At 59.2% G+C, this 44,495-nt stretch carries 42 protein-coding genes; 25 read left to right on the forward strand and 17 right to left on the reverse strand.

What is annotated here, in order from left to right; translation table 11 throughout:
• The first annotated feature begins 336 nt into the window (after positions 1 to 336).
• The 4 genes from D8U18_RS10645 to D8U18_RS10660 all read left to right on the forward strand — a co-directional run bounded on the left by D8U18_RS10645 (position 337) and on the right by D8U18_RS10660 (position 5,517).
• Entirely contained in the window at positions 337 to 1,941 is a 1,605-nt protein-coding gene (locus tag D8U18_RS10645) for a tetratricopeptide repeat-containing response regulator (protein ID WP_056853161.1), read from the forward strand.
• Positions 1,938 to 2,630: a HAMP domain-containing sensor histidine kinase gene (locus D8U18_RS10650; protein ID WP_130906658.1), complete on the forward strand. Its 693-nt coding sequence runs from the start codon at positions 1,938 to 1,940 to the stop codon at positions 2,628 to 2,630. The genes D8U18_RS10645 and D8U18_RS10650 overlap by 4 nt, the downstream gene beginning before the upstream one ends.
• A 212-nt stretch (positions 2,631 to 2,842) precedes the next feature.
• Entirely contained in the window at positions 2,843 to 4,084 is a 1,242-nt protein-coding gene (locus D8U18_RS10655) for a glutamine synthetase family protein (protein ID WP_162250572.1), read from the forward strand.
• 68 nt (positions 4,085 to 4,152) lie between these two features.
• Positions 4,153 to 5,517, forward strand: coding sequence for an MFS transporter (locus D8U18_RS10660; RefSeq protein WP_131107598.1), 1,365 nt, complete (start codon positions 4,153 to 4,155; stop codon positions 5,515 to 5,517).
• A 65-nt stretch (positions 5,518 to 5,582) separates the two neighbouring features.
• On the opposite strand, the gene D8U18_RS10665 is transcribed toward D8U18_RS10660, so the two are convergent.
• The 4 genes from D8U18_RS10665 to flgA form a co-directional block, all read right to left on the reverse strand.
• Positions 5,583 to 6,329, reverse strand: a complete 747-nt coding sequence (locus D8U18_RS10665) for a flagellar brake protein (protein WP_130906353.1) — start codon at positions 6,327 to 6,329, stop codon at positions 5,583 to 5,585.
• Positions 6,330 to 6,420: 91 nt separating this feature from the next.
• Complete coding sequence (locus D8U18_RS10670) at positions 6,421 to 6,888, reverse strand: flagellar protein FlgN (RefSeq protein ID WP_056853156.1); 468 nt, start codon at positions 6,886 to 6,888, stop codon at positions 6,421 to 6,423.
• Between the two features lie 48 nt (positions 6,889 to 6,936).
• Positions 6,937 to 7,263: a flagellar biosynthesis anti-sigma factor FlgM gene (flgM, locus tag D8U18_RS10675; protein ID WP_130906352.1), complete on the reverse strand. Its 327-nt coding sequence runs from the start codon at positions 7,261 to 7,263 to the stop codon at positions 6,937 to 6,939.
• Between the two features lie 158 nt (positions 7,264 to 7,421).
• Complete coding sequence (gene flgA, locus D8U18_RS10680; RefSeq protein ID WP_056853154.1) at positions 7,422 to 8,183, reverse strand: flagellar basal body P-ring formation chaperone FlgA; 762 nt, start codon at positions 8,181 to 8,183, stop codon at positions 7,422 to 7,424.
• Positions 8,184 to 8,266: 83 nt separating this feature from the next.
• Between flgA and D8U18_RS10685 the strand changes: the two genes are divergently transcribed.
• The 6 genes from D8U18_RS10685 to flgE all read left to right on the forward strand — a co-directional run bounded on the left by D8U18_RS10685 (position 8,267) and on the right by flgE (position 13,269).
• A complete protein-coding gene (locus D8U18_RS10685; protein ID WP_056853153.1) occupies positions 8,267 to 9,199 on the forward strand; it encodes a chemotaxis protein CheV in 933 nt (310 codons plus the stop codon).
• Between the two features lie 46 nt (positions 9,200 to 9,245).
• Positions 9,246 to 10,073, forward strand: a complete 828-nt coding sequence (gene cheR / locus D8U18_RS10690) for a protein-glutamate O-methyltransferase CheR (protein WP_056853152.1) — start codon at positions 9,246 to 9,248, stop codon at positions 10,071 to 10,073.
• Positions 10,074 to 10,328: 255 nt separating this feature from the next.
• Entirely contained in the window at positions 10,329 to 10,736 is a 408-nt protein-coding gene (gene flgB, locus D8U18_RS10695) for a flagellar basal body rod protein FlgB (protein WP_131107599.1), read from the forward strand.
• A 3-nt stretch (positions 10,737 to 10,739) separates the two neighbouring features.
• Positions 10,740 to 11,183, forward strand: a complete 444-nt coding sequence (flgC, locus tag D8U18_RS10700; RefSeq protein ID WP_007937507.1) for a flagellar basal body rod protein FlgC — start codon at positions 10,740 to 10,742, stop codon at positions 11,181 to 11,183.
• Positions 11,184 to 11,198: 15 nt separating this feature from the next.
• Positions 11,199 to 11,921: a flagellar hook assembly protein FlgD gene (gene flgD, locus D8U18_RS10705; protein WP_131107600.1), complete on the forward strand. Its 723-nt coding sequence runs from the start codon at positions 11,199 to 11,201 to the stop codon at positions 11,919 to 11,921.
• A 31-nt stretch (positions 11,922 to 11,952) separates the two neighbouring features.
• On the forward strand, positions 11,953 to 13,269 hold the full coding sequence (gene flgE, locus D8U18_RS10710; protein WP_130931271.1) for a flagellar hook protein FlgE: 1,317 nt from the start codon (positions 11,953 to 11,955) through the stop codon (positions 13,267 to 13,269).
• A gap of 302 nt (positions 13,270 to 13,571) precedes the next feature.
• Here the strand turns inward: flgE and D8U18_RS10715 are convergent, their stop codons facing one another.
• Positions 13,572 to 16,466, reverse strand: a complete 2,895-nt coding sequence (locus D8U18_RS10715) for a ribonucleoside-diphosphate reductase subunit alpha (protein ID WP_131107601.1) — start codon at positions 16,464 to 16,466, stop codon at positions 13,572 to 13,574.
• Between the two features lie 738 nt (positions 16,467 to 17,204).
• Here D8U18_RS10715 and D8U18_RS10720 point away from each other — a divergent pair.
• The gene (locus tag D8U18_RS10720) at positions 17,205 to 17,927 is read left to right on the forward strand and encodes a response regulator (protein ID WP_130906349.1); all 723 of its coding nucleotides are present in this window, start codon (positions 17,205 to 17,207) and stop codon (positions 17,925 to 17,927) included.
• Positions 17,924 to 19,534, forward strand: coding sequence for an ATP-binding protein (locus D8U18_RS10725; RefSeq protein WP_056853146.1), 1,611 nt, complete (start codon positions 17,924 to 17,926; stop codon positions 19,532 to 19,534). The genes D8U18_RS10720 and D8U18_RS10725 overlap by 4 nt, the downstream gene beginning before the upstream one ends.
• Before the next feature lie 144 nt (positions 19,535 to 19,678).
• On the opposite strand, the gene D8U18_RS10730 is transcribed toward D8U18_RS10725, so the two are convergent.
• Together D8U18_RS10730 and D8U18_RS10740 are read right to left on the reverse strand one after the other, a co-directional pair.
• Positions 19,679 to 20,404, reverse strand: coding sequence for a 4'-phosphopantetheinyl transferase superfamily protein (locus tag D8U18_RS10730; RefSeq protein ID WP_206663166.1), 726 nt, complete (start codon positions 20,402 to 20,404; stop codon positions 19,679 to 19,681).
• Positions 20,405 to 20,581: 177 nt separating this feature from the next.
• Positions 20,582 to 21,373, reverse strand: coding sequence for a dienelactone hydrolase family protein (locus D8U18_RS10740; RefSeq protein WP_131107603.1), 792 nt, complete (start codon positions 21,371 to 21,373; stop codon positions 20,582 to 20,584).
• Between the two features lie 143 nt (positions 21,374 to 21,516).
• Between D8U18_RS10740 and D8U18_RS10745 the strand changes: the two genes are divergently transcribed.
• From D8U18_RS10745 to D8U18_RS10755, 3 genes are all read left to right on the forward strand, one after another.
• Positions 21,517 to 21,849, forward strand: coding sequence for a hypothetical protein (locus D8U18_RS10745; protein WP_131107604.1), 333 nt, complete (start codon positions 21,517 to 21,519; stop codon positions 21,847 to 21,849).
• A gap of 61 nt (positions 21,850 to 21,910) precedes the next feature.
• Positions 21,911 to 22,588 carry a response regulator transcription factor gene (locus tag D8U18_RS10750; RefSeq protein WP_056853142.1) on the forward strand — a complete coding sequence of 226 codons (678 nt, stop codon included), beginning with the start codon at positions 21,911 to 21,913 and terminating at the stop codon, positions 22,586 to 22,588.
• Complete coding sequence (locus tag D8U18_RS10755; RefSeq protein ID WP_130906344.1) at positions 22,585 to 23,931, forward strand: ATP-binding protein; 1,347 nt, start codon at positions 22,585 to 22,587, stop codon at positions 23,929 to 23,931. Before D8U18_RS10750 ends, D8U18_RS10755 begins: the two co-directional genes overlap by 4 nt.
• 120 nt (positions 23,932 to 24,051) lie before the next feature.
• On the opposite strand, the gene D8U18_RS10760 is transcribed toward D8U18_RS10755, so the two are convergent.
• Positions 24,052 to 25,050 (reverse strand): AraC family transcriptional regulator, encoded by a 999-nt coding sequence (locus D8U18_RS10760; protein ID WP_056853140.1) that lies wholly within the window; start codon positions 25,048 to 25,050, stop codon positions 24,052 to 24,054.
• Between the two features lie 338 nt (positions 25,051 to 25,388).
• Here D8U18_RS10760 and D8U18_RS10765 point away from each other — a divergent pair, with 338 nt between their 5' ends.
• Entirely contained in the window at positions 25,389 to 26,723 is a 1,335-nt protein-coding gene (locus D8U18_RS10765) for a dicarboxylate/amino acid:cation symporter (protein WP_056853139.1), read from the forward strand.
• A 143-nt stretch (positions 26,724 to 26,866) separates the two neighbouring features.
• Positions 26,867 to 28,048: a CaiB/BaiF CoA-transferase family protein gene (locus tag D8U18_RS10770; protein ID WP_130906343.1), complete on the forward strand. Its 1,182-nt coding sequence runs from the start codon at positions 26,867 to 26,869 to the stop codon at positions 28,046 to 28,048.
• 124 nt (positions 28,049 to 28,172) lie between these two features.
• Here D8U18_RS10770 and D8U18_RS10775 read toward each other — a convergent pair whose 3' ends face one another.
• Both D8U18_RS10775 and D8U18_RS10780 read right to left on the reverse strand, forming a co-directional pair.
• On the reverse strand, positions 28,173 to 28,667 hold the full coding sequence (locus D8U18_RS10775; RefSeq protein ID WP_056853137.1) for a SprT family zinc-dependent metalloprotease: 495 nt from the start codon (positions 28,665 to 28,667) through the stop codon (positions 28,173 to 28,175).
• Between the two features lie 159 nt (positions 28,668 to 28,826).
• Positions 28,827 to 29,429 carry a Yip1 family protein gene (locus D8U18_RS10780; protein ID WP_056853136.1) on the reverse strand — a complete coding sequence of 201 codons (603 nt, stop codon included), beginning with the start codon at positions 29,427 to 29,429 and terminating at the stop codon, positions 28,827 to 28,829.
• Between the two features lie 282 nt (positions 29,430 to 29,711).
• On the opposite strand from D8U18_RS10780, the gene ttcA reads away from it, so the two are divergent.
• Positions 29,712 to 30,536 (forward strand): tRNA 2-thiocytidine(32) synthetase TtcA, encoded by an 825-nt coding sequence (gene ttcA, locus D8U18_RS10785; protein WP_056853135.1) that lies wholly within the window; start codon positions 29,712 to 29,714, stop codon positions 30,534 to 30,536.
• Positions 30,537 to 30,666: 130 nt separating this feature from the next.
• Positions 30,667 to 31,341 carry a DNA-3-methyladenine glycosylase I gene (locus D8U18_RS10790; protein WP_130906342.1) on the forward strand — a complete coding sequence of 225 codons (675 nt, stop codon included), beginning with the start codon at positions 30,667 to 30,669 and terminating at the stop codon, positions 31,339 to 31,341.
• Positions 31,342 to 31,553: 212 nt separating this feature from the next.
• Here D8U18_RS10790 and D8U18_RS10795 read toward each other — a convergent pair whose 3' ends face one another.
• From D8U18_RS10795 to arsC, 3 genes are read right to left on the reverse strand one after another with little or no spacing between them, the layout of a single operon-like run.
• Complete coding sequence (locus tag D8U18_RS10795; protein ID WP_130906341.1) at positions 31,554 to 31,979, reverse strand: DUF2069 domain-containing protein; 426 nt, start codon at positions 31,977 to 31,979, stop codon at positions 31,554 to 31,556.
• Positions 31,980 to 31,981: 2 nt separating this feature from the next.
• Positions 31,982 to 32,578, reverse strand: a complete 597-nt coding sequence (gene wrbA, locus D8U18_RS10800) for an NAD(P)H:quinone oxidoreductase (protein ID WP_008054817.1) — start codon at positions 32,576 to 32,578, stop codon at positions 31,982 to 31,984.
• Positions 32,575 to 32,928: an arsenate reductase (glutaredoxin) gene (gene arsC / locus D8U18_RS10805; RefSeq protein WP_131107605.1), complete on the reverse strand. Its 354-nt coding sequence runs from the start codon at positions 32,926 to 32,928 to the stop codon at positions 32,575 to 32,577. The genes wrbA and arsC overlap by 4 nt, the downstream gene beginning before the upstream one ends.
• A 114-nt stretch (positions 32,929 to 33,042) precedes the next feature.
• Here arsC and D8U18_RS10810 point away from each other — a divergent pair, with 114 nt between their 5' ends.
• Entirely contained in the window at positions 33,043 to 33,510 is a 468-nt protein-coding gene (locus tag D8U18_RS10810) for a TlpA disulfide reductase family protein (protein ID WP_130907419.1), read from the forward strand.
• 130 nt (positions 33,511 to 33,640) lie between these two features.
• On the opposite strand, the gene D8U18_RS10815 is transcribed toward D8U18_RS10810, so the two are convergent.
• The 4 genes from D8U18_RS10815 to D8U18_RS10830 form a co-directional block, all read right to left on the reverse strand.
• A complete protein-coding gene (locus tag D8U18_RS10815) occupies positions 33,641 to 34,045 on the reverse strand; it encodes an META domain-containing protein (protein WP_056853130.1) in 405 nt (134 codons plus the stop codon).
• The gene (locus D8U18_RS10820) at positions 34,045 to 34,479 is read right to left on the reverse strand and encodes a hypothetical protein (RefSeq protein WP_007988765.1); all 435 of its coding nucleotides are present in this window, start codon (positions 34,477 to 34,479) and stop codon (positions 34,045 to 34,047) included. The genes D8U18_RS10815 and D8U18_RS10820 overlap by 1 nt, the downstream gene beginning before the upstream one ends.
• Before the next feature lie 77 nt (positions 34,480 to 34,556).
• Positions 34,557 to 35,549, reverse strand: a complete 993-nt coding sequence (locus D8U18_RS10825; RefSeq protein WP_056853129.1) for a 2-hydroxyacid dehydrogenase — start codon at positions 35,547 to 35,549, stop codon at positions 34,557 to 34,559.
• A gap of 99 nt (positions 35,550 to 35,648) precedes the next feature.
• Positions 35,649 to 38,402: a response regulator gene (locus D8U18_RS10830; protein WP_056853128.1), complete on the reverse strand. Its 2,754-nt coding sequence runs from the start codon at positions 38,400 to 38,402 to the stop codon at positions 35,649 to 35,651.
• 216 nt (positions 38,403 to 38,618) lie between these two features.
• Between D8U18_RS10830 and D8U18_RS10835 the strand changes: the two genes are divergently transcribed.
• The 5 genes from D8U18_RS10835 (at position 38,619) to rlmD (ending at position 44,282) form a co-directional block, all read left to right on the forward strand.
• Entirely contained in the window at positions 38,619 to 39,338 is a 720-nt protein-coding gene (locus D8U18_RS10835; RefSeq protein WP_131107606.1) for a response regulator transcription factor, read from the forward strand.
• A complete protein-coding gene (locus D8U18_RS10840; protein WP_131107607.1) occupies positions 39,328 to 40,743 on the forward strand; it encodes a sensor histidine kinase in 1,416 nt (471 codons plus the stop codon). Before D8U18_RS10835 ends, D8U18_RS10840 begins: the two co-directional genes overlap by 11 nt.
• Positions 40,744 to 40,897: 154 nt before the next feature.
• Positions 40,898 to 41,920 (forward strand): PDDEXK nuclease domain-containing protein, encoded by a 1,023-nt coding sequence (locus D8U18_RS10845; protein WP_131107608.1) that lies wholly within the window; start codon positions 40,898 to 40,900, stop codon positions 41,918 to 41,920.
• A 107-nt stretch (positions 41,921 to 42,027) separates the two neighbouring features.
• Positions 42,028 to 42,930, forward strand: coding sequence for a cysteine synthase CysM (cysM, locus tag D8U18_RS10850; RefSeq protein WP_056853124.1), 903 nt, complete (start codon positions 42,028 to 42,030; stop codon positions 42,928 to 42,930).
• A complete protein-coding gene (rlmD, locus tag D8U18_RS10855) occupies positions 42,930 to 44,282 on the forward strand; it encodes a 23S rRNA (uracil(1939)-C(5))-methyltransferase RlmD (protein ID WP_130931545.1) in 1,353 nt (450 codons plus the stop codon). The genes cysM and rlmD overlap by 1 nt, the downstream gene beginning before the upstream one ends.
• Positions 44,283 to 44,495 lie beyond the last annotated feature (213 nt).

Raw genomic sequence — 44,495 nt, forward strand, 5'->3', positions numbered from 1 at the left:
AGATTAAATTCCGAAACCCCAATTGCGAAAGCAGTTGGGGTTTTGTTTTGCCTGGAGAAAAACACCGTAGGACCAAAAAAGGGATGTCTCCGATGGAGCATCCCTTTTTTGTGCCGCATCGTTAATGAGCCTTCAAGGGAACGCTATCACTGGCCGATAACCTTAAGGTCAAGCGATCTTCACTTCTCACTCTTTCATTGTATTTGCAGTTCAAGAGAAAACGCTTGATAGGTTGTGGCTACTGGCTATCATCTGCGCGCCATGAGGGTCGTGCAGTTGATCTTCTTTGTGTGTTTGTCTTTCGGCTTTTCTTCTTAATCTGCCTGGAAATCTTCGATGCTGTCGTATCACCAAAAGAGTTTTCTGATCGTCGATGATTTCTCGGATTTCCGCAGTTCCGTCAGGTCCATGTTGCGGGAGTTGGGTGTCAAGGATGTGGACACAGCGGACACTGGCGAACAGGCGCTGAAAATGTGTTCGCAGAAATCCTACGATTTCATCTTGCAGGATTTTCATCTGGGCGATGGCAAGAAGAATGGTCAGCAAGTGCTCGAAGACCTGATGATCGAGAAGCTGATCAGCCATGAAAGCGTGTTCGTCATGGTCACCGCCGAGACCAGTCAGGCCATGGTACTCAGCGCGTTGGAACACGAACCCGATGCTTACCTGACCAAGCCTTTCAACCGTTCCGGCCTGGCCCAACGCCTGGAGCGCCTTGAGCAGCGCAAGACGTTACTCAAGCCCATTCTTCAGGCGCTCGACCGTGGTAAACCGGTTGAAGTGCTTAACGCTTGCATCGCCCTGTGCAAGCAGGACATTCGCTATTCGCCGTTATGTCTGCGTTACCGCGCCGATGCGCTGCGTGACCTCAATCAGAATGAGGCGCTGGAGCGGCTCTACGACAGCATCATCGCGGACCGACCTTTGCCTTGGGCGTTCGCCGGGCTTGGCAAGTTGCTGTTCAAGCGTGGTCAGGTAGCACAGGCCAAAGGTGTCTACGAGAAAGCATTGAAAGTGTTTCCGATGATGCCGGCACTTTATGATGGCATGGCCGATGTATTGGTCGCCGAAGGCGACACCAGGGCTGCCCAGAAAGTACTGGAAGAAGCCATCCGCCTCTCGCCTTTGGCCGTCCGCCGCCAAGCGCAGTTAGGCAAGCTGGCCATGACCAACGAAGATTTTGATACGGCCTCCAAAGCCTATCGCCAGGCTGTTGCTCAGGGTGCGCAGTCCCGCTTCAAGGATGCGGAAAGTAACCTCGGGCTGGCCCATGCCTTGATCAGCAAAGGTAGCGAAAAAGGTCTGGATACTCGTACCCGACTGGAAATCAACACAACGCTAAGTGCCGTGGCCAAGGAGAACCCGTCCGACCCAGGCCTGCAAATCCGTGCACGGCTGATGAAGGCGACCAGTCTGTTACTCAATGATGCCGAAACCGCGGAAAAGCTCACGGAGCAGGCGATGATGCGCCTTGATGGCATGGAGCAATTCATGAGTGCCGAGGCGGCGTTGCTGGTTGCCAAGCAATTGCAAATGCTCGGTCAAGCCAGCGCAGGGGCGTCGATGTTGAAAAACTGCGCAGAGATCTACGGTGACGACCCGACGGTCATGAAGGGCATCGCCAAGCTGACCGATGACCCGACAATTCTCAATTCCGGTAACGCGGCTGCCGACCTTAATCGTCAGGGCGTACGCGTGTACAAGACTGGCAATCTGGTGGAAGCCCGTGAGGTGTTTCGTAAGGCCCTGGCGCTGCAGCCGAAGAACATCAGTATCGCGCTGAACCTGGCACAGGCGCTGCTGCATGGCACTGATACCGCTGTGGCGTCGGCCGAACTCGAAGAATGTCGCACTTGCCTGAAGATGGTTGGATTGATGCCCGACTCCGACGCTCGTTATCCACGATATCAGAAGCTCAAAAGCAAGGCGTTTGGCGAATGAACGACAACTCGCAATCCCTCGATTTCTCTACCGTGATCGCGTCCACCGTGCACGACATGAAAAACTCGTTGGCCATGTTGATGCAGGCCCACAGTCAATGGCTGGCGGGATTGCCAGAGCCGACGCGGCATACACCGGAACAAGGGGTGATCGAGTTCGAGTTCGCTCACCTCAACGGTATGCTCGTGCAGCTGCTGGGCTTGTACAAGCTGGGCGTCAACCAGATGCCCTTGCAACCGGCCTACCACGAACTGGATGACTTCATCGAAGCGCAGCTGGCGTGTCATCAGGATGTGTTCGTCAGTCGTGGTATCGCCGCGACGTTTGAAGTCGATCCCCTGAGCCCATTGGGTTTCTTCGACCGTGAATTGATCGCTTCAGTACTGGCCAATGCGATCAACAATGCCATTCGTTATGCGCGTCATGCGGTTCTGGTCAGTGTCAGCGACGAGGCGGGGCAATTGGTACTGACGGTCAACGACGATGGTGACGGTTATCCTGAAGAGATGATTGAACGTCAGGCGGATTACGTACAGGGCATCAATCAGAGCAGTGGCAGTACGGGCCTTGGATTGTATTTCGCCGGCCGGATTGCGGCTTTGCATCAGCGCAATGGTGTCGGCGGGCGTACCGAAATCGGCAACGGCGGCCCATTGGGTGGCGGTGTGTTCAGTATTTATTTGCCCTGATTTTTTCTGCCGCAAAGCTTTTTGTTGGGCGTTGCTTGATATTCCGAACACGTGAAGCCTATTTTGTACGGGTCGCCGTTCGCGGCTCGCACAATAACAAGGATTGCGTCATGACAACCGATGGCCTGGCCTCACTCGCGCAGCGATTGACGGGCATTGACGAGATTGAATGTGTTACGCCGGATCTGAATGGCGTACCGCGGGGCAAAGTGATGACCGCGGACGGTTTCCTCGAGGGGCGGCGTCTGCAGTTGGCACGGGGCGTACTGTTGCAATGCATCATGGGCGGATATCCGCCAGCACGATTTTATGGCAGCGATGACGGTGACCTTGCGCTCGTTCCAGATGCGAGGCAGATCCACCGTTTACCCTGGAGCAAGCAGCCGCGTGCGTTGGCCATCTGTGATGCGGATGAGCTGACCGGGGAAAGCTCCAACCTGTCGACTCGCGGTCAACTCAAGGCTGTTATCGCGCGTTACTCCGAGCTTGGCCTGGCGCCGGTGGTGGCGACCGAACTCGAATTCTTTGTCTTCGCCCCCAACCCCGACCCTGGGCAGCCGTTCCAACCGCCGGTGGGCCTGGATGGTCGTCGCGAAGACGGTCATTCGGCATTCAGTGTGAGTTCCAACAGCGGCTTGCGGCCGTTTTTCAACGAGGTGTATGAGTGCATGGCGGCGCTGGGGTTGCCGCGCGATACGTTCATGCATGAGATGGGTGTCAGCCAGTTCGAGATCAACCTGCTGCACGGTGATCCGCTGTTGTTGGCGGACCAGACTTTCCTGTTCAAGCATCTGCTCAAGGAAGTTGCGCTCAAGCACCATCTGACGGTGGTCTGCATGGCCAAACCTCTGGCGCATACCCCTGGCAGTTCGATGCATATTCACCAGAGCATTGTCGAAATCGACACTGGGCGGAACGTGTTCAGTGATGATGCGGGGCAACCGACGGCGATCTTCCGGCAATTCATTGCCGGGCAACAAGCGGGCATGGCGGATTTCACAGCGTTGTTTGCACCGAACGTCAACTCGTACCAGCGCTTGTGCCATCCGTTTGCATCACCGAACAATGCTTGCTGGTCCCATGACAACCGGGCAGCGGGTTTGCGCATTCCGGCCAGTTCTCCTGCTGCTCGTCGGGTTGAAAACCGCTTGCCCGGAGCTGACGCCAACCCTTATCTGGCGATTGCCGCCAGCCTTGCAGCGGGCTTGCATGGCATTGAACACAAACTCGAGCCGAGCGAGCCGATCCAGGGTGAATTCGAAGTACCGGATAATCTTTCATTGCCGTGTACCTTGCATGCAGCTCTCGAACGTCTGAAGCGTAGTCACTTGGCGAAGGAACTGTTCGGCAAGGAGTTCATCGAAGGCTACATCGCTTCGAAGACCATGGAGCTGACCAGCTTCTATGATGAAATCACTCCCTGGGAACGACGTGTCCTAGCCGCCCAGGCCTGACGAAATGTCGACACCGGGCTATCGTTTGATAGTCCGTTACTCACTGCAAGGAGCCGCTCGGAACGCCGATGCGCCAAATCTGGAAATCCTTTCGAGCGCTGTATTTCGCCTCGCTGATGATGTTGATCGGCTCAGGCCTGTTGAGTACTTACCTGGCATTGCGCCTGGCTGCCGATCATGTCGACAGTCTTTGGGTCGGTGCGCTGATGGCTGCCAACTATTTCGGCCTGGTGCTGGGCGGCAAGATCGGCCATCGGCTGATTGCCCGGGTCGGACATATTCGAGCCTATTCAGCCTGTGCCGGGATCGTCGGTGCGGCGGTGCTGGGCCATGGTCTGGTCAACTGGCTGCCTGCGTGGCTGTTCCTGCGGGTGATCGTCGGCCTGGGCATGATGTGTCAGTACATGGTCATTGAAAGCTGGCTCAATGAGCAGGCCGAGGCCAAGCAGCGCGGGCTCGTGTTCAGCGGCTACATGATCGCCTCTTACCTTGGGTTGGTGCTCGGTCAGCTGATTCTGGTCATGCACCCGGGGCTCGGGCTTGAGCTGCTGATGCTGGTAGCGTTGTGCTTCACATTGTGTCTTGTGCCGGTGGCTCTGACGCGACGCATTCACCCTGCGCCTTTGCATCCTGCACCGATGGAACCCCGGTTCTTTATCAAACGCGTGCCGCAATCCTTGAGTACGGTACTGGGGGCGGGCTTGATCGTAGGTTCGTTCTACGGTCTGGCCCCGTTGTATGCCTCGCAGCAAGGGTTGTCCACCGAGCAGGTGGGTCTGTTCATGGGTAGCTGCATTTTTGCCGGGTTGTTGGTGCAGTGGCCATTGGGCTGGTTATCCGATCGCTATGACCGGGCGCTGTTGATCCGCAGTTTCGCGTTTTGTCTGGCACTGGCTGCACTGCCTCTGGCGATTTTGCCGCAGGTGCCGCTGGAGATTCTGTTTGTCGCCGGTTTTGTCTGTTCGCTGGTGCAGTTCTGCTTGTACCCATTGGCAGTCGCGTTCTCCAATGACCACGTCGAAGGTGATCGCCGGGTGTCCCTGACGGCGATGTTGCTGGTGACCTACGGTGTTGGCGCGAGTATCGGACCCCTGGTTGCAGGCGTGCTGATGAAGCTGTTCGGCAGCCAAATGCTTTATGCATTTTTCAGTTTCTTTGCGCTGGTGCTGGTGTGGCGTATTCGTCCGAAAGCGGTCACCAATTTGCATCAAGTGGAAGACGCGCCGCTGCATCACGTGGCAATGCCGGACAACATGACAAGTTCACCGCTGGTGGCCTGCCTCGATCCGCGTGTTGATGAGCAAGTCGTGCAGGATCAAATGCAGAATCCGATTCCGCCCGAGCCGACGACCGAACCGGTGACACCGGCCGATGCCCCGCCAGAAGATCCGGATGAGGGCAGGGAGCAGAGTTTCACTGAAGCCAGGCCTTAACATTCAGCCAAAAAAAACGGGCAGTCACCGCAAGGGGCTGCCCGTTTTTTTATGGGTGTGTCCTGTCAGAAATCGTCTTTGTCGAAGCGCCGTGCTTCGCGTTGCAGCTGATAGACAAAGCGCTCGACTTGCCGTTGCACCAGCCCGCTCATGTTATGGAAGCGTACGCCGGCGAAGGTCGTGGAGATTCTTTCTTCGAAGTGCAGGTAGCGCAGTTCGACCGGCGCAGTCATCTTGCCGAAGGGCAGGGCAGCCGAGAAGCGGTCATAGACCTGGCCCAGTTGCAGGCTCCCTGTGATGTCTCCGTCAAAGCGCAGCTTGCAGCCGGTGGCGGAAATGTCCAGCAGCTTGCCGTTGATGGCCGCCTTGAGTTTTTCACCGTCCAGGTCGACGTTGACCAGTTGTGCCAGCTTCAATGCCGCGCGAAAGGCATTGCGACGCTGGTGGTAGACCACTTCATCAGGCAGAGTGCCGCGGTAGCAACGACCGCCACCGGATTCGTCGATGGTCAGCGGGCCATTGCTTTCCCAGGCGATGCGCACGCCGTCGTGAAAGCCTTCAACCTTGAAGGGTTCGCCAGCCAGCAGAAAGCGTTCGCCGTCACGGGGAATCATTTCGTCCAGGGCAATCATGTTGCTTTCACGGTCGATGTCCACCAGATAGCTCTGGAAGCGCTGGCTGCGCTCATGGAACGTGATGATCAGCGGGTCATGACTTTCTTGCAGTTGGCGCAGGTTGCCGGAGATTTCCAGGGGCGTGCTGAGCACCTTGGGTGGCTGCGGAGCATCTTCCGCATTTAAGGCATTGGACACGGTTAATCAATCTCCAGACAAATTTTGACTACGGCTAGCCAGCATTTTGCCAGCATGTTTCGCGTCTTGATAGAGCGCGCTCATCGACAGGTCAAGCCTGACTGAGCGGACGCGGTTTCACAAGCTTGGAAAATGTTCCGCTGGCATCGTAGAGCGCTGGAGGTTCGCCGCCGGTAAGGATTTTCAGCTGGGTGGCCGTGGCAACCTGCTGGACGACGATCGACTGACCGTTGTTGGCATTGGCGGCCTGGCATTGGGACAGAAGATCGGTGAGGACATCGCTTTGAGAAAGCAATGCTTCGCCAACGCTGGACTGGCTGGCCAACTGCTCAAGGCCGCTACGGTTGGTTGGCAAATTGAGACTGGCGAGAATTTCGCTGCGCTTGCGGCCATGCTGTTCCAGCAGAATGATCAATGCCTGCTTCTGCGCCAGGATGCCTTCAAGCAGGACCATGTCGCGACCATGCAAGGCAAGGGATTCAGTGCGCAGTAACTCCAGCAATTGTTGCGCTGGAGCAAAATCGTCGGTGATCAGTTGCAGTAAATTAGTGTCGTGCATGGCTGGCCTTGGGTTTTAAGCGTCCAAAAGCCTGGCGCGGGCCGTGGCCTAGCGCTGGGCTTCGAAGTTGAGCAGTTTGCTGGCTACACGGTTGCTGTCGACTTTGTAGCTGCCATCGGCAATCGCTGCTTTCAACTCGGCCACCCGGGCTTTGTCGACAGCGGGCTGATCGCGCAGCGTATCAGTGACCTTTTGCAACTGTTGAGCCTCATTGCTGAGATGTACCGATTCCCCGCTCGTGACGGTGCTGGCCTGTTCGGCCGGGGTATTCAGCGGCGCGGATTTGCCGGCTTCGGCAGTTTCCTTGGCAACGCTGGTACGTGTACTGCCCGTGAGTGACGAGGAGCTGTTCAAACGGCTGAAATCGATGACCATGATAAAAAACCTCTGGGAATTTGGACGCTTGCCATGTTTTCGGCCATACCCCGAAAAACTTTAGGCTCATTTGAAAAATGAGCTTGCGCGCGCCAGCGCTTGCCCCGCACAGGACACAGTTTAGGGAACGGCCCCGCTTAGCGCCACAGGCAGACCGCCTACATGGACACCTCGACCTGCCCCGGCGCGATGACTTGCGCCTTGATCACTCGATTGGAATTGAGGTTCTTCACCCTGATTTGTTCGCTCAAGCCACCGTTGGCCAGTGCTTCACCGGGCATTCGCACGCTGAGCGTACCACTGCGGGCGGTAATCACCACCTGATCGCCTTTGCGAATGACTTCTGCCTGTTCGATGTGCACGAGGCTGATGACCTGGTCATTGACCATTGGTCGGGTCAGTCTCTGCCCGATGGCCTGATCCACGGAGGTCAAATAGCCCTGGGTGAGCAGGCTGACATCGCGCTCTCGCAGCGTGATGTCAGCGGGTTCGACAATACCGGCGCGGCGCAGGGGCCGAGTGGTTGTCACAACGTCGCGAAACAGGCGGACTTGAGCGGGTACGAAGACTGTCCAAGGGGATGAACCTTCGCAGCGAACCTTTACCGTTACCCGACCCAACGGTTTGGCCGGACTCTCCAGCGTGGCTGTCAATTCCTTGTCACACATGGGCATGCGCAGGCGTGGGTCGAGTTGGTTGACCTGGATCTCGTAGCGACCTTCCGTTTGACTGGTTGCCAGATAGTCCTCTACGGTGAACTCAAGAAAGCCCTGAGTGACGCCGATAAGCATGTCAGGCAAGGTAACTGCGTCAGCAAGGGCAGGGCTGCCAGCGTGGCACAGGCAAGCAGCCGCCAACACACCGAGCCATTGGCGGAGCGGTGTGGTCAGGCGTCGGAAAAATGTCGGTTCTGTGTTCATGGAAAGATAAAAAGCAAGCGCCGTGCCGTTTAGAGATGAATGTGCGTCGCAACAACACTTAGCGTTGGTGTAGGAGTCTGGGCATGGCTGGTGTAATGGATTCGGTGAACCAGCGCACGCAACTGGTGGGGCAGAATCGCCTTGAGCTGTTGTTGTTCCGTCTCGACGGCCAGCAGCTGTACGGGATCAACGTGTTCAAGGTTCGGGAGGTGCTGCAATGCCCCCAACTGACGCTGATGCCTAAATCCAGTCCTGTCGTGTGCGGTGTGGCAAATATTCGGGGGGCGACCATTCCGATCCTCGATCTGGCAATGGCGACCGGCTCCGGTGCTTTGAAGGACAAGAACAATCCCTTCGTGATCATCACGGAGTACAACACCAAGACCCAGGGCTTCCTGGTGCGATCGGTGGAACGCATCGTCAACATGAACTGGGAGGAGATTCATCCGCCACCCAAGGGGACGGGGCGCGATCACTACCTGACAGCTGTGACGCGGGTCGACAATCAGTTGGTGGAAATCATCGACGTCGAAAAAGTGCTGGCGGAAGTGGCACCGACACCGGAAGCGATTTCGGTCGGCGTGGTGGATGTGGAGACCCAGCACAAGGCGCTTTCATTGCGCGTGCTGACGGTCGATGACTCGTCGGTGGCACGCAAGCAGGTGACGCGTTGCCTGCAGACGGTGGGCGTGGAAGTGGTGGCGTTGAACGACGGTCGGCAAGCGCTTGATTACCTGCGCAAGCTGGCCGACGAGGGGAAGAAGCCGGAAGAAGAGTTCCTGATGATGATTTCCGACATCGAGATGCCGGAGATGGACGGGTACACGCTGACGGCCGAGATACGCAACGACCCTCGCATGCAAAAGCTTCATATCATCCTGCATACTTCGTTGTCGGGTGTGTTCAATCAGGCGATGGTCAAGAAAGTCGGTGCCGATGACTTTCTGGCCAAGTTCCGTCCTGATGACCTGGCATCCCGGGTAGTTGACCGGATCAAAGCAGCAGACATTAGCTAGGGGCGTTCGGCCCCCGGCAGTCAACACGATTTAAGAGGCGGCAGCATTGTCTACGGGTAATTTGGATTTCGAACAGTTCCGGGTATTCCTGGAAAAAGCCTGTGGCATTTTGCTCGGTGAAAACAAGCAGTACCTGGTCTCGAGCCGTCTCAACAAACTGATGGAGCAGCAGGGCATCAAGTCGTTGGGTGAGCTTGTTCAGCGCATGCAGACCCAGCCGCGCAGCGGTTTGCGCGAACAGGTTGTGGACGCCATGACCACCAACGAAACCCTGTGGTTTCGTGACACCTATCCGTTTGAGGTGTTGAAGAACAAGGTGCTGCCCGAGGCGATCAAGGCCAGTCCGGGCCAGCGTCTGCGGATCTGGTCGGCAGCCTGTTCGTCGGGGCAGGAACCGTATTCGCTGTCGATGTCCATCGACGAGTTCGAGCGGGTCAATATGGGCCAATTGAGGATGGGCGTGCAGATTGTTGCTACCGATCTGTCCGGCACCATGCTCAACAACTGCAAGACCGGCGAGTACGACAGCCTGGCCATTGGTCGCGGTCTCTCACCTGAGCGGCTGCAGCGATACTTCGACCCGAAAGGGCCGGGACGCTGGGTGATCAAGGCGCCGATCAAGAGCCGGGTTGAATTTCGCTCGTTCAACCTGCTGGACAGCTACGCAAGCCTGGGCAAGTTCGACATCGTGTTTTGCCGCAACGTGCTGATCTACTTCTCTGCTGAAGTGAAGAAGGACATCCTGTTGCGCATTCACAGTACGTTGAAGCCGGGCGGCTATCTGTTCCTCGGTGCTTCCGAGGCGCTGAACGGATTGCCGGATCATTACCAGATGGTCCAGTGCAGCCCGGGGATCATTTACCAGGCGAAGTGATGCGAAGCAGCAGACTTAAAAACGGGAGTCCTCAGGGGCTCCCTTTTTTATGCCTGCCGTTTTCCATTACCCAGGGAGCGTGTTGCGTGGTGCAAGCGGCAGAAAAGCGGCATTCAGCGGAAACCGGTTGCCGCTTTTCTGGCATTGCCGCTTTGCCACTGCGCGCAAAGCCCCGGTTTACGGGCTTTTTTTAATTGGCATGACGCTTGCTATGTCCATCCTACGAAAAATCAGGTCACCCGAAGGTTTCCCGACATGAGCATCAGCTTCGATAAAGCGCTCGGTATCCACGAACAAGCCCTGGGCTTCCGCGCCCAGCGTGCCGAAGTCCTGGCCAACAACATCGCCAACGCCGACACCCCGAACTATAAGGCTCGGGATCTGGACTTCTCGAAAGTGCTCGCCGAGCAGAACGAGAAAACCAAAAACGGCAAGTTCGCCTTGAACATGACCAACAGTCGTCACATCGAAGCTGAAGGCATGGGCAATGGCGACGAGTCGCTGATGTATCGCACGCCGATGCAACCGTCGATCGACCAGAACACCGTGGACGCCCAACTGGAACAGTCGAACTACGCGGAAAACTCCGTCAACTTCCAGGCCAGCTTCACCCTGCTCAACAGCAAATTCAAAGGGCTGGTGTCAGCCCTGCGCGGAGAATAAGCCATGTCTCTATCCAGTGTTTTCAACATTGCCGGTAGCGGCATGAGTGCCCAGACCACTCGCTTGAACACCGTCGCTTCGAACATCGCTAACGCCGAAACGGTTTCATCGAGCATCGACCAGACCTACCGTGCGCGTCATCCGGTGTTCGCCACCATGTTCCAGGGCGGCCAGAGCGGCGGCAGCGATTCGCTGTTCCAGAACCAGGACGCCGCGGGTCAAGGCGTTCAGGTGCTGGGCGTGGTCGAAGACCAGAGCAACCTCGAGGCGCGCTACGAGCCGAATCATCCGGCCGCCGACGCCAAGGGTTACGTCTACTACCCGAACGTCAACGTGGTGGAAGAAATGGCCGACATGATTTCCGCTAGCCGTTCGTTCCAGACCAACGCTGAAATGATGAACACCGCCAAAACCATGATGCAGAAAGTCCTGACCCTCGGTCAGTGATAAGGGGCGACTCAGATGAGTGTTTCCGATTCCACCGGTGGTTTGTCACTCAACGACATCCTGGCCAACTCCTCGATCAAGACCAACAAGGACACTGATGCCCTGGCGTCGGCGGCCAATAGTGCCACCGGTAAAAAGGCCCTGGGCAAGGATGCGTTCCTGCAACTGCTGGTGACTCAGCTGAAAAACCAGAACCCGCTGGAGCCGCAGGGCAATGGCGAGTTCGTTGCACAACTGGCGCAGTTCAGCAGCCTGGAAGGCATCACCACACTCAACGATACCGTGAGCGGCATTGCCGGCACTTTCGGTTCGTCCCAGGCATTGCAGGCGTCCTCCCTGGTCGGCCGTTCGGTCATCGCGCCGGGCGACAAGGCGGTGGTCGACACCACCAAAGGCATGACCGGTTCGGTCGTCCTGCCGCAGTCGGTGGCGCAAGCCGAGGTGAAGGTTACCGACAAGGACGGCAAAGTCATTCGCACCATTACCTTGACTGACCAGAACGCGGGCAATGCCAGCTTCACCTGGGATGGCAAGGATGATGCCGGCAACGTGGCGCCAGCGGGTACCTACACCTTCGGTGCGACAACCACCATCGATGATCAGAGCGTTGCGCTGATCACCAACCTGCCGGCGACCGTCAACAGCGTGACCATCAGCCAGACCGGCGGTGAGTTGATGCTCAATCTGGCCGGGCTGGGCAGTGTCGCCCTGTCCAAAGTGCAAACCATTGGTATATAGAGCCGACTAACCCGGCACAAAGGAGTGGAACATGTCTTTTAACATCGGCCTTAGCGGTCTCTATGCCGCCAACAAACAACTGGACGTGACCGGCAACAACATCGCCAACGTTGCCACCGTCGGCTTCAAATCGTCCCGTGCGGAATTCGAAGATGTGTACTCCGCCACCCGGCTGGGTACAGGCACCAAGACCACCGGCAGCGGTGTGCGCCTGGCCAACGTCTCCCAGCAGTTCACCCAGGGTGACATCAACAACACCGGCAACGTGCTGGACATGGGCATCAACGGCTCGGGCTTCTTTGTGCTCAACGACAACGGCTCGCTGTCCTACACCCGTGCCGGTACGTTCAAGGTCGACAAGGAAGGCTACGTCACCAACACCGACGGCACTGCCCGCCTGCAAGGTTATGGCGTGGACGCCAACGGCAAGATCATCAATGGCGTGCTGACTGACCTGCGCATCGACACATCGAACCTGGCGCCGAAAACTACCACCACCGTTTCGTCGACGATCAACCTGGACTCCAAGTCCGATGTGATCGACACGGTGGCCAATCCGTTTGACCCGAGCAAGCCGGGAACCGCTTTCAACAAGCAGTTCAGCACCCAGATTTTCGATACGCAGGGCAACAAGCACCAGATGGACCAATACATGGTCAAGACGGGGCCCAACACCTGGGACGTCTATACCTTGATCGATGGTCGTAACCCCAATGGCAGCGATCCAATGAACGCCGCTTCGCGTCCGGTCCCTTCGACCATGGCGTTTGACACGAGTGGCAAGCTGGTTTCGGTCACCACGCCGGGCACACCTCCCGTCGTCAGCCCTGATCTGAAAATCACCGGCTGGATTCCGGGCAAAGTCACCAATGGCGTTTGGGCAGCCAACGGCGCAGCCTCTGACCCAGCGGGTGTGACGGTCACCATGACCAATACCACGCAATTCAATGCCGACAGCGCTCGCTCCATTCCTGCGCAAAATGGATACGCCACTGGCCAGATCACCAATCTGACCATCGACGGCAGCGGTGTCATGCTGGCCAACTTCAGCAACTACCAGACCAAGCCGATCGGTCAACTGGCTTTGGCCAGCTTCACCAATGAGCAAGGCCTGCAGCCAGTGGGCGGTACCAGCTGGAAGGAAACTTTCGCCTCGGGTCAGCCTGGCTACGACGCGCCGCAGACCGGCAGCCTGGGGGAAATTCATTCCAACTCCCTGGAAGAGTCGAACGTCAACGTGACCAACGAACTGGTCGAGCTGATCAAGGCGCAGAGTAACTACCAGGCGAACGCCAAGACCATCTCGACCCAGAGCACTATCATGCAGACCATCATTCAGATGACTTGATGTTGGTTGAGTTGTAACGCTGTACGAAGAGCCCCTCGCAAGAGGGGCTTTTTTGTGGATGTCGCAGACCTGTAGGAGCGAAGCTCGCTCGCGATGAACGATTACACGGTAATCCAGACGAATCGTGAAGTGGCCATCGCGAGCAAGCTTTGCTCCTACAGAGGGGCAGAAAACCCAGACGAATCGTGAAATGGCCATCGCGAGCAAGCTTTGCTCCTGCAGAGGGGCAAAAGAAAACCCCCGGCAAGCCAGAGGCCTGTCGGGGGTTCGGATAAGCGTCTTTCGACGCCTACCGGCTCAGCTTATTGGCAAGCTTCGCAATCCGGCTCGTCGATGGCGCAAGCCTTCGGTACTGGAGCAGGACCGGCAGGCGCTGCCAGGACCGAGTCGTCACCGTGGTTGCCGCCGCTGGAAACAGCGTTCAGCTTGCCGGTGTTGATGGTCGACTTCTCGGTGCTGGTCGCGGCCAGGGCACGGAGGTAGTAAGTGGTTTTCAGGCCACGGTACCAAGCCATGCGGTAGGTCACGTCCAGCTTCTTGCCCGAAGCGCCGGCGATGTACAGGTTCAGCGACTGAGCCTGGTCGATCCACTTCTGACGACGGCTGGCCGCGTCGACGATCCACTTGGTGTCCACTTCGAACGCGGTCGCGTAGAGCTCTTTGAGTTCTTGCGGGATGCGCTCGATCTGCTGAACAGAACCGTCGTAGTACTTCAGGTCGTTGATCATGACCGAGTCCCACAGACCGCGAGCCTTGAGGTCGCGAACCAGGTACGGGTTGATCACGGTGAATTCGCCCGACAGGTTCGATTTCACGTACAGGTTCTGGTAGGTCGGTTCGATCGACTGCGATACGCCAGTGATGTTGGCGATGGTCGCGGTCGGCGCGATGGCCATGATGTTGGAGTTACGGATACCTTTCTGCACGCGGGCACGTACCGGTGCCCAGTCCAGGGTTTCCTTCAGGTCGACATCGATGTACTTCTGGCCACGGGCTTCGATCAGGATCTGTTGCGAATCCAGCGGCAGGATGCCCTTGGACCACAGCGAGCCCTGGAACGTCTCGTAGGCGCCACGCTCGTCGGCCAGGTCGCAGGACGCCTGGATCGCGAAGTAGCTGACAGCTTCCATGGACGTGTCGGCGAACTGCACCGCAGCATCGGAGCCGTAAGGGATGTGCTGCAGGTACAGCGCATCCTGGAAGCCCATGATGCCCAGGCCGACCGGACGGTGCTTGAAGTTGGAGTTCTTCGCTTGCGGCACCGAGTAGTAGTTGATGTCGATCACGTTGTCGAGCATGCGCACGGCGGTGTTGACGGTACGTTGCAGCTTGGCGGTGTCGAGCTTGCCGCCCACGATGTGGTTCGGCAGGTTGATCGAGCCCAGGTTGCAAACGGCGATCTCGTCCTTGTTGGTGTTCAAGGTGATCTCGGTGCACAGGTTCGAGCTGTGGACCACGCCGACGTGCTGCTGCGGGCTGCGCAGGTTGCACGGGTCTTTGAAGGTCAGCCATGGGTGGCCGGTTTCAAACAGCATGGACAGCATTTTGCGCCACAGGTCTTTGGCCTGGATGGTCTTGAACAGCTTGACCTTGCCCGGGTACTCGGTCAGGGCTTCGTAGTACTCGTAACGCTCTTCGAAGGCCTTGCCGGTCAGGTCGTGCAGGTCCGGTACTTCGGATGGCGAGAACAGGGTCCACTTGCCGTCATCGAAGACACGCTTCATGAACAGGTCAGGGATCCAGTTGGCGGTGTTCATGTCGTGGGTACGACGACGGTCATCACCAGTGTTCTTGCGCAGCTCGATGAACTCTTCGATGTCCATGTGCCAGGTTTCCAGGTAGGCACAGACAGCGCCTTTGCGCTTGCCACCCTGGTTAACGGCGACGGCGGTGTCGTTCACCACTTTGAGGAACGGCACGACGCCCTGGGATTTGCCGTTGGTGCCCTTGATGTACGAACCCAGCGCACGAACCGGGGTCCAGTCGTTGCCCAGGCCGCCAGCGAATTTCGACAGCATGGCGTTGTCGTGGATCGCGTGGTAGATGCCCGACAGGTCATCCGGCACGGTGGTCAGGTAGCAGCTCGACAGCTGTGGACGCAGGGTGCCGGCGTTGAACAGGGTCGGCGTCGACGACATGTAGTCGAAGGACGACAGCAGGTTGTAGAACTCGATCGCACGGTCTTCTTTGTGCTTCTCTTCGATCGCCAGGCCCATGGCCACGCGCATGAAGAAGATCTGCGGCAGTTCGAAACGCACGCCATCCTTGTGGATGAAGTAACGGTCGTACAGGGTTTGCAGGCCCAGGTAGGTGAACTGCTGGTCGCGCTCGTGGTTGATCGCCTTGCCGAGTTTTTCCAGGTCGAAGTCGGCCAGAACCGGGTTCAGCAATTCGAATTCGATACCCTTGGCGATGTAGGCCGGCAGGGCCTTGGCGTACAGGTCGGCCATCTCGTGGTGGGTGGCGCTGTCGGCAACACCGAGGAAGCCGAGGCCTTCGGCACGCAGGGTGTCCATCAGCAGGCGGGCGGTCACGAACGAGTAGTTCGGCTCACGCTCGACCAGGGTACGGGCGGTCATCACCAGTGCGGTGTTGACGTCGGTCAGGGCTACGCCGTCGTACAGGTTTTTCAGGGTTTCGCGCTGGATCAGGTCGCCGTCGACTTCTTCCAGGCCTTCGCACGCTTCGGTGACGATGGTGTTCAGGCGGCCCATGTCCAGCGGTGCGAAAGTACCGTCGGCGCGGGTGATGCGGATCGACGGGTGAGCGTTGACGGCTTCTTCGACCGGGGCGTGCGCAGCGCGTTCCTTGGAGCGCGCGTCACGGTAGATCACGTAGTCGCGCGCGACTTTCTGCTCGCCGGCGCGCATCAGGGCCAGTTCAACCTGGTCCTGGATTTCTTCGATGTGGATGGTGCCGCCCGATGGCATGCGACGCTTGAAGGTGGCGGTGACCTGTTCGGTCAGGCGGGCCACGGTGTCGTGGATTCGCGACGAAGCAGCAGCGGTGCCGCCTTCAACTGCGAGAAACGCTTTGGTGATGGCGACGGTGATCTTGTCATCGGTATAAGGAACGACAGTGCCGTTACGCTTGATCACGCGCAGTTGGCCAGGCGCGGTGGCGGACAGATCCTGATTCGAATCTGTAGCCTGCGGCAAGGTGCCCTGCGGGTTCTCGCGAGTTGTGTCGGTTTGCATGGGGGGTTGTCTCCACATTCTCTATGTTTGTTTGGGCACCATCACAGTGCCCACCGTTCCGTCCTGAAGCACTACAACCGGCGAGTGCCGGGCATACCAACTTCGGGACAGATCAGGAAGGGGGCTATTGGGCGCCGCTTCCATGCCGAAGTCTTTGGTCTCACGCCTTGGGCGCAAGACCGGGGTCCTTTGAGGTGACAGTTCAGGACTGCAAAACCCGTACCGTTTTCACCCCATCGGGCCGAAATACAGTAGCCATCCGCACGCGCGGTTTGGTCTTTCGAAAATACGTTTGGTTCAACCGGACAGTGGCAAGAAAAGCGCTTGAAATTGGTGTCCGGTTTGTGTTTGGTTTTTTGCGCTAAACCCTACATCTAGGGTTTTTTTGGCGCTGGGCTACAAGATAATGCGTTTTGGGGGGCGATTGCAACGTACTACCTGTGGATAAACCTGTGCGTAAATTGTGTGTGAAAGAGCGAACCGGCGTGTAGGCCGCGATGCTGCTGGACCGGACCTTTTTTCAGCATTTTTCAACGATCGAAAACGGCCGGCCGGATTTTTAAGGGCGCGAACCCTATCACAAAAAACCGCCATGTCCGAACGCATTTACCGGCTTGTGTTCTGCGCAGGTGACGTTTATACAATCGGCCAGCGTATATGCAATTTATCCCCCCGAATCATTACAAAAAGACGGGCGGATCCTTCCTTATTAGCGTCATTGGCAAGCAGAGGTCATCCGTGGAGCAAGAAGCCTGGCAGGTACTGATTGTGGAGGACGACCAGCGTCTGGCCGAACTGACCCGCGATTACCTGGAAGCCAATGGCCTGCGGGTGTCGATCGAGGGCAATGGCGCCCTGGCGGCAGCGCGCATCATCAAGGAACAGCCGGACCTGGTGATCCTCGACCTGATGCTCCCCGGTGAAGATGGCCTGAGTATCTGCCGCAAGGTCCGCGACCGCTACGACGGCCCGATCCTGATGCTCACCGCACGCAGCGATGACACCGACCAGATCCTCGGCCTCGACCTGGGCGCCGACGATTACGTCTGCAAACCGGTGCGCCCGCGCTTGCTGCTGGCGCGTATCCAGGCGTTGCTGCGGCGCAGTGAAGCCCCGGAACCGGCACCGGAAAAACAACGGCGCCTGCAGTTTGGTCCGCTGGTGGTGGACAACGCCTTGCGCGAAGCCTGGTTGAACGACAACGGTATCGAATTGACCAGTGCCGAATTCGACTTGCTCTGGCTGTTGGTGGCCAACGCCGGGCGCATTCTGTCCCGGGAAGAAATCTTCACCGCGCTACGCGGGATCGGCTATGACGGCCAGGACCGTTCCATCGACGTGCGCATCTCGCGCATCCGTCCGAAAATCGGCGACGACCCGGATCATCCACGGCTGATCAAGACTGTGCGTAGCAAAGGTTACCTGTTCGTTCCCGAGGCCTGCGTAGACCCAACCCTGTGAACTCGATCTTCCTGCGTATTTATGGCGGCATGTGCGCCGCGCTGATTCTGGTGGCGGTGCTTGGCGTGCTGGCGTTGCACATGCTCAACCAGGTGCGCAGCGAGCAGTACCGCGAGCGTCTGGCCCATGGCACGTTTTCGCTGATGGCCGACAACCTGCAACCGATGAACCAGACCGAGCGCCACCGGGCGTTGCTGGTGTGGGAGCGATTGCTGGGCATTCCGCTGGCGCTGAAAACCTTCAACGAAACCGACCTCGACCTGCGTCAACGTACCCGTGTGCTGCATGGCCAGGCGCTGGTGGAGCAGACCGGGCCGCATGCGGCGAAGGTTTATCGCCTGGTCAGCGAAAAGGAACAGCTGGTTCTCACCGGGGAGGTGCAGCAGATCAGCGAGCAACTGGCAAGGGCGACGATTTACCTGTTGGTCGATGAGCTGGTGCGTTATCCGGTGGGTGAGCAACCGGTGCGGCTGGCGCAATTGAAGCAGGACAAAGGGTTTGGTTTTGACTTGCGTCTGGTCACCGTCGAAGACGCTGACATGGACGAAGACCAGAGTCGTCGCGTGTCCGAGGGCGACACGGTCATGGCGCTGGGCAAGGGCGGCGATTCGATCCGGGTGTTTGCCGGCATGGTCGGTACGCCGTGGGTGCTGGAAATCGGCCCGCTGTACCAGATGAATCCTTATCCGCCGGAGTGGCTGGTGCTGATTGCAGCGTTGGGCCTGACCCTGATCGGTTTGATCGTCTATCTGCTGGTGCGGCAACTGGAGCGGCGCTTGCGCGGGTTGGAAGCGGCGGCCACGCGTATCGCCAAGGGCAGCCTGGAAACCCGCGTGCCGGCGCGCGGCGCGGACTCGGTCGGGCGCTTGGCGTCGGCATTCAACGGCATGGCCGAACACTTGCAGCAGCTGCTGGCGATCCAGCGAGAACTGGTGCGCGCGGTGTCCCATGAATTGCGTACGCCGGTGGCGCGCCTGCGCTTTGGCCTGGAGATGATCGGCTCGGCCACTACGCCGCAAGCCCTGGAAAAATACTGCGAAGGCATGGACCACGACATCGAGGACCTCGATCGCCTGGTGGATGAAATGCTCACCTATGCACGACTGGAGCAGGGTTCACCGGCGCTGAACTTTCAGCGTATCGACCTGGATGCGCTGGTCAATCAGGTGATCGAGGAGCTGGCACCGTTGCGCGCCGATGTCACGGTGCAGCGAGGCTTGTGCCTGTCGGCTGCCGATTGTGACGACGCCTGGGTCGAGGCCGAGCCACGCTACCTGCACCGGGCGATCCAGAATCTGGTGAGCAACGCCATGCGCCATGCCCAATCACGGGTGACCATCAGTTATCAGGTGGGCCAGCAACGCTGCCGGGTAGATGTTGAAGATGATGGGCCGGGTGTTCCGGAAATCGCCTGGGAGAAAATCTTCACGCCATTCCTGCGCCTCGACGACAGCCGTACCCGCGCCTCGGGTGGGCATGGCTTGGGCTTGTCGATCGTGCGGCGGATCATTCATTGGCATGAGGGGCGGGCGTTGATCAGCAAAAGCAAGAATCTGGGCGGGGCGTGTTTCAGTCTGAGTTGGCCGAGGAATCAAGAAAAGCGGTGAGAGTTTGCATTGCCTGCACAGGACTCATCGCCAGCAGGCTGGCTCCCACATTGGATTTGCAGTGGGCCGAAAATTTGGCAACACCTGTGACCAACTGTGGGAGCCAGCCTGCTGGCGATGAGGCCCGGGCAAGCGCCGGATAACTCAAGCCTTGATACTGACCAGGCTCAACAACTGCCCATCCTGCACCCCGAACTGCGCCTCCAGCTCGGTGCCGTTGCGCCATTCATTGGACAGGTCGGTCAGCAACCGTAACCGCACTTCACCCCGTTCGGTCCACTCCAACACTTCGGCATGCTCGAAATAGAAGCGCTGCTGGACAATGGGGTAGAGCGCCTTGAACAAACTTTCCTTCACCGAGAACGTCAGGGTCACCAGCAATGCCAATTGATCACGAGAGCGGGCGGCCATGCGCTGCAGCTCGGGCGCGGTGAGGATTTCTCCGGCCAGGCGTTCGGCGCGTTCGGCATTGAGCAGGTTTTCCAGGTCCATGCCCAAACCGCGCCAATGGCTTCTTTTCGCAACGATGGCCGCTGCCCGCCCGGTGCTGTGGGTGATCGAACCGGTGATGTGCGCAGGCCAGACAGGTGCCCGGTCTTCGCCGATGGCCGGACTGAAGTTCAGGCCTTCGAGTTTTTGCAAGGCGGCGCGGGCGCAAAGCCGTCCGGCAAGAAACTCTGCCTGCCGCTTGGCGACGGAGCGCTGGATACTGGGTGGCGCCTCGATGGCGCTGCGCTGGAAGTCATCACCCAGCAGTTGCGCAGGATCGAAGTGGGTACTCAACAGCACCGTGTCGGACAACACAAATGGCAACGGCCAATGCGCATCGAGCGGGGTGCAGCAGGCGGGAAGGGCGGGGAGGGCATTCATGACGGGCATTTTGCCGGGTTGGGCTGCGGCTGGGTAGTGCAAAAGGGCTTTTGTGGCGAGGGAGCTTGCTCCCGCTCGGCTGCGTAGCAGTCGCAAACAGGGTATACGCGTTAGCCTCATCTGGGGCCGCTTCGCAGCCCAGCGGGAGCAAGCTCCCTCGCCACAGGGTTTAGCGTGTCAGCCAAAGATCTTCTTGAAAAACGCCTGCATGTCCGCCCAGGACTTTTCATCCGCCGCTTTGTTGTAGCCGATGTCAGGCCCGCCGTGATCGCCATGGCCCAAGCGGTCGGCATCCGGATTGCTGAAGCCATGCTTGGCGCCGTCGAGGCTGACGAAGGTGTAGTCGGCGCCGGCCTTTTCCATTTCGGCTTTGAACGCGGCAACGTTATCCGGGGTGATCATGCTGTCCTGCGCACCATGCTCGACGAGGATCTTCGCTTTGACGCTGCCCGGTGCGGCAGGGGTGTTGGTCGCCAGCGCGCCATGGAAACTCACCACGCCGGCCAATGGCACACCCTGGCGCGCGGCGTTGAGCACCACGGCGCCGCCGAAGCAGTAGCCAATGGCGGCGATTTTGTCCGGATCGGTTTGCGCCTGTTTCTTGAGCAAGTCGAGCCCGGCCTGGAACCGCGCGCTGGACGCGGCGCTGTCCTTCATGGCCGCTTGCATGAACGCCATGGCGTCCTTGGGATGCTCGGTGTTCTTGCCATCACCATACATGTCGATGGCCAGGGCGCTATAGCCGAGCCCGGCGAGGTCTCGGGCGCGGCGCTTGGTGTAGTCGTTGAGCCCCCACCACTCATGCACCACCACGACACCCGGACGCGGTCCCTTGATCGCATCGTCGTAGGCGTAATAGCCGATCAATTTTGTGCCGTCGGCACTTTGATAGGGGATTTCCTGGGTCTTGATGGCGGCCTGGCCGAGACCGCTCAAGGTCAGCAAAAGGACAGCGAGGAACATGCGCATGGTTGAATCTCCTGTTCAAATTCATCGAACCGCTTGGGGTGAGATGATTCAGCTTAGGTTCAGATTGCGTTCAGGGGGAGTTCAGGGCGAGGTCGGTAACCTTGCCCTACCCAAAAAGCGAACAGCGCATGAGGAAACTCCCTATGACTGGCTTCAAGAAACTGCTCCTGGCTTTCACTGTGCTGGGCGCCAGTGCCGCCGCCCACGCGGCTGACGATCATTTGGCCAGTCGTGTTTTTGCACAGACCGGCGACAAGGACAAAAAGTCCCGGGTCTTGAGCCGCTCGACCGTCAATGCCGTGGTGAGTAACGACAGTGATTGGGGCGCGAGCCTGGCGCAGCAAAATGGCCAGTCCGGTTATCACGCCGGTTACACCAACGTGTCGGTCTCGCACAATGGCATTAAACTGCGCCAGGAAGACCTCATGGGCCGCTCTGTTCTGTCCCTTGCGTCGGACATCAGCACACAATCATGAAACAAGTCATCGAGGCTCGGTTATCTCCCTCGGGAGAGGTTGATTTGCCCTGGAGAGCGTTATGAAACTGCTGGTCGTCGAAGATGAAGCGCTGTTGCGCCATCACCTGCAAACCCGCCTGACGGAAAGCGGCCATGTCGTCGAAAGTGTGGCCAATGCCGAAGAAGCCTTGTATCAAGCCGGGCAGTTCAATTTCGATCTGGCGGTGATCGACCTTGGTCTGCCGGGCATGGGCGGGCTCGATCTGATTCGTCAGTTGCGTTCCGGCGGCAAGGCGTTCCCGATCCTGATTCTCACCGCCCGGGGCAACTGGCAGGACAAGGTCGAGGGCCTTGCCGCCGGAGCCGATGACTATGTGGTCAAGCCGTTCCAGTTCGAAGAGCTCGACGCAAGGCTCAATGCCTTGTTGCGCCGCTCCAGCGGTTTTACCCAATCGACCATCGTCGCCGGCCCTTTGAAGCTTGATCTCAATCGCAAGCAGGCGTCCCTCGATGAGCAACCGCTGGCGTTGACCGCTTACGAGTACCGCATCCTCGAATACCTGATGCGCCATCATCAGCAAGTGGTGGCCAAGGACCGGTTGATGGAGCAGCTTTACCCGGATGACGATGAGCGAGATCCGAATGTGATCGAGGTGCTGGTCGGCCGACTGCGCCGCAAGCTCGAAGGGCCGGCGGGCTTCAAGCCGATCGATACCGTGCGTGGCCTCGGCTACCTGTTCAGTGAGCGCTGCACTTGATTCGTTCTCTTCGCGTTCGCTTGATGCTCGCCGCCACATTGCTGGCGGTGTTGTTCATGCTGGCGTTGCTGCCGGCAATGCAAGGCGCGTTCAGTCTCGCCTTGCAGGACTCCATCGAACAGCGTCTGGCGTCTGATGTCACGACGCTGATCTCTGCCGCCCGAGTCGAGAGCAACCGTTTGCAGATGCCGGCGCAATTGCCCGACGAGCGTTTCAACCTCACTGACAGCCGTTTGCTCGGTTACATCTATGACCGCGAAGGACGGCTGGTCTGGCGGTCGAAGGCCACGCAGGAGGAACACATTAACTACAAACCGCGCTACGACGGGCGCGGCAACGAATTCGCGAGAATCAGCGAGGCCAACGGCGAGGAGTTTTTCGTCTATGACGTCGAGGTCAAACTGCTGGGGGGCAAGAGTGCGGCGTTCAGTATCGTTGCCCTGCAGCCGGTTCGCGAATACGAAGTCACCCTCGCAGGTCTGCGGGAAAATCTCTATCTAGGCTTCGGGGCAGCGTTGCTGGTATTGCTGGCCTTGCTCTGGTTCGGCCTGACCTGGGGGCTGAAAGCCTTGCGCCGGTTGAGTCAGGAGCTGGACCAGATCGAAGGCGGCACCCGCGAAAGTCTGAGCGAAGAGCATCCCCGGGAACTGTTGCGTCTGACCGGTTCGCTCAATCGCTTGCTGCACAGCGAGCGCGAACAGCGCAGCCGTTACCGTGATTCCCTGGATGATCTGGCACACAGCCTGAAAACGCCGCTGGCGGTGTTGCAAGGCGTCAGCGAAGACATGGCGCAACGCCCGGAAGATCGCGATCAGGCATGGGTGCTGCAAACCCAGATCGAACGCATGAGCCAGCAGATCAGCTATCAATTGCAGCGCGCCAGCCTGCGCAAAAGCGGTCTGGTGCGGCATCAGGTGCGCCTGCGACCTGTGCTGCAAAGCCTGTGCGACACGCTGGACAAGGTTTACCGCGACAAACGCGTACGGGTCACCTTCGATCTGCCGGACGAGTGTTTTGTGCCGATCGAGCAGGGTGCCTTGCTGGAAATGCTCGGTAACTTGCTGGAGAACGCCTACCGCCTGTGCCTGGGCGAGGTGCGCATCAGCCTGCGGGAAAACCTCGGTGGCATCGAATTGTGCGTCGAGGACGACGGCCCTGGCGTGCCTATGGATCAGCGCGCGCGGATTCTCGAGCGTGGCGAACGGCTGGATCGGCAGCACCCGGGCCAGGGTATTGGTTTGGCGGTGGTCAAGGACATCATCGAGAGCTACAGCGCCCGATTGACCCTGGGCGATTCACCCTTGGGCGGCGCGGCGTTCCGGATACATTTACCGCTGGTTTGATCCGCAACCATCGCGTGCCCTTGTAGGAGCCGGCTTGCTGGCGAAGGCGGTGTGTCAGTCAACATTTGTGTCGCTGACACACCGCCATCGCCAGCAAGCCGGCTCCTACAGGTTATGGGTTCAGTTTTCCTGCGCCCGATAAGCCCCCGGCGTCACCCCAGTCCACTTCTTGAACGCCCGGTGAAACGCCGAAGGCTCGGAAAACCCCAGTTGCTCGGCAATCTGTTGCAATGACAGGTCCGCGCGGCTCAAGTGATAAATCGCGATATCCCGGCGCAACTGATCTTTCAACTCCTGAAAACTGGTGCCTTCCTCACGCAGGTGTCGACGCAGCGTTTGCGCACTGATGTGCAGGTGCGCGGCAACAGCGTCGAGGTCCGGCCAGCGGGCACTGTCGCGGCTGAGCAAGCGGCGCAACTGGCTGCTCAGGCTGTTGCCGTCGTCCGGGCGTGAAAGCAGATCGGCCGGCGAGTGTTCGAGGAAATGCTTGAGGGTGCGTTCGTCCTGCAGCAGCGGCATGTTCAGGTAGCGGCTATGGAACAACAGGCTGCTCTGGGGCGCGGAAAACGTCAAAGGACAGGAGAACAACAAGTCGTACTCGGCGCCGTGTTCCGGCCGCGGGTAACTGAATGCGGCCTGTTCCAGGCGAATACGCTGGCCGATCAACCAACTGCCGAAACGATGCCAGATCACCAGCAGGCTCTCGCTGAGAAAATGGTCCGGGTCCCAGAGCTGCGAATCGTCCAGGCTCAGGCGGATCATCTCGTCTTCGCGCGTCAGGGTCAGGCGCGGGGCGTCGGGGAATAGACTATAAAATAATAAACCGCGGTTCAGCGCCTTCTCCAGATTACGGCAGTGGATCACCGCATGGCACATCATGGCGAAGCTGCCCGGCTTGCTGGGGCCGCGTCCAAAGCCCAGGTACTCGTCGTCCAGTGCCAGCCACAGTCCCTGAATCAGTCGGGTGAACTGCTCCGGTGCAATGCGCGCCCGCGGCTCGTCGAGCAATTCGGGGCTGATCCCCAACTGTTGCAACAGGCTCGAATAGTCCAGGCCACGGCGTTGCGCGCCACCGAGGACGGCGCGGGCAAAGTGACTGGCGATGGTGCGTTCGCGCATAGCGGCTAAATCCGTCCATTGAGCGGCGGATGGTAGCTGCGGTGCCAAACGATGGACAAGGCGGATATCCGCCAAATTGCAGGACGTGATCTGTTTGGAGGGCGGAAATCCGCCAGTGCGCTCAACGGTTCAACGATACGGCGCGACCTGCAACCCCTGATATCAAAAGGCTTGTGGATGTTTTACCGCAGGTGGCACGGGCTTTGCGATACAAGCGACAGATGCCTGCCGTCGCGCAGCTCGAAAAAACAAATCCCTCCAGTGCAGGAGGGTTCGCAATTGAGGTGTCGCCGGCCATCGATGGATGTTGGCAGCGCGTACTCTTGAGGAACTTTGCAATGACGACTCGTCAGCCACTGTATAAATCCCTGTATTTCCAGGTGATCGTTGCAATTGTCATCGGTATTTTGCTCGGTCACTACTATCCACAGCTCGGTGTGGCCGTAAAGCCGCTGGGTGACGGGTTCATCAAACTGATCAAGATGATCATCGCCCCGATCATCTTCTGCACCGTCGTCAGTGGTATCGCTGGCATGCAGGACATGAAATCGGTCGGCAAGACCGGTGGTTACGCGCTGCTGTACTTCGAAATCGTTTCGACCATCGCTTTGCTGGTCGGCCTGGTGGTCGTCAATATCGTGCAGCCCGGCAACGGCATGCACATCGACGTCAGCACTCTGGATGCTTCCAAGGTCGCTACGTATATTGCGGCCGGTGCTGATCAAAGCGTCGTTGGCTTCCTCCTCAACGTGATCCCGTCCACCATCGTCGGCGCATTCGCCACGGGCGACATCCTGCAAGTCTTGATGTTCTCGGTGATCTTCGGTTTCGCCCTGCATCGCCTGGGCGCCTACGGCCGGCCGATCCTGGACTTCATCGATCGCTTCGCCCACGTCATGTTCAACATCATCAACATGATCATGAAGCTCGCGCCAATCGGTGCCTTCGGTGCCATGGCGTTCACCATCGGTGCCTATGGTGTCGGCTCGCTGGTGCAACTGGGCCAGTTGATGGCGTGCTTCTACATCACTTGCCTGCTGTTCATCCTGATCGTGCTGGGTGGTATTGCTCGCATGCACGGTTTCAGCGTTCTGAAAATGATCCGCTACATCCGTGAAGAACTGCTGATCGTACTGGGTACTTCTTCTTCGGAATCGGTACTGCCACGCATGCTGATCAAGATGGAGCGTCTGGGCGCGCAGAAGTCCGTGGTAGGCCTGGTGATCCCGACCGGTTACTCGTTCAACCTCGACGGTACGGCGATCTACCTGACCATGGCGGCCGTGTTCATTGCCCAGGCCACTGACACCCCCATGGACCTCACGCACCAGATCACCCTGCTGGTGGTATTGCTGCTGTCCTCCAAAGGTGCTGCCGGTGTGACCGGTTCGGGCTTCATCGTACTGGCAGCCACGCTGTCCGCTGTCGGCCACTTGCCGGTTGCCGGCCTGGCGCTGATCCTCGGCATCGACCGCTTCATGTCCGAAGCCCGTGCCCTGACCAACCTGATTGGTAACGCCGTGGCGACCATCGTGGTGGCCAAGTGGGTCAAGGAACTGGATACCGACGTACTGCAATCCGAGCTGGCTTCTGGCGGTCGCGGCATTGCCGACGAGCCTAAAGACGACGTTCTGGGCCACGCCGACGAGGTCGCCCCGGCTAACGCCAAATAAACCTGCTGCAATGAAAAACCCGCTTCGGCGGGTTTTTTTCTGCCTGCGACCTGAGCGCAACGGTCAGCGTCACTGGCACATAAGGTTATTGCCCCTGAGCGTCCGGCTGCCTAGTCTGGGGGCATCATTCAGGGAGAACATCCATGCTCGGTCCACTGGCATCACTCAAGGTTCTGGATTTCTCGACATTGCTGCCGGGGCCGTTCGCCTCGTTGTTACTGGCGGACATGGGCGCGCACGTGCTGCGCATCGAATCGCCGAGCCGCATGGACCTGCTGCGCGTGCTGCCACCCCATGACCAGGGCGTATCAGCCAGCCACGCCTATCTCAATCGCAATAAACGCAGCCTGGCGCTGGACCTCAAGCAGCCTGAGGCGCTGGAGGTCATCAAGCAGCTTCTTGAGGACTACGACATTGTGCTGGAGCAGTTTCGCCCCGGTGTCATGGAACGTTTGGGGCTGGGCTATGAAGCCCTGAAGGCCATCAATCCCAAACTCATTTATGTGTCGATCACCGGTTACGGCCAGACCGGCCCTTACCGGGAACGTGCCGGCCATGACATCAATTACCTGGCGCTGGCCGGGCTGGCCAGCTACACCGGCCGTGCCGACAGCGGGCCGCTGCCCTTGGGGCCGCAAGTGGCGGATGTCGCCGGCGGTTCGTTGCACGGGGTAATCGGGTTGCTCGCCGCGGTGATCGCCCGCCAGCAAACCGGGCAGGGGCAACACCTGGATGTGAGCATGACCGACTGCGCCTTCAGCCTTAATGCCATGGCGGGCGCCGGGTACCTGGCCTGCGGTGTCGAGCCGGGCCGGGAAGACCAGATGCTCAATGGCGGTAGCTTTTACGACTATTACCGTTCGCGGGATGGCCGCTGGTTGTCGGTGGGCAGCCTCGAACCGGCGTTCATGAAGCAGTTATGTGTGGCGCTTGGGCTGGAGGAGCTGGCGAACCTCGGCCTGTCCCCGCAACCGTCGCAGCAGAGGAAACTCAAGGACGCGCTGACAGTGGAGTTCGAGAAACATGACTTCGCCGAGTTGTGTGCATTGTTTGCGGAACTGGATGCATGCGTGGAGCCGGTTTTGAGCGTCGGGGAAGCGCTGCGTCATCCGCAGTTGCAGGCACGGGATTTGGTCACGCAAGTGCCGAGGGGCGATGGTTCGAGCCAGGCGCAGATGGCGTGTCCGTTGAAGTTTTCAGAAGGATTGCCGGCGCCCCGGCACATTGGCGCGGCGTTGGGCGAGCATACGGATCAGGTGTTGGGGGAGTTGGGATTTAGTGTTGAGCGGATTGAAGAACTGCGGCAGGCCAAGGTGATTCTCTAGTGCCTGTGCCGGCCTCATCGCCAGCAGGGCTGGCTCCCACACTGGATGTGCGTCGCACCGTAAATCCCCTGTAGGAGCCAGCCCTGCTGGCGATGAGGACGGTACAGCCAGCAGAAAGATCCGCCTATTCGACCCGCATTTCCCCACTGAACACCAAGGTGTTGCGACACCGCCGACACAAATACCGCCGCCCCTGGCGCACCAGGCCATGGCGCTGCGCCGAGAACGGGAAATCGCTGTCGGCGCACGGGCACTTGTAGATGTAGCGGGTGACGCTGCGGCGCTTGACGTCGTAGGTGTGGCAGCGATTGGGCGGCAGTTCGTACACGCCGCGCATGATCAATTGCCACTCTTCGCCATGGGGCTGAATGCGGTCGCCGAACAGTTGATGAGCGATCAGGTGGGCAACTTCGTGGGCCACTGTCTGCTTGAGGAAGTCCTCGGTGTTTTCCCGGTACAACTGCAGGTTGAAACGCAGCAGGTTCTCGTGCAAATGCGCGACACCGGCTTTTTGCCCGCGCAGCTTGAGGCTCACCACGGGGCGTTTGAAAGGTCGTTTGAAAAAGGATTCGGCTTGTTGGAAACAGTCTTCGACGCGGGTATTGAGTTGCTCGGGCATGCTTGATGGATCTCCAGAGACGTTGAGTATGCCGCAACCCTCGGGCCTTGCGAATCGTTTGAGCGCCGAATGGTCGTTGCGTTTCTTCTGGCAGGAGGCATCAAAAGGCCGCCTTGCGGCGGCCTGTGTCGGCAGATCTGATTTTTGGAGGGTGTGTTGCTAATTCGTATAGACCGGCCCCACGCCGAGTCCCCAGACAATGACAGTGAACGCCATGATAGCCACCAGCACGACCAGGCCTACGGCGAGCACCGAACTGGAAAACAGAAAGCCCTCGTCAGTTGGAATGTTCATGAACGTCGGTAGCCCGACATACAACAGATAGACCGTGTAGCAGATCGCCGCAGTGCCGACGATCATCCCCAGCCACATATGCGGGTACAGCGCCGCCAAGCCGCCGATGAACAGCGGCGTCGCGGTGTAGGTCGCGAAGGCTACGCAGCGTGCCAGGCTGGGATTGGCGTCATAGGTGCGGGCCATCCAGTGGATGAACGCGCCCATGACCGCGACGCCACCGAGCATCGCCAGGTACGACATGATCGTCATCCAGAGCGCACTTTCCATCGTCAACATCACTGGCGGCCGGTTACCGATCACCCAGCCGACCTGCGTGGTGCCGATAAACGCCGACACAGCAGGGATGGCCGCCAGAATCAGGGTGTGGGTCAGGTACATGTGGCTGATGCTTTCCTCCTGGTCGCCACGGATTTCTTTCCATTCTTGGTCAGGGTGGGTGAAGAGCCCCACTACGTGATGGATCATGCCAGTCACTCCTCTTTTATACCGTCGCCCCCCAGTGGAGCGCCTACGGGCCAATACGGCCAAGTAAGTAAAAGGTCTGGAATACGAATGCGACCTTATGTCGCAGTATAGGAAGGAGTTAACCGCACAAGGAGAGGGGGCTTAGAGCAAATTGCGCTGTAAAGCCTGCGCTTAATCGCAGTTGCATCTGTAGAACGGCAGGCGATCCGTCAGGACGCTTCGCCCGGGATAGGTTTTTGCGTAAAATGCCCGCCTTTCGTCACACCTCACGGATTTCGCGTCATGGGCACTCTTACGGTCAACCAGAACAAACTGCAAAAGCGCCTTCGCCGCCAGGCCGGTGAGGCTGTTGCCGATTTCAACATGATTGAAGACGGCGACAAGGTCATGGTCTGCCTGTCCGGCGGCAAGGACAGCTACACCATGCTCGATGTGCTGATGCACTTGCAGAAGGTCGCGCCGATCAAGTTCGAGATCGTGGCCGTGAACATGGACCAGAAACAACCGGGTTTCCCTGAGCACGTGCTGCCGGCTTACCTCAAAGAGCTGGGAATCGAGTATCACATCGTCGAAAAAGACACTTACTCGGTGGTCAAGGAACTGATTCCCGAAGGGAAAACCACTTGCTCGCTGTGCTCGCGCCTGCGTCGCGGCACGCTGTACACGTTCGCTGACGAGATCGGCGCGACCAAAATGGCCTTGGGTCATCACCGCGACGACATCGTCGAGACGTTCTTCCTCAACATGTTCTTCAACGGTTCGCTCAAGGCCATGCCACCCAAGTTGCGCGCCGATGACGGACGCAACGTGGTGATCCGCCCGTTGGCCTACTGCAACGAAAAGGACATCCAGGCATATTCGGACTTCAAGCAGTTCCCGATCATCCCGTGCAACCTCTGCGGTTCCCAGGAAAACCTGCAACGTCAGGTGGTCAAGGAAATGCTCCAGGACTGGGAGCGCAAGACCCCAGGTCGTACCGAGAGCATTTTCCGCAGCTTGCAGAACGTGATCCCGTCGCAACTGGCGGACCGCAACCTGTTCGACTTCACCAGCCTCAAGATCGACGAAACGGCGGCTTCGCGCTTCGTCAACGTGGTTAACCTTTAATCACCTTGATGTGGGAGCCAGCCTGCTGGCGATAGCGGTGGGTCAGACAAATCATTGTCGGCTGACACTCCCTCATCGCCAGCAGGCTGGCTCCCACATGGGTTTATTCATCTAATCCTCAGGAGAGGGCATGCGCGACTACAAGTGGCTGAATGAATTCTGCCTGAACCGTTTCGGTTCGGCGGCTGAACTGGAAGCCCATCTGCCCGTTCCCAAGACCCCGGCGCAATTGCGCAAGATCAGCGATGACCGCTACCTCTCGACCATGGCATTGCGCGTATTCCGTGCCGGGCTCAAGCACAGCCTGGTGGACGCCAAGTGGCCGGCCTTCGAAGAAGTGTTCTTCAAGTTCGACCCGGAAAAAGTCGTGCTGATGAGCGCCGAGCATCTGGAACGCCTGATGCAGGACGCGCGGATTATCCGCCACCTGGGCAAATTGAAGAGTGTGCCGCGCAATGCGCAGTTCGTGCTGGACGTCGCCATTGAGAAGGGCAGCTTCGGTGCGATGATCGCCGATTGGCCGGTGACCGATATCGTCGGCTTGTGGACGATGCTGAAAAAGCGCGGCCATCAATTGGGCGGCCTGTCTGCGCCGCGTTTCCTGCGCATGGTCGGCAAGGATACCTTTGTGCCGAGTTACGATGTGGTCGCGGCGTTGAACGCACAGAACATCATCGACAAGGTGCCAACCAGCCTGCGCGACCTGGCGCTGGTGCAGGATGTGTTCAACCAATGGCATGAAGAAAGCGGCGGACGGCCGATGAGTCAGATTTCGATGATGCTGGCCTACACCGTCAATCATTGAGACCGAGTCGGTCGAGCGCGACCCCGGCCTATCGCTGGCAAGCCAGCTCCCACAGTGATTGGAGTTGTCCACACATTTTGTGTTCAAACCCAATACCTGTGGGAGTTGCTCACAGAATTTGTGTTCAAGCCCAATACCTGCGGGAGTTGCTCACAGAATTTGTGTTCAAGCCCAATACCTGTGGGAGCTGGCTTGCCAGCGATGAGGCCCGATCAGGCGACGGATATCTCGCCTTCGCCAGCCAACTTGCGGTTCAACTGATACCGCCAGCGCACATACAACAGCGCTGAACAGAACACCGCCAGGCTCGCGGCCATCTCCAGCACGCCGAACATCTGCCGGTTCGGGTCATACGCGGCCAACGCGCCTTTGATGAAGTACAGGTTCACCACAAAGCACATCCATGAATGCCCCCGGGCGTTGCCGACAATCATCCCCGGTGCGAGCAGCAGCAACGGCACCAGCTCGATCAGCAGAATCACCCACGGCCGTGCACCGTGCAGATCGGCAATCATCAGGTAGTAAACGCAGAGCAATCCCACCAGACCAAAAAAGCACAGCAGACTGATGACGCGCATCGCCTTGACGCGCGGTTCGAGCCATTCGATGGCGGGCAGGACCTTCGGCTTCTTGGCCACCTTCAGCCCTCCAGTTTCTGCGCAGTCTTGGCCAGGCGCATGCCCAGTGCACGGCACAGCGCCACTTCATGAGCGTCCAGACCGCTTTTGCCATCGGCTCCGGCGTGATGACTGGCGCCGTACGGCGTGCCGCCACCCTGGGTTTCCAGCAACGCCGATTCGCTGTAGGGCAGGCCGGTGATCAACATGCCATGGTGCAGCAATGGCAGCATCATCGACAGCAGGGTGGTTTCCTGGCCACCGTGCAGGCTCGCCGTGGACGTGAACACGCCGGCCGGTTTGCCCACCAGCGCGCCGGTCAGCCACAGGTTGCTGGTGCCATCGAGGAAGTACTTGAGCGGCGCCGCCATGTTGCCGAAACGAGTCGGACTGCCCAGTGCCAGGCCAGCGCAGTTTTTAAGGTCGTCGAGGCTGGCATAGAGCGCGCCTTCGTCGGGAATGTCCGGCGCCACGGCTTCGCATTCCGTGGAAATCGCCGGCACTGTGCGCAACCGCGCTTCTAGGCCAGCCTGCTCGACACCGCGGGCAATTTGCCGGGCCATTTCATTGGTCGAACCGCTGCGGCTGTAGTACAGCACCAGAATGTACGGCGCACTCATGGCAACAGTTCCAGAATCTGCTCCGGTGGACGACCGATGACGGCTTTATCGCCGACTTCGAGAATCGGACGTTCCATCAGTTTCGGGTGGGCGGCGATGGCGGCGATCAATTGCGCTTCGCTCAGGCTGCCGTCCGCGAGGCCGAGGGTCTTGTATTCGTCCTCGCCGGTGCGCAGCAGTTGCCGGGCACTAATGCCGAGTTTGCCCAGCAGACCCTGGATTTGCGCGGCGTCGAGCGGGGTTTCCAGATAGCGCACCACGTTCGGCGTCAGGCCACGGGCTTCGAGCAGTTCGAGCGCACCGCGGGATTTCGAGCAGCGCGGGTTGTGATAAAGCGTCAGATCGGTCATGAGCGGGTCGCATCTTGCGTAAGGTGGCGGCTATTCTAACTGTGCAGCGCGTAATCCAGAACCTTGGGAGGCGATGGGTCGCAGGCGCATTCAATTTTTGACAAGGAACACGACATGACAAGGCGACTGGCAGCAGCATTGACGATCATTGGGGCGTTGCTGTTGGGGGGCTGCGGAAACGACTACGGGATTGACCAGAATGGACAGAAAGTCGCCGCCGAGCGTCTGGATGGCAAATGGCTGGTGCTCAATTACTGGGCTGAATGGTGCGGGCCGTGCCGTACCGAGATCCCGGAGCTGAACGCCTTGGCCGATCAGCTCCAGGGCAAGAAGATCGGTGTGTTCGGGGTCAACTTCGACAATGTGCAGGGCGAAGAGCTGAAAAGCGCCAGTGAGAAGCTTGGAATCAAATTTACCGTGCTGGCCCAGGACCCTTCGGAAGTGTTCGAACTGCCACGCAGTGAGGCATTACCGGTGACCTATATCATCGATAACAAAGGCAAGGTGCGTGAGCAATTGATGGGAGAGCAGACAGCGGCGGGGGTGATGGCGAAGCTGGAGGCGTTGCAGGCGCAGAATTGAATCGAGGGATGATGATCGTTCCCCCGCTCTGCGTCGGAACGCCGCCCGGGACGCTTTGCGTCCCTGTGACGCGGAGCGTCACTTGATCATTCCCACGCAGAGCGTGGGAATGATAAGGGAGGAGGGGACATCAACCTTCCTCAAGCCACCAGCGCAGCGGCTTGCCTTCGGCCGGCCAGAAACGCATCTGATCGATTGACGATACGTCCCAGCGTTGCACGTTTTCCAGCGCCTGAAGGAAGCGTTTTTCCTGCTCCATCAGCGCCGGCGCGCAGAGTTTGCGGGTGCTGCCGATTTTGCCGAAGCTCAGCTTGTTGCCTTCCAGGGTGTATGGCGCGAACCAGTGGTTGCAGCCACCATTGCCGTAGGCGCGACCATCTTCGCCGAGCGTGATGGTCAGGTGGCTGTAGTCCATCAACGGACGTTCGCCGATCCACTCCAGAATGTAGCTGCGGTTTTGTTGCAATTGCACCGGATCGGCAGCACAGCCCATCAGGCTTGCACCGACCAGCGCGGCCAGGGCGAGGTGTTTCATCACGCAGGCTCCTGGCACTTCGGGCACAGGTGCTTTTCGCCGACGGTGGTCCAGCCCAGCTCGGCAATTCGCGCAGTGGCGGCAGGCTTTTCGGCCTTGTTGCCCAACTTGGCGTCGACCGCGAACTCGAAGCTCAGCTCTTTTGCACAGCTGTCGCAGTTCACCTGCCAGGTGTGGATCGCCAGTTCGCCGAACACCGGGCCACTGGCTACCGCAACCCATTGCCCGGGTGGATTGATCAAGTGGCGAACCGTTTCGACGGTCAGGCGCATGGACAAGTCCTTGGCGCCCTTGAGGGTCACTACCAACACGTCGTTATTGCGAATCGAGCCGCCGTTGCCGGTGACTTGATAGCGCCCCGGCACCAGGGCGCGGCATTCGGTGAGGGTGTGTTGCGGGTTCATCAGGCTGTAGCGGAAATCGTGTTCGACCATGGGTCCTCCAAATATGCGCGATATGCTAGCACGGGCATTCGCGTTGCATGGTGCGGGCACATGACCTTCGATCAGGTTCAGTCACCTGTGACCAGGTTTTGCGCAGTGCCGGCGTTCCAGGTCGCAATGTTGTCGAGGGTGGTCGCGGCAATCGCGCCAAGGGCTTCGCGGGTCAGGAACGCCTGATGCGCGGTAATGATGACATTAGGGAACGTCAGCAATCGCGCCAGAACATCGTCCTGCAACGGCAGGTCGGAACGATCCTCGAAGAACAGCTGCGCTTCCTCTTCATACACATCCAGCCCCAGATAACCCAATTGCCCGCTCTTGAGGGCGTCGATCAGCGCCGGGGTGTCCACCAGGCCACCGCGACCGGTATTGATCAACATCGCCCCCGGTTGCATGTGCGCCAAAGACTCGCGGTTGATCAGATGCTTGCTCTGTTCATTGAGCGGGCAGTGCAGGCTGATGATCTGCGATTCGGCCAGCAGTTGCGGCAAGCCCAGGTAACGGGCTCCGAGCGCTTCGACCTGGGGATTGGGGTACGGGTCGTAAGCCAGCAACCGGCAGCCGAAACCGTTCATGATTTTTGCGAATGTAGCGCCGATCTGCCCGGTACCGACCACGCCGACGGTCTTGCCCACCAGGTCGAAACCGGTCAGCCCGTGCAGGCTGAAGTCGCCTTCGCGGGTACGGTTGTAGGCCCGGTGCAAACGTCGGTTGAGCGCCAGGATCAGCGCCACTGCATGCTCGGCCACCGCATGGGGCGAGTAGGCCGGGACGCGCACCACCGCCAGCCCGAGGCGTTTCGCCGCTGCGAGGTCGACATGGTTGTAACCAGCCGAACGCAGGGCAATCAGGCGTGTGCCGCCCGCCGCGAGGCGTTCGAGCACCTGTGCACTGAGATCATCATTGATGAAGGCACAGACGACCTCGTGATGTTCGGCCAGCGCCACTGTATCAACGCTCAGCCGCGCCGCCTGAAAGTGCAGCTCGATACCGGGCGGCAGATCCGCGGCGAGAAAACTCTCGCGGTCGTAGTTCTGGCTGCTGAATAAAATCGTGCGCATGTGTTCTCCCTGAAGACTCAGCGTTTTCAAGATCAAAAGATCGTCGCCTGCGGCAGCTCCTACATTAGTCCTTCCCGCTACCGGCGTCTTTGCGCCAGGTCAGGCATTGATGCGCGCCTGGGCGGCCAGGCGATTGATTGCCCGGTCGAGTTCTTCGAGGGCGCTGTAGGCTTTCGGGTCCTGTTGCTTGAGCAGGGTTTCGCTGCGTTGGCAGGCGGCGCGCAGTTGCGGCACGCCGCAGTAACGGGTTGCGCCGTGCAGGCGATGGACACGTTCGATCAGCGCGTTGTGATCGCGGCTTTCCTGGGCCTGGCGGATCGCTTCACGGTCGGCTTCCAGCGACGCCAGCAACATCGCCAGCATGTCTGCCGCCAGATCGGCCTTGCCCGCGGCCAGACGCAAGCCTTCTTCGTGATCGAGCACTTGCAACTCAAAGGCACCGTTGTGGCTGTCGCTGGCGCGCTCCGGGCTATGGTTGCGCAGCGCCAGGCCACTCCATTTCAGCACCACCTGCGCCAGTTGCCGCTCACTGATCGGTTTGGTCAGGTAGTCGTCCATGCCGCTTTGCAACAAGGCGCGTTTTTCATTGGCCATGGCATGGGCGGTGAGCGCCACGATCGGCAGCGGTGTGCAATGCCGCTCGCTCTCCCACTGGCGGATCGCCTCGGTACTTTGCCGTCCGTCCATTCCCGGCATCTGCACGTCCATCAGCACCAGGTCGAAGGTCTCGTTTTGCACCGCTTTGACGGCTGCGTAGCCGCTTTCCACGGCGAGCACCTTGGCGCCCATGTCTTCGAGCAACGTCTGCACCAGCAGCAGATTGGCCGGGTTGTCGTCAACGCACAGCACTTTAGGCGCGCGACTGGAAACCGGTTCGCCGGGTTCGCTGCGAATCTGGCGCGGGTTGACCAGGTCGGACAGTGCGCGTCGTAACTTGCGGGTGCAGGCCGGTTTGGCCTGGAGCTGGCTGTGAGGGTTGGGCACCGAGAGGTGGAACAGCGTCTGCTCTGTGGTCGGGCAAAGCACCAGCACTTTGCAGCCAAGGTGTTCGAGGTCCCAGATGTATTGATTAAGGCGCTCGGGCGGCATGTCATTGCTGGTGACGCCCAGCACCGCCAGGTCGATGGCCTGATCGGTCTGATGGACGCCAGTCACGCCATTGGTCAAGCTTTCCAGCGTGTTGAACGGCGTGACCGCGAGACCGCAATCTTCCAGTTGATGCTGCAGCGCCTGACGGGCCAGGTCATGGTTTTCCAGCACCGCCACACGACGACCCGACAGCGGCGGGCCGGGCAGGTCTTCGGCATCGTCGCGGGTTTTGGGCAGGCTCAGGCTGATCCAGAACTCCGAACCTTCGCCCGGTGTACTGTCGACACCGATCTCGCCGCCCATTTGTTCGATCAGTCGCTTGGAAATCACCAGCCCCAGCCCCGTGCCGCCCGGTTGCCGGGACAGTGAGTTATCGGCCTGACTGAAAGCCTGGAACAGCGCGCGTACGTCCTGGCTCGATAGGCCGATGCCAGTGTCCTGAATACTGATGCGCAGTTGCACACTGTCATCGTGTTCTTCTTCGAGCATGGCCCGGGCGACGATGGTGCCTTCGCGGGTGAACTTGATGGCGTTGCTGACCAGATTGGTGAGGATCTGCTTGAGCCGCAGCGGGTCGCCGACCAGCGACAAAGGCGTGTCGCGATACACCAGGCTCACCAGCTCAAGTTGTTTGGCGTGGGCAGCGGGGGCAAGGATGGTCAGGGTGTCCTGCAGCAGATCGCGCAAGTTGAACGGAATATGGTCGAGCACCAGTTTGCCGGCCTCGATTTTCGAAAAGTCGAGGATCTCGTTGATGATCCCCAACAGGCTGTCGGCGGACTTTTCGATGGTGCCCAGATAATCGAGCTGGCGCGGGGTCAACTCGCTTTTCTGCAGCAAATGGGTAAAACCGAGAATACCGTTGAGCGGCGTGCGGATTTCGTGGCTCATGTTGGCCAGGAATTCGGATTTGATCCGGCTCGCCTCCAGTGCCTCCTTGCGCGCCAGGTCGAGTTCGATGTTCTGGATCTCGATGGTTTCGAGGTTCTGGCGAACATCTTCGGTGGCCTGGTCGATGCTGTGCTGCAATTCTTCCTGGGCATTTTGCAGGGTGCCAGCCATGCGGTTGATGCCCGATGCCAGTTCGTCCAGTTCATGACTGCCAAGGGGTGGCAGTCGGGTTTCCAGATGACCGTCCTTGAGTTGGGCTACGGCCTGCTTGATCTGGGTCAGCGGCCGGTTGATGGTGCGGCCCATGCGCAAGGCAAGCAACGCCGCGCCACCCAGGCCGGCGGCGATCATCATCAGGCTGGCGAACAGGCTGCGGTAACCGCGCAGCAACATGCCATTGTGCGACAGTTCGAGCTCGACCCAGCCCAACAGGCGATCGGCCTCATCGGGTATCACATCGCCTGCCAGATTACGATGCTTGCCGAACACCGGCAGCAGATAACGCGTCGCATCGCTGCCACTGCGCCGCAACATTTGCGAACCATCGCCCAGCGGCGCCTGGTTGAGCATGGTCGGTCCCGCATGGGCCAGTAACGTGCGGTCAGGTGCGAGGAAAGTTACGGCACGCACGTCCGGCTGCTCGAGGGATTGCGTAGCGATGCGTTCGAGCAGCTCGTTGTTTTTATGGCCCATGGCCGGCGCTACCAGCGGCGCCAGTTGCTCGGCGATCATTTCGCCACGTTGCATGAGTTGGGTTTGCAAGTCCGATTGCTGCATCCAGGTGAAATAACCACCTAGGACCAGCGCCATGAGGCTGGTCGGCAATAGAGTCAGCAACAGCACGCGGCCTTTGATTCCCAGTTTCTTGAGCACGCATCTCTCCTGCATCCAGCTATCGATAGTCCTGCACTCGCGTGTGGCATGCACCACCTGCGCAGTGTAGCGATTTGCTGGCGGGCAATCTTCGTAAAATTGATGTCGTCGTTCGTCGGCCAGTTCGGGCCTTTTCAACGGTTGCGCAAAGTGTCGGGTTGCCTCAGGCGAAGCAATCTTGAATAATTATCAACTGAGAATTATTTGCAGATACTCATGACTCCCATCGCCTCTGGTCATCCGCGCATCCTTTCCATCGAAGACGATCTCGTGCTCGGTGCTTATGTCCATGAGCATCTGGGCCGCAGCGGCTTTCAGGTGACCTGGTGCCAGAACGGCCAGGAAGGCCTCGCCGCTGCCCGCGAGCAAGCCTTCGACGTGGTGTTGATGGACATTCTGTTGCCCGGACTGGACGGGTTGTCAGTGCTGACGCAATTGCGCCAGAGTCACTCCACCCCGGTGTTGCTGATGTCGGCGCTGGGGGCCGAAGCGGATCGCATCAGTGGCTTTAGCCTGGGGGCTGATGATTACCTGACCAAGCCGTTCAGCATGGTCGAGTTGCGGGTACGCATCGAAGCGATCCTGCGCCGCGTCGCCCTCGACCGTCAGCCGACGCCGGCAGCGATTGCGCCGCCGCGGGACAGCTTGCATTTCGACGATGAACAGTCCGAGGTTTTTTACGGCGAGCGAGCCGCCGGCCTGACCCGCAGCGAATACCGCTTGCTGGAAACCCTGAATCGCAATGACGATGAAGTGTTGAGCAAAGCCTTCCTTTATCAACATGTCCTGCAACGCGGTTACTCTGCCCATGACCGCAGTCTGGACATGCACATCAGCCAGATCCGCCGCAAGCTCAAGGCCATCGGCTATACCGAACGCGAAGTGCGGACGGTCTGGGGCAAGGGCTACATTCTGAGCACCAGTGATGAAATGTAATGTGCCGGGCCGGCACTCGCTATTCTGGAAGCTTGCCTGTTTGCTGGTCGCATTCTGTTTGCTGATGATCTGGTTGAGCTGGTCCTGGGGTCGTTATATGGAACAGCGCAATCAGTTCCTCTCCGATGATGCCCGCAGAACCCTGACGCACTACGCCGCCGAAGCCGAACAAGCCTGGCAATTGCGCCAGAACGCCGGCATCGATGACTGGTTGCAGACGATGCATCAGCGGGAAAAAGGCTGGGTCGGTGTCATCGGCGGTGATTTGCAGTCTTTGAGCAACCAGTCACTTTCGGACAAGGAAATCGAGCGCCTGACCTTCCTGCGCGGATTGGATTGGCCGATCCACAAAAAAGGCCGGCCGTGGATGCGGGTACCGTTCCCTGGCGACCCGTCCACCGGGAGCCTGGTAATCGAGTTGCCCGAACGCTTTCTGCCGGGACAATATCGGGTGTTCTGGCGGGTGATCACCAACGGTGTGATTCCGGGCTTGTTCACATTGCTGTTATGCGTCGGGCTGTATCGCCTGTTGGTGGTACCACTCAATCACTTGCGTGCTCAGGCCAATGCCTGGCGGGCCGACCAATTGAGTGTGCGGCTGTCGAGCCGCACGACCAATCGTACCGATGAGCTGGGTGAACTGGGCAGAGCGTTCGATCATATGTCCGAACGTCTGCAAAGCACGGTTGCGTTGCAACAGCAATTGCTGCGCGACCTGTCCCACGAATTGCGCACACCACTGAGTCGCCTGCGGGTGGCCAGTGAAAGCGAGCAGGGCCTGGAGTCGTTACGCGAACGTATTGGTCGTGAAGTCGACGGCATGCAGCGATTGGTGGAAGACACGCTGCAACTGGCCTGGCTCGACACCGAACGCACCCGATTGCCTGATGAAGCGATCCAGGTCCAGGCATTGTGGGAAATGCTCACCGAAAACGCCTGCTATGAAAGCTGCTGGCCGAACGGGCAGTTGCTGTGTTCGGTGGACGCTTCCTGCTGGGTTCGCGGCCATCTCGATACGTTGGCCCAAGCGCTGGAAAACATGTTGCGCAATGCTATTCGTCATTCACCCAAGGGCGGCATCGTCCTCCTTGGTGGCCGGCGTGACGGCGAGTACTGGCATCTGTGGCTGGAGGACCAGGGTGGCGGCGTGGCGCAAGCAGATCTGGAACGGATCTTCCTGCCTTTTACCCGCCTCGATGGCTCGCGGCCCGGGGACGGCGGGTTTGGTCTGGGCCTTAGCATCGCGAGGAATGCGGTGCAGCGACAGGGCGGGCAGCTGTGGGCCGAGAATACGGGTAGCGGGTTGCGGATGAACATGCGGCTGATCGCGGATGAAAGCCAAGTCAGTGATAGCGCGTGCGCCAGCAAGACTGCGCCTGCACTGGCGTCCCTTCAAACCCAGTAAGTGCGAGCTGCACGGTCAGCCAAGCCCTCAACATCTGCTCACGCCGGAGCGTTCCGGCATTGTTGTACGACATTTCCGAAAGGGTATCAGCGGCATTTTCATACTTCCTTGACCGATTAAGCTCTGGCCTTCAATCATCCTCAAGGAACAGAACATGACTGCACCGGACGTAACCAGCGGCACATCAGATGATCGTTTCAGCGAAGTGCTCGCGCTGATCCACGGTGCCAGACAGCAGGCCATTCGAGCGGTCAATACGCAACTGATCGAGTTGTACTGGCAGGTCGGTGCTCATATCAGTCGCAAGCTGGAACGGGCCGAGTGGGGCGATTCCGTGGTCGGTCAATTGGCTAAGCATCTGGCAAGGACGCAACCGGGGTTGCGCGGGTTTACCCGGTCCAATCTGTTTCGCATGCGCCAATTCTATGAGATTTACCACGCTGAAGAGAAAGTCGCGCCACTGGTGCGACAATTATCCTGGTCGCATAACGTGATGATCTTTGGCCAAAGCAAACGCCCTGAAGAACGCGAGTTCTACCTGCGCATGGCGATTCAGGAGAAGTGGTCGAAGCGGGAACTGGAGCGCCAGTTCAAGGCAGCATTATTTGAGCGCAGCGTTACTCAGCCGGCAAAAATCTCAACAGCACTGAAACAAACCCATCCCTCGGCGCTGGAGATTTTTCGTGACGCCTACATGCTCGAATTTCTCGACCTGCCCGGAACCCATGCCGAAACCGATTTGCATCAGGGGCTGCTGGCGCGTCTCAAGGAGTTCCTGATCGAACTGGGCCGTGATTTCTGTTTTGTCGGCTCCCAATACCCGCTGCAAGTTGGCGGGCGGGATTTCGCCCTGGACCTCTTGTTCTTCCACCGGGGACTTAACTGCCTGGTAGCCATTGAACTCAAGGTCGGTCGTTTTGAGCCGGAGTATCTGGGCAAGCTGAACTTCTACCTGGAAGCACTGGACCGCGACGAACGAAAGCCTCATGAGAACCCTGCCATTGGAGTCCTGCTTTGTGCCAGCAAGGAAGATGAGGTGGTTGAATATGCGCTCAACCGCAGCCTGTCGCCTGCGCTTATCGCTGAGTATCAGGTACAACTGCCGGACAAACTGCTGTTGCAAGCCAAGCTGCACGAGTTCTACGCATTGAATGTCGGGCAAGCGGATGAGGACTGAGCCAGGGCTTATTCCTGTTAGCCATAAGCACCACACTTTGCGTGATATGGCCTTCGAACGTTTGCCGGTATGATAGGCGCCCCCGCAGTCTGGATTGCGAATACGCCATGACCTTGCAGTACCCAACCATCGCCGATTGCGTCGGCAACACTCCGCTGGTCCGTTTGCAGCGCCTGCCTGGCGCCACCAGCAACACCCTTTTGCTCAAGCTCGAAGGGAATAACCCGGCGGGTTCGGTCAAGGACCGTCCGGCGCTGTCGATGATCACCCGCGCCGAGCTGCGTGGGCAGATCCATGCCGGCGATACGCTGATCGAAGCGACTTCGGGTAACACCGGTATTGCGTTGGCCATGGCCGCCGCGATCAAGGGTTACAAGATGATCCTGATCATGCCCGACAACTCCAGCGCTGAACGCAAGGCTGCCATGACCGCTTATGGCGCCGAGTTGATTCTGGTCAGCCAGGAAGAAGGCATGGAAGGCGCCCGCGACCTCGCCCAGCGCATGGAGGCCGAAGGCCGTGGCAAAGTGCTGGATCAGTTCGCCAATGGCGACAACCCCGAGGCGCATTACACCACCACTGGCCCGGAAATCTGGCGTCAGACCCAGGGCACCATCACCCATTTCGTCAGCTCCATGGGCACCACCGGCACCATCATGGGGGTTTCGCGGTACCTGAAAGAACAGAGCGACGCCGTGCAGATCATCGGCCTGCAACCGATGGAAGGCTCGGCGATCCCGGGTATCCGTCGCTGGCCCCAGGAATACCTGCCGAAGATCTATCAGGCCGATCGCGTGGACCGGATCGTCGACATGGCGCAAAGCGAAGCCGAAGACGTGACCCGTCGACTGGCCCGTGAAGAAGGCATCTTCTGCGGCGTGTCCTCGGGCGGCGCAGTGGCAGCGATGCTGCGTCTGTCCAAAGAAGTTGAAAACGCGGTGATCGTCGCGATCATCTGCGACCGTGGCGACCGTTACCTGTCGACCGGCATTTTCGACGCGCCCAACTGATGGCCAAACATGAAAGAGGCCTGCGCTTCCAGCCCACCGGCGGCAGCAAGGCCCCGCAAGTCCCGACCGGCAAAAAACAGCGCCTGACCATCGAGCGCCTGGCCAATGACGGTCGCGGTATCGCGTTTTTCGAAGGGCGTACCTGGTTCGTCATCGGCGCATTGGCCGGTGAAGAGATCGAAGCGCGTGTACTTGGCGCCCACGGCAAAGTGGTCGAGGCGCGCACCGAACGGGTGTTCAAGGCCAGCGAACTGCGCCGCCCGGCACCGTGCGCCCACGCCGGCCGTTGCGGCGGTTGCAGCGTGCAGCATCTGCCACATGACGAACAGCTCGCACTGAAACAGCGCATGCTCGCCGAGCAGTTGTCCAAGGTCGCCGGCGTCGAGACCGAAGAGTGGGCTGTCCCGTTGAGCGGTCCAGAGTTCGGCTACCGTCGCCGCGCCCGCGTAGCCGTGCGATGGGACATGAAGGCCAAGATGCTCGAAGTCGGTTTCCGCGCCGCCGGCAGCCAGGACATTGTCGGCATCAATGAATGTCCGGTGCTGGTACAACCCTTGCAGCCGATCATGACCGGCTTGCCGCCGATGTTGCGCCGCTTGAGCAAACCTCAGGCACTCGGGCATGTGGAGTTGTTCAGCGGCTCATCACTGGCGGTTTTGCTGCGACACATGGCGCCATTGTCCGAAGGCGACCTGACCATTCTCAAGGATTTCTGTGCGCTCCATGAAGCCCAGTTGTGGCTGCATGGCGACGGCGAGCCGCAACCGGTCGAGGCCGGTCAGGCGCTGGGCTATCGTCTTGAGCAGTGGGATCTGGAGTTGGCTTATCGTCCAGGGGATTTCATTCAGGTCAACGCCGGCGTCAACGAAGCGATGGTTGCCCAGGCGCTGGACTGGCTGAAACCTGCGACGGATGAGCGGGTTCTCGATCTGTTCTGCGGTCTCGGCAATTTTGCCTTGCCGCTGGCCAAGGCCACTCGCGAAGTGGTGGCGGTGGAGGGCGTGCAGACGATGGTTGATCGGGCGGCGGCAAACGCGGCTAGCAATAATCTGCATAACGCGAAGTTTTTTCAGGCCGATTTATCCCAGCCGTTGACCGATGCCGAATGGGCGCGGGAAGGCTTTTGTGCGGTACTCTTGGACCCACCGCGTGACGGTGCTTTCGAGGTTGTGCGCAAGCTCAGGACGCTGGGTGCCGAACGGTTGGTATATGTGTCGTGCAATCCGGCAACTCTGGCGCGCGACACGGTCGAATTGATCAAGCAGGGCTACCGGTTAAAACGTGCCGGGATTCTCGATATGTTTCCTCAGACGGCACATGTCGAGGCCATGGCGTTATTTGAAGCGAGCTAGGATGCTCGTCTGGTCCGACTGGCCCACCCGTGCAACCGCGCATCAGCCCGACGTGGGCGCACGGGCAACGAAGGTCAGCGATTTGACGCATTGAATCTGCGTCGTAGGGAAGGTAAGCAAGATGGTACAGGTGAGAGCACACCAGCCGATCAACACCGACGGCAGTATCAATCTCGAGGCTTGGCTCGATCATGCGGTCAGTGTCGATCTGGC

The organism is Pseudomonas sp. Sample_10, assembly GCF_004321495.1.
Lineage (GTDB): Bacteria > Pseudomonadota > Gammaproteobacteria > Pseudomonadales > Pseudomonadaceae > Aquipseudomonas.

Excerpts from the sequence above, each read along its gene's own strand:
- D8U18_RS10645 (WP_056853161.1), top strand. The coding sequence starts at position 337 with ATGCTGTCGTATCACCAAAAGAGTTTTCTGATCGTCGATGATTTCTCG.
- D8U18_RS10650 (WP_130906658.1), top strand. The coding sequence starts at position 1,938 with ATGAACGACAACTCGCAATCCCTCGATTTCTCTACCGTGATCGCGTCC.
- D8U18_RS10655 (WP_162250572.1), top strand. The coding sequence starts at position 2,843 with ATGACCGCGGACGGTTTCCTCGAGGGGCGGCGTCTGCAGTTGGCACGG.
- D8U18_RS10660 (WP_131107598.1), top strand. The coding sequence starts at position 4,153 with ATGCGCCAAATCTGGAAATCCTTTCGAGCGCTGTATTTCGCCTCGCTG.
- D8U18_RS10670 (WP_056853156.1), bottom strand. The coding sequence starts at position 6,888 with ATGCACGACACTAATTTACTGCAACTGATCACCGACGATTTTGCTCCA.
- flgM (WP_130906352.1), bottom strand. The coding sequence starts at position 7,263 with ATGGTCATCGATTTCAGCCGTTTGAACAGCTCCTCGTCACTCACGGGC.
- flgA (WP_056853154.1), bottom strand. The coding sequence starts at position 8,183 with ATGAACACAGAACCGACATTTTTCCGACGCCTGACCACACCGCTCCGC.
- D8U18_RS10685 (WP_056853153.1), top strand. The coding sequence starts at position 8,267 with ATGGCTGGTGTAATGGATTCGGTGAACCAGCGCACGCAACTGGTGGGG.
- flgB (WP_131107599.1), top strand. The coding sequence starts at position 10,329 with ATGAGCATCAGCTTCGATAAAGCGCTCGGTATCCACGAACAAGCCCTG.
- flgC (WP_007937507.1), top strand. The coding sequence starts at position 10,740 with ATGTCTCTATCCAGTGTTTTCAACATTGCCGGTAGCGGCATGAGTGCC.
- flgD (WP_131107600.1), top strand. The coding sequence starts at position 11,199 with ATGAGTGTTTCCGATTCCACCGGTGGTTTGTCACTCAACGACATCCTG.
- flgE (WP_130931271.1), top strand. The coding sequence starts at position 11,953 with ATGTCTTTTAACATCGGCCTTAGCGGTCTCTATGCCGCCAACAAACAA.
- D8U18_RS10715 (WP_131107601.1), bottom strand. The coding sequence starts at position 16,466 with ATGCAAACCGACACAACTCGCGAGAACCCGCAGGGCACCTTGCCGCAG.
- D8U18_RS10730 (WP_206663166.1), bottom strand. The coding sequence starts at position 20,404 with ATGAATGCCCTCCCCGCCCTTCCCGCCTGCTGCACCCCGCTCGATGCG.
- D8U18_RS10740 (WP_131107603.1), bottom strand. The coding sequence starts at position 21,373 with ATGCGCATGTTCCTCGCTGTCCTTTTGCTGACCTTGAGCGGTCTCGGC.
- D8U18_RS10745 (WP_131107604.1), top strand. The coding sequence starts at position 21,517 with ATGACTGGCTTCAAGAAACTGCTCCTGGCTTTCACTGTGCTGGGCGCC.
- D8U18_RS10750 (WP_056853142.1), top strand. The coding sequence starts at position 21,911 with ATGAAACTGCTGGTCGTCGAAGATGAAGCGCTGTTGCGCCATCACCTG.
- D8U18_RS10760 (WP_056853140.1), bottom strand. The coding sequence starts at position 25,050 with ATGCGCGAACGCACCATCGCCAGTCACTTTGCCCGCGCCGTCCTCGGT.
- D8U18_RS10765 (WP_056853139.1), top strand. The coding sequence starts at position 25,389 with ATGACGACTCGTCAGCCACTGTATAAATCCCTGTATTTCCAGGTGATC.
- D8U18_RS10770 (WP_130906343.1), top strand. The coding sequence starts at position 26,867 with ATGCTCGGTCCACTGGCATCACTCAAGGTTCTGGATTTCTCGACATTG.
- D8U18_RS10775 (WP_056853137.1), bottom strand. The coding sequence starts at position 28,667 with ATGCCCGAGCAACTCAATACCCGCGTCGAAGACTGTTTCCAACAAGCC.
- D8U18_RS10780 (WP_056853136.1), bottom strand. The coding sequence starts at position 29,429 with ATGATCCATCACGTAGTGGGGCTCTTCACCCACCCTGACCAAGAATGG.
- ttcA (WP_056853135.1), top strand. The coding sequence starts at position 29,712 with ATGGGCACTCTTACGGTCAACCAGAACAAACTGCAAAAGCGCCTTCGC.
- D8U18_RS10790 (WP_130906342.1), top strand. The coding sequence starts at position 30,667 with ATGCGCGACTACAAGTGGCTGAATGAATTCTGCCTGAACCGTTTCGGT.
- wrbA (WP_008054817.1), bottom strand. The coding sequence starts at position 32,578 with ATGAGTGCGCCGTACATTCTGGTGCTGTACTACAGCCGCAGCGGTTCG.
- arsC (WP_131107605.1), bottom strand. The coding sequence starts at position 32,928 with ATGACCGATCTGACGCTTTATCACAACCCGCGCTGCTCGAAATCCCGC.
- D8U18_RS10810 (WP_130907419.1), top strand. The coding sequence starts at position 33,043 with ATGACAAGGCGACTGGCAGCAGCATTGACGATCATTGGGGCGTTGCTG.
- D8U18_RS10815 (WP_056853130.1), bottom strand. The coding sequence starts at position 34,045 with ATGAAACACCTCGCCCTGGCCGCGCTGGTCGGTGCAAGCCTGATGGGC.
- D8U18_RS10820 (WP_007988765.1), bottom strand. The coding sequence starts at position 34,479 with ATGGTCGAACACGATTTCCGCTACAGCCTGATGAACCCGCAACACACC.
- D8U18_RS10825 (WP_056853129.1), bottom strand. The coding sequence starts at position 35,549 with ATGCGCACGATTTTATTCAGCAGCCAGAACTACGACCGCGAGAGTTTT.
- D8U18_RS10835 (WP_131107606.1), top strand. The coding sequence starts at position 38,619 with ATGACTCCCATCGCCTCTGGTCATCCGCGCATCCTTTCCATCGAAGAC.
- D8U18_RS10840 (WP_131107607.1), top strand. The coding sequence starts at position 39,328 with ATGAAATGTAATGTGCCGGGCCGGCACTCGCTATTCTGGAAGCTTGCC.
- D8U18_RS10845 (WP_131107608.1), top strand. The coding sequence starts at position 40,898 with ATGACTGCACCGGACGTAACCAGCGGCACATCAGATGATCGTTTCAGC.
- cysM (WP_056853124.1), top strand. The coding sequence starts at position 42,028 with ATGACCTTGCAGTACCCAACCATCGCCGATTGCGTCGGCAACACTCCG.
- rlmD (WP_130931545.1), top strand. The coding sequence starts at position 42,930 with ATGGCCAAACATGAAAGAGGCCTGCGCTTCCAGCCCACCGGCGGCAGC.